Origin of the sequence: Desulfovibrio subterraneus (assembly GCF_013340285.1) — a bacterium.
Taxonomy (GTDB): Bacteria; Desulfobacterota; Desulfovibrionia; order Desulfovibrionales; family Desulfovibrionaceae; genus Halodesulfovibrio; species Halodesulfovibrio subterraneus.
Window position 1 is genome coordinate 115,178 of sequence record NZ_BLVO01000005.1, and the last position, 56,093, is coordinate 171,270.

Sequence of the window (56,093 nt, forward strand, 5' to 3'; positions counted from 1 at the left end):
CGGTGTTACAGGAGGGAATGCCCTGACTGTATGCGCCATGCTGATCCTGCGCATGGCGTTTTGTCGTGCTTCAGGCGGCTCAGGTGCTGGTGCTGAGACCGTTCAGGCCAGTTGTTTGTAAAACACGACGGTGGCGTGCAGGGAGCCGTCCGTACCGGCGGCGTAGTCCGGAATGACACCCACTCGGGTCCAGCCCAGATGTTGATATATGGCCTCTGCAGGACGGCCGAGATGCGTATCAAGCACCAGAAGAGTTTTGCCGCAGGCAAGGGCATGGTCTTCTACGGCCTGCATGAGGCGCGAGGCAATGCCTTTTCCGCGATAGTCTGTGTGGGTGATGAGTTTGCGCACTTCTGCCCTGTGCTGCCCGTTGGCCTTGGGCGATGGCGCAAGCTGCACGGAGCCGACGAGTACGCCGTCCATTTCTGCAATGAACAGGACAAGGCCGGATTCCATCTCCGCTTTCACCTGACGCCAGTATTCAAGGGCCGTTTCCTTTTGCAGGGGAGCAAAGAAGCCGACCGAGCCGCCTGCGTTGATGACGTCAATGAGCAGTTCTGCCAACCCGTCATACTGGGCGGCGGAAAGCGTGGTGGGAGTGGTGATGTTCACGGGAATACCTTGTCTGCGTGTATGAATGGTTCTGCACGGCTGCCGGAATGCGGCATTGTCGGCGCAGCGGTGGCTGCTACTCAAGCGGGTCGCGGTCGAACATGGGAGTCTGGAGCGCCTGCTTGCTCAGGAACGGGTTTTTCAGCGGAAGAACAATACGCTGTTTAAGCTGCAGTTCCTTGTACGGAGTTTTGCCCCGCTTTTTCCGGAAGAGCTTTTGCCAGGCACCCGTCTTTACGAGCTGGTTGTAGCCGGCTTCCAGCCGCTGCTTCAGCTGTGCATTGTTCCTGCTGACGAAAATGATCTCCCGTAACGGATAGACAAAAAGCAGACGTTTCTCAACGGTGATGTTGAGCTTTCTACCATTTTGTCCGTGCCGCTGCATGGCGGATGCAATTTGGTCTATGCCGCGCGGAAAGGCGCTGAACCGGCGGGTCACAAGTTGATCGTAAAGGGCGTCATCCAGAGAGTTCTTTGAAACAGCGATGCCGTTGAATTCCAGAATTTCCGTATCAGCCCAGTGTGTGCCGGTTCCCATGACAAGGCCGGATGCCTTCCAGTCCTCAAGCGAACGGATGTTGTCGAAAAGTGGCTGGTCGCCTTCCCTGATCAGGCAGACCCTGTGCCCCATATCCCGCCCACCCATGTAGATATAGACGGGCATCAGCCTCTGTTCTCGCTCCAGCGAGCAGGGCAGCCACAGCAGGTCCAGGCTTCTGTTGTGCTCCAGTTCGTAGACCGCGCGTCCCTGTTCCATGTCTGCGCTTCGCACAAGTTCATACGGGCCGTAGTCCTCCACCGTGGCATTGAGGAGGAGCTCCACCTTGTGTCTGTCCTCCCAGAGGTGTTCCCACAGCACGATGCGCTCCTTGCGGCTGTCCGCAGCATGTGCGGGGACTGCCACAAGGGGTATGAGAACCAGAAGGGAGGCCAGTATGTTGCGGAGATAATGCATAGTATTGGCGCCAGTATGTAGCTGTTTTCGTGAGTAATTGGTATTATATACTACACCGTTATCTGTGATTCAACGAAAAGGGACACCGTGCCGGTATCACACAGAAGCCCCCGGCGGACTATAGCGTCTGCCGGGGGCTTCTGTGCCTGATGATGCGTTGGCCTTATGCGCGAGCGATGTTAGCCCAGCGCCATATGAAGCAGGGGAAAGGGATTGCCCTGCCCGTCCATGGCGGAGCGGCCGGTTATCACAAAGCCCATATGTTTATAGAAGTCTGTCGCCTTGGGGTTCTGCTCGTTCACATCCACGGAGGTCACGCCCATTTTCTGTATTGCATGGCGGCACAGGGCTTTTCCTGCGCCCTTTCCGAAATGGTCGGGGTGGATAAAAAGCATCTCAAGGTTATTTTCCGCCACGCCGCAGAATCCCAGAATGGTGCCTTGTTCGTTCCGTGCGCATTGCAGGGTAACGGCATCGAAATACTGATCGAGGATGAGGGGGCGCAAAGATTCAATGTCCGCATTGTTCAGGAAATGATGGGTGGCCCGTACGGACGCTTCCCATATGGCGATCAATTCGGAATGGTCCTGCTTGGTTGCAGGGGTGATGATCATTGTGTGCTCCATTCTTGCGGCGTTGGGGCGGGGAGATGTGCCTGCACGCGGGGGGGGGGGGACGCGTCATGCGTGTCTCTGTGAAGAGGCAGCAGGATACTGTTGCGCCTGGGCTTATCCCAGATAGCTGATCTGCATCAGCATGGCGGCCTGCCCTTCTCCGATATTTCTGTATTCATGCGGATGGTTCGCGTGGAATTGCAGAAACTCATCCTCGCCGACCACAAAGCTCTTGCCCTGCACAGTCACCTGAACCGTGCCGCATTTTACGAAGATGTACTCGTGCACGTTTCCTTCATGCGGTTCACCATGAAAGGTGGTGTCGGCATCCATCTCCACATAGTAGGTTTCCATGGCCTGCTCAGGATTGAACGGAATGAGTGGATAGATGCGATAGGCCCCGTTTTCTCCCGTGAGGGGGGCGTCTTCCTTGTACGGCTTGACCCGTGCTTCCACAGGAGGATTCTTGAGAAGGGTGGAGAAGGAAACCCGCAGCCCGTTGGCAATCTTCCATATGGTCGCAATGGTGGGGCTGGATTTGCCGCTTTCTATCTGTCGCAGCATGCTTTTGCTTACCTTGGTGAGCTCAGCAAGCTGGTCAAGGCTGAGATTGCGCGCCTCACGGAGCGATTTCAGATTGGCGGATACGGTGCAAATTTCTTGTTTCATATAGCGCTCAAATTGACAATATAACAAACAGTGTGCAGTATGACGTTCAAACAGACGTTATTGTATTTTGTTTACGAAACTCTTTCAAGGAAAAACGTATGTCACTGCAATTGTTTCCTCTTTTTGTCTTCACGCAAGTTGCCTTCTTTACACCCGGACCGAACACCATCTCCTGTGCCTCCATGGGGATGGTGGTGGGGTATAGAAGGACTGTCCCCTATATGCTGGGTATAACGGCCGGTTTTTTTATCATCATGCTCTTTTGTGCGTTTCTTTCGCACGCGGTGCTGACGGCCATGCCGGATTTCGAACGGTACATCCGCTGGATCGGGGCTGTGTATATTCTCTGGCTCGCGGCTTCGGTGTTGAAAATGGATCTTGCCGGAAGCGGGACAAATTTCTCCCCGCTCTCCTTTACCAACGGAGTATTTCTGCAGCTGGCCAATCCCAAGGTGGCCGTGTGCGGTCTGGCAATCTATTCCACTTTTCTGGCGGCACTTGCCGATCAGGCAGGAGCGCTGGTTGTCTCTGCCGTGCTGTTCTCCCTCAATGCGTTTGTTGCCGCATCCACATGGGCCTTGTTCGGCACAGTCATACGGCGCACGCTCGAAAATGAGGAATATAGAAAAGTGGTAAACGTGGCACTGGCGTTGCTGCTGGTCTATTCGGCGGTATCACTTTCCGGGGTGCTGTCGTAGCGGCGGAAGTGTCAGCTATATGTGAGATTGAGCCGAGGGGCAGTGCAGCCTGAGAAATCTGGTGACAAAGGCCGTTCACACCAACGGTGCTCTTTGTCGGACGTCTCGTGTGCCGATATCGCCTGCGTCGGATAACAGGGGTTTCCCGTGCCTCCGTAACAAGTTGCGAAGATATGCTGAAAAGGAGAGGTGGTCAGACCTGCCCCGGAACAATCACGCTCATTTCCGACAAGACTTCCAGCACATTGGTGACAGGCAGCCCGACCACGTTGGACCACGAGCCGTCTATGCGCTCCACGAGGAACGAGCCGATGCCCTGAATGGCGTAGGCACCTGCCTTGTCGGTGGGTTCTCCGGTGCGGATGTAGGCAATGAGCGCTTCCAGCGGCGGCCGTATCATGGTTACGGCGGTGGAGACGGCAAAGCTGACCGAACGGCCGTCCGGCAGCACGATGCAGACGCCCGTAATGACCTCGTGTGTAGCGCCTGCCAGCCGAGAGAGCATGTCCAGCGCGTGGGTGTCATCCATAGGTTTGCCCATTATCTCGTTTCCCAGCACCACTATGGTATCTGCGCCCACGGTGCAGCAGCCCGGATTATCCATGGCCACAGGCATGGTCTTGGCGTGTGCCGCACGTCGTGCGTAGTCGGAAGGATCTTCGCCGGATTCCGGAGCCGGTTCCGCATCGGGGGCGGTGATGACGCGGAATGCAAGGCCAAGGTCGCTGAAGAAGTCCCGCCGTCTCGGTGAACCGGAAGCAAGAATAAGCGGAACAGTGGCTGTATAGACCGGGTGGCTCATGGGGATATCTGCTTTGTTTGTGGATGCATCTGTGTGTATAGCCGGCTGTCGGGCTGTTCCGGCCAATTGCCTTGATCGCGGTATCTGCGGAAAAAACGGGTGCGCAGCGGGGTGTGGCAGCGGAAGAAAGATCTATCCCGTGCCATTGCGACCCTGCTCACTCTGTTTGCCGGGGCAGTTCTTCATCTCGTATTTTCGGGTGCGAAGCAAGGTTTGCTGTCTCTGTGCAGCCGTGCGGGTGGCTGGCGGTATATCTTCATGCAAACCCTAAACTTTATGTATATCGGGCCGAAGAGATGGGTGAGGCTGGACGCAGTTCTCCCCTCAGAGAAAAAATGAAAAAAAGTTGCGTCCGGACCTAAAGTTCTCCTCTACGATTCCGATAAAGGATATGAGGGGAGAACGTTATGAGCGTAAAGTCGTTTTACATCCGAAACATGCTGCTCAAATACGATAAGCAGCTTGTTACCGCCCGCAGGCTGGCGCGCTATAATCAGGCGCTGCGTCTGTCGCGTGGAGAGGAGGAAGAGAGCCTTCCCCCGGATGTGAAACGAGGTATAATGGTGGAACGCATAGCCAGAGAGGTGATGGAAAGTCTTCTCCTCTCGGGCAGCGACAACCTGGTTGTACAGGAGATAAAGAAGCAGCTTGAAGAGGAAGTGGGCGAGACCCTGATCTTCAAGTACCCTCCGACCGAACTCGACCTTCAGGTTTTCCGGGAAACACCCCAGGGACCGGTGGAGGTATCGCCAGCCGAGAAAGCGGTCATTATGGAGAAGCTCTGGAACATCTCCTTGGACAAGGTGGACTCCACCATGTTATGACGGGCATGACGTCCCGGGGAGGAACGTATGGAAATCAAAAATTACCTCAAAGCGCTTGATCCTTATCAGGCCAAGCTCGACAAGGCAGAAAATGCCAAGGCCAAGGGCGGAAAGCGGGGCGCGGATAATGCGGCGCAGTCTTCCGGCGACCGGGTGAGCTTGTCCAATGAAGCCAAGCTGCGCACTGAAGCGTATACCACCGCGTTGAATACCCCTGACGTACGTCAGGAAAAGGTGAACTCCATAAAGGCCCGCGTTGATTCGGGTGACTATGTGGTGGATAGCCGAAGGGTAGCTGAAAAGCTGATCAACGAGGAAGTGGAACTTTTCCAGTAGAAAAGTCTTCCGAAGCATGCTTCGGAAGCTTTTCTGCGGCCGGTGACCGGCCAGACAAAGGTGGAGATATTTCTGGATGATGCAGGGTGTACCCTGCTTTTTTTGTGCCCTTTGCCCGCCATGCAGTCCGGCATGCAGCCTCCATGCAGCCCGCTGTGCATGCGGGGAGCTGAGAGAAGCTCTTCCACCTGACCGGTTGCTGCCCTGTACCGCTGGAGTGATGCCATGCAACGTCAACTGTCATGCAACGCTCGCAACCATACAACGTGCGTTACCTTGCAACGTCCATGAAAAAAGCCCTGCCGGATTCGACAGGGCTTATCTGCGTATAAGGGAAATTGCTATTCCTGCGGCATGTGCAGGTAAACCTGATTGGGGAATTTGCCGTCCACCTGCGGCACCTGCAGGCCGAGCTTGGCCTGATGGTTGATGAGAATGGGGCCGGTGAGGTTGAGCGCCGTTTTTTCCGGCTCTCCCTTGGGAATACTCACTGTGACCAGCACGGCCACCTGCCGGATGTTCTGCAGTCTCAGCAGCTTCTGTTCGGCCTCGCCCACGCGTATGGGGTAATCCTCGAGAAAACTGTAGGGATCTGCCACCAGCAATCCCAGCCGGGGGTCATCCATGCTCTGCAATACAAGAAAGGGAGATCCGTCCTTCAGTTGAAGAAGCGTGAACTCGTGCTTGTCCTCAAAGCCCATGATGCCCCGTGGAAAGTAAATAATCTTATCCAAGGAGACCACCTGTTTGCCGAGGCGTGTCTGAACTATTTTTTCGTTTTGCCGTGCCATAACTGGGTAGCTGCCAGAAGGTCCGCGTCACTCGTTTCGAGGGCCAGACGGTTTTGTTCCTTGACTCGGAGATAAACTTCTTCCCGGTACACGGTCATGTCGCCGGGCACTTCAAGACCAAGCTTGATCTGCTTGCCCTGCACGCTCAGCACCGTGATTTTTATGTTGTCGCCCAAGTGCAGGCTTTCGCCCGGGCGCCGGGTAAGAATGAGCATAGACGTTAAATGAAGTTTGAAAGGTTCATCTGCATGATCTGCGCGGAAGACTTGAGCACACTGTTGTATACAAGTTGTTGCTGCGCGAGCTTGGTCATCAGCTCTGCGACATCAATGTCCTCAATATTACTCATTCTTGCCTTTTCGTCCAGTTCAATGGTCGTAAGAACGTTACCGGCAACCTCAAGCCTGTTTTCACGGCCGCCGACTGACGCGGCCTGGGTCATGATATGCGAACTGGCCGTATCCAGATCTTTCAGCGCGCGCTGTATGCCGCTCTGGTTGTTGGACTCCATGTATCCGATGAGCCTGCCCACGGTTTCGAAAAGGTTCTTGCCGCTGCCGTCAAACGCGGGTGAGGCAGTGGTGTCGCCCGGACTTGTATAGACACCGCCGAAAACATCCTTGCCGATGCTGTTGACCGTAATGGTCTCGCGCTGGGCTATTTCGAACTTCACGTCGCCGCGGTGGGGTTTGACGATGAACTGCTGGTTCTGCGCACCGTTGAGACTTGCATTGCTGCCCGAAAGCACAAGGAAGCCGCCCGGAATGATCAGTGAGGCACTGTTCGATGTGGTGGTATCGGATGCGGTATTGCCCGTAACCCATGTGTTGCCGTTATCCAGACTGTACGAATACTCGATGGGCCCTGTCATGCTGGCATTGGAATTGTCTATGCGCACCGTGATGTCCTGCGAGAAGACACCCGTGGCAGATGCCGTGACGGGAGCCGAACCATAGTGCATGATGCTTGGCGGCAGGTCGTTGTCGTCCCCCTGATAGACGGCCGTGGGGCGGATGTAGAGCCACGTTCCGTTCATGCTGCCGTTGCTCAGGGTTTCGTGCACGTTGGTCGTATCCACGGCCTGCACGGCGGTTCCGTTCTGGAAGGTAACCTGCACGCCGTTTATACTCAGGCGGTTGTCGCCTGCGGGAATGGACCCGTTCTGCCATGTGCGCCCTGCATCAAGAGAATAGCGCAGCGGAACGGCACCGGCTCCGCCGATGGTCGCATTGCTGGTGAATTGCACGAGCATGGTCTTGGAAGCCGATCCGGTAATGGAGAAGCTGCCGTTGGAAAAGACCGTATCGTTGGACGTAAGATTCAGCCCCTGCACAAAGGCGGGCTCGTCGGTCTTGTGACCGGCAAAAATATGACGCCCCTCGTACTGGGTGTTGGCAAGGTTGATGAGCTGTTCGTACTGCTGGCGCAGTTCGAAGCTGATCTGCTCGCGGTTGTTGGCATCCAGCGTGCCGGTGGCTGCCTGTTCGGCAAGCCCCTTCATGCGGGTGAGGAGGGTGTTCACCTGCGTGAGGGTCTGGTCCGCAAGGTTGAGCCAGCTTTTTGCCGTATCAATATTCTTCTTGTACTGGCTGATGCCGGCGATGGAGTCGCGGTAGTTCATGACCCGCGCCGTGCCGATGGAGTCATCCGAAGGCTTGTTGATGCGCTTCTGGCTGGAGGCCTGGATGTTGGAATCCATGAGGTCGGCAAGCGACGTATTCATGTTGTTCACGAAGCTCGTGAACATGCTGCGTTGTGATACTCTGACTGCCATAACGCGTCCCCTTCCGCTCGCGGTGTTAGTTCTTCAGGCCGAGAACGGTCTGCATCATCTGATCGGCAGTGGTGATAAGCTTCGCCGCTGCCTTGTAGGAATGCTGGAATTTGATCAGATTGCTCATTTCTTCATCGAGGTTCACGCCCGCCACTTCGTTCTGGCGTTCGTTCAGGTCCTTGGCCAGGGTCTGGTTGAACATGGAGTTGAACTTGGCGTTTGCCGTGTCAGCACCCACAGTGCCCACCAGCGAGTTGTAATATTCCTGCAGCGTCTGGTTGGAGGAAGTTTCGAATGCGGTGTCGATGCGCACGTCCTTGTCCTTCAACTGCCCGATGGCAAGCGCTGTCTTGTTGTCACCGTCGTTGGCTTCTGCCCCGCCGTTCACGCTGCCTGCGTTGATGAGCGAGGAATTCTGCCGCACGTCGTCCCGTATGGCGAGGGTTGCGGCGGATTCACCCTTGAAGAAGGTGTTCAGTCCCAGTGCCGCGCTCAGGCCGGACGTATCCGTACCGAGCTGGAAGGCGTAGCCGCTCTTGGAATTGAGCACCAGCTTGTTGTCCTGAATGCTCGCCGTAAGATAGTTGCCCATGGAATTGTTGAAGGCATCGCGCACGTCTTCCAGCGAGTGGACATCGGGGTCGAAATTCTGAATGCCGGGCGTTGCCGGGTCAAAGTCCAGCGGACCGAACGAGGCGGAGGATGCCAGCTCTCCCGTGCTCGTGTCGTATGCATAGACGGTGACGTTGCCTTCTGCCAGCCGGTTGCCGTAATGCAGGCCGGAACTGGGAGAACTCAGCGGCTGGTCAGTCTTGTCCACGCTGTAGGTACCATACAGGTTGCTCAGCGGGTTTTCTCCGCCACCCTGACTGTGCAGGCGGTTCACTTCCCACGCGATGGATTCGCTTAAGGAATCGAGCCGTTCGCGGTAGCGGCCTATGTTGAAGTCGCGCAGGGCGAAATAGCCGGTGATGGACCCGCCGGTAAGACGCCGTGAGTTATCGGTGCCGTCAAGAAACGACTGCGGCGTGATGTTCAGGTCTTCCGTTGTGGGTGATATCCACTTCAGATGGTTCTTGGGAACCACGGTGAAGGTGTCACCCTTGGTCAGGTCCTGCGTACCTGCATTGAAATAGATGTCTATGCCCTGTACGTTCACCTTGTCGGATTCGGGGCGGGCGGCAAACAGTTTGTCGTTGCCGTTTTCATCCTTCATCCACGTGCGGCCGCCGTCGAGAGAGACACGGAACATGGCAGCGCCTGAACCGGCGTTGCTGGTTATGGTGCCGGACTGCATCACTTCCACGGTGTATTCGTATTCGTCCTGACCGTCGAAGCCGATGCTGCCGTCAAAAGAGGAAGCCGGATTCAGGGACTTGTAGCTTGCAGGGCCGGTGAAATCGATGGCAAACGCCTCGCCGCCGTCCACGAGCGTGTGGCCGGCCTTGGTGTTCACGGTAAAGTCGCCGCTGCCGTTGTCTATGACATCCACGTCCATCTTTTCAGCCAGTTCGCGCACCAGCTGGTTGCGCTGGTCGAGCAGAGTGTTGGCGTTGTTGGAACCCGGAATGTCGTGGATCTGAATTTCCTTGTTCAGATCGGCAATGCGGGTGATGAGGTCGTTAACGCTCGTCACTTCCTGCTTGATGAAGTCGTCCATCTGACTCTGCATGCTCTGCAGATTCTGGTCCGTGTCATGAAAGAGCATGAGCATGTTTTCGGTGTGGGCGAGCAGGGCTTCGCGCACGGCGTCATCGTCGGGGCGTTTCGCCAGTTCCTGCCAGTCCTTGAAGAACTGGTTCATCATGGCGTTCAGACCTTCGGAGTTGGCCTCGTTGAACAGGCTTTCCACGCTCTTCAGCACTTCCTGCTGGGTGTCCCAGCGCTTGTAAATGGCGTTGCGGTCGTTGAACTGTTCTTCCACGAACTTGTTGAAATAGCGATAAACTTCCGCCGCCTTGGCTCCGGTTCCAAGCTGGCCCGGACGGCTGTCTATGGATATGCCTTCCTCAAAACGCACGGCCTGACGCGAATAACCGGTGGTATTCACGTTGGCAATGTTGTTGCCTGTGACCTGAATGGCGCTCTGGGAGGCAAACAGCGCGCTGTTGCCTATGTTAAGCAGGGATGTAAGACCGCTCATGGAAGACCTCTCCTATAACCGGCCCTGAATAAGGGTGGCTTCGGGACGTGTCTGGGCGTACCGGCCTTTCTTGCCGTAGGTATTCTGATTCTTGGGCCTGATCTGCTCCTGAATGTAATCGAGGAGAGACTGGCTCTGGTCGTGCAGCGCGAGCGCAAGCTTGGCGTTCACGGAAGCCTGGCGGGCGCAACGCTGCTCAAGCGCATCAAGCTCTGCGAGCTGGGCGTTCAGTACGGCCTGCTGCTCTTCGGAGAGTATGGGCATTACTTCGCTCAGGCGTTTGCCGCCGAGCATCTTGCGCAGTTCAAGGCGTTCCACGGCAAGCTGACGCATGAGTTCATGAATGGCGAACTCCGTAGCGGTAATTTCCTGCGGCTTGTTGTTCCGCAGCTGGGCAAACTCTTCCTCGATCAACAGCTCGAGTACCTGCATTCCCTTAAACTGGCGGACAAGATTTCCGTGTGTATATTCGAACATGGGGTGCCTCCGTTAGCTGCGGCGTCCTACAGAAAGTCCCGCCAACAGGCGGTTTCTGACCTGCTCGGGGTTCCAAGCGAGCTCGCCCTGACGGATTTCGAAGTGCAGGTGCGGGCCCGTTGAGCGGCCTGTGCTTCCTACTTCTGCAATTTTCCTGCCGGAGCGGATTTCGTCACCCGCCTGCACGGTCAATTTGCTGGCATGGCCGTAATAGCTCTGCCAGCCGCCTTCATGCTGCAGCACCACGAGGTTGCCGTAGCCTTCATGTTCGCCTGCAAATACTACCTTGCCGTCCCATGCGGCGGCGATGGGATCACCCACGTCACCGGCGATATCCACGCCAGCATGCCATTCCCGACCGCCTGTGAAGGGGTCCTTGCGCCAGCCGAAGTCCGAGGTGATGCGGCCGGGCAGGGGCCAGTTGAGCATGCCCATGTCCGGATCACGGTTGATGGGGCCACCGACACCGGAGCTGGAACGCAGGCGTGTGGACACGGGCCGCGACAAGATTTCGGGACGTTCAAGACCGCCGCCGGAAGGCTTGTATGCCTGCTCCACCGTCTCTGCTTCCTTTGCGTCATTGACGATGGTCTTGGCGAGCCGTTCGACTCTGCTCATGGCCTCTCCGTCCTGCGCGGAAAACTGGGGTGGTACGGCACCACGTCTGCTGCGGAACTCGGGAGCGTTTTCATCTGAAACGGGCATGGTGTCTTCGCCCAGGTCACGGGAGCGGACTGCCGAAGCGTTCGCCGAAGTGTTCACTGAAACGTTTGCAGAAGTGTCCACGCCTGCTGCTGCGCCCTGCTGGTGCGCAGGGTGCTTCTGCTGTGCGCCGGGCTGCAGCGGTACGACAGGTTGCTGTGCCCCGTTCTGTTCAAGCGGGGTATACAGAGGGTCTTCGTCGTAAACGCTCTCCGCAGGCTTGTCCGCAGCCGGGGCAGGGCGATCTGCAGCGCGCAGGGGTTCAAGGGGCATGGGGGAGTTCACACGGCTGGGGGCCGTGGTTCTGCTCGCATCACCCAGCTTGTTCTGCAACTGTTCGTACAGCATGTCGGAAAGACCGATGCCGCCGGCCGCTGTGAGCTTCTTGGACAGTTCCTGATCGAACATGCCCTGCCAGAATTCCTCGTCCTTGCTGTGCAGGTAGCCTTCCTTCGGGACGTTGGCACGCATCTGCTGCCATATCTTCTGCACGAAAATGGCTTCAAACCCCTCAACGGCCTCACGCAGCTTCTTGTCCTTTGCATTAGGATCGGCAAGGCGCTGGCGCAGGGAGTCTATTTCCTGCTTGCGGCGGATCAGGTCCTGTCCGCTCATGCGTGCGTTGAGCACCTGTGTGTCGAGGGGGTTGCTCATGCTAGATCACCTCAAGCTCCGCATGCAGCGCACCGGCTGCCTTCAGGGCGCGGAGGATGGAGATAAGGTCGCGGGGGGTCGCGCCGATGGCATTAAGGCCGTCGGTCAGTTCCTGCAGGGTGGCACCTTCCACAAGGACAAGGCGCTTGTTTTCTTCACGCGCGGCGATGTCGGTCTGCGGGGTCACAACCGTCTGGCCGGGGCTGAAGGCGCCGGGCTGCGAAACCTGCGCGCTTTCCTGCACCACGATCTGCAGTGAGCCGTGGGCTATGGCTACGCGGGATATGCGTACATCGCGTCCCACAACCACGGTGCCGGTCTTTTCGTCGACCACTACCTTGGCCTTGTTGTCAGGCGTGATCTGGATATTTTCGATGCTCGCCATGAGCGGCACGAGGTTGCTCTGGTATTCCGGAGGAATGCGCAGGCGGATGGTGGAAATGTCGGATGCGCTGGCAAAGTCGCCGCCAATGGTTTCGTTCAGGCGTTCCACAACCTGCTGGGTGGTGGAGAAGTCCTGCGTGTTCATGTGCAGGGTAAGGGAGTCCTGATTGTTGAACTGGAAGGGAACACCGCGCTCAACCGTTGCACCGTTGGGGATGATGCCCACGGTGGTGATGTTCTTCTGGGCGGAAGCGGCAGCGCCGGATGCGGAAAAACCGCCGAGCGCGAGAGCCCCCTGCGCCAGCCCGTAGACCTTGCCGTCTATCCCCTTGAGGGGGGTGACGAGCAGCACGCCGCCGAGCAGGCTTGAGGCATCGCCGATGCTGGATACGGTTGCATCAAGCTGCGAGCCGGGCTGCGCGGAAACAGGCATCTTGGCGGTGACCATCACGGCGGCCACGTTCTTGGGCTTCAGGGCGGTGCGGTCAACACTCACCCCGAGCTTGTCGAGCATGTTGGCCATGGAATTGATGGTGAAGGTGGATGACTTGCCGTCGCCCGTACCGCTGAGACCGACCACGAGCCCGTATCCCACGAGCTGGTTGTCGCGTACGCCGCCGAAGGTGGCGATGTCCTTGATGCGCACTGCGTTGGCTGCAGGCGGAAAAACGAACGTCAGCACCAGGGCGACGGTCAGCGCCAGCAGGGGCAGGGCGGACAGCCACCATGCGGGGGTAAGGGGCAGAGTGCGGGTAATGGCTTTCATGTATATTGCTCCGTCAACACTAGAAGGGCCAGACGTTGTCCATGAGTCGGACGAACCAGCCGGGCTTCTGCTTGTCCGCCACGGCACCTTCGCCGTAGTAGGCGATGCGGGCATTGGCGAGCTGCGTGGATTTTACTGAGTTATCGGCTTCCACATCGGCGGTGCGCACAAGGCCGCTGATAACGATGTACTGGGTTTCTTCATTCACACGGGTTTCACGTGCGCCTTCCACTTCCAGCAGGCCGCCGGGCAGCACCTTGATGACGCGGCAGGCGATGGTGGACGTGAAGGTGTTTTCGCGCTTGGTTTCGCCCTTGCCGTCGAACGACGAGGTGGAAGAAGCCTTGACCATGGGAGTGGCGCCCACGGCGCCGGGAATAGTCACGGGACCCATGGTCATCTGCCCGGGGGTGCCGAAGAAGTTGCTCACGCCGAGATTGATGGCAGATTCCTTTTCGGTGGATGTCTCCGCCTTGTTCTTGGCAGTGGTGGTTTCCACGATGTTGACCAGCACGATATCGCCTACGCGGCGGGCGCGGTTGTCGGAAAACAGGTAGTTGGCTTCGGCATCGTCAAAAAGGGAGCCGGGATTCGCGGCTTTTTCCTCCGGCGTCATGGACACGGGTGCCGGCATGACGGGGGGAATGGGGGCCGGTTTTTCCTTGGCAGCCTGGCAGCCTGCAAGCTGGCTTGCCAGCATGGCAATAAGCAGAGCCCCCGCAAGGGTCTGCCGGGCCGATGTTCCGGCCGAAGCCAATATGCTGACGGTATTTGTGCGGTTGTTCATGGTCCACCTCGTGGGCCGGATTCCCCGGCGGAGCAGGCGTTTGGCGCTCTGCCCGTTATCTCTGGATGATCACCGTATTCGCATCGCGGACGGTGGCGTATACTTCTTTCTTGCTTTGCAAATTGCGGACCGGGATGAGGTCGCCCGGTTTGCCATCTGTCATGGCCTCAACGGGAACGCTCAGCCGCAGGGTCTTGCCCATGTAGATCAGCTCGACCCGGCTGCCCTTGAGCAGCATGGGGGTCATCTCCAGATCGCTCTGGTAGATGACCGAGCCCGTACCTATGGAACGCAGCATGCGCCATGGGCCGCCTTTGCCGTTCCATATGTCGCCGTTTACATATGCGAGATTCTTGCGGACAAAGGTGACGGATTCAGGCGTGATGTTGTCGAACCTGTTCAGGGGAATCGCGGCGCAGGGTACCGTGGCCCACTGGTCGAGCATGGCGCCGCCCGTGATACGGCGGACCAGATCGCCCGTGGCGGTGACTTCGCGCAGGCGTATGGTGAACTGGCCCGGCTCCATGGACGTTGGCGGTTCCATTTCCAGCCTGTTCATGCGGTCGCGCAGAAAGACGAACGCGGGCAGCTGAATGTCGCGCACGCTGGTTTCACCGCTTATGGTTGCCGTGTAGCGTGTCAATGAACTGACGACGAGGGTGTTCAGTTCATCCTGCCGGATGACCGAGCCGCCCTGCTGGATGGCGATGGAAGACGGGTAGACCGCAAGGTCTGCAGCCGCGCCGATGTACTTGGAAAGTTCCTTGCGCAGGCGGTGCCTGCTGATGGTCATGGGCTGCCCCGGCTTGGGAGGGGAGGACCACAGCTGCATCGCGGCCAGTTTATCCCAGTTGCGGGGAGATATTTTGCCGACAGGATCGGCAATTTCGCCCAGCTTCACGCGATCGCCCGCCACCACAGCGGCATCGCGGATGTGAATACGCCAGTCGGCATCCACCTGCGCGTGCACCGCGGTTGCGGCAAACGCCAGCACGACCGCCATGAGCGCGGTCAGTGCCGTAAGGTGTATGGTGTGCCCGAGTGTTCTCATCATGAATCCTTCTATTACCTGCTCAGGTCAGGGCTAGCCGCGCTTGAGCTGCACTGCCATCTGCAGCATGGAGTCAGATGTCTGAATGGCCTTGGAGTTCATTTCGTAGGCGCGTTGACCCACGATCATGTTGACCATTTCATCCACGATTTCCACGTTGGACATTTCAAGGAAGCCCTGGGAGATGGTGCCCACGTTATCAGTGCCGGGCACGCCTTCGGTTGCTGCACCGGAGGCCTCTGTGGGGGTATAGAGGTTGCGGCCGCGGGCATCGAGACCGGCATTGTTGACAAAGGTGTAGAGCGGGATGTTGGCAGAGGCCAGTTCAGCGCCGTTGCTGTCCAGCGCGGCAATGTAGCCGGTTTCGGAAACGGCGATGTTCTTGGTTTCCGCAGGCACGGTGAACTGGGGCTGCAGCACGTAGCCGTTGGCCGTTACAACGGTGCCGTCGGCGTTGAGCTTGAATGCGCCCGCGCGGGTGTACATGGACTCGCCGTTCACATCCACCTGAAAGAATCCTTCGCCTTCAATGGCAAGGTCGAGCGGGTTGCTGGTGTTCTGATAATCACCCTGCGAGAAGAACTTGTGCACGGTGGTGGGGCGCACACCCATACCCACCTGAATGCCGGTGGGAATGCGGTTGTTGTCGCCCGATACCGACCCTGCGATCTTCAGGGTCTGATACATCAGGTCTTCGAACTCGGCGCGGCTTTTCTTGAAGCCCACCGTGTTCACGTTGGCAAGGTTGTTCGATATGACATCGATATTCAGCTGTTGGGCGACCATGCCCGAGGCTGCTGTCCAGAGAGAGCGCATCATGACGGTATCCTCCTGCGGGCGTTATGCCCGTGCCTTGGAAACGCGCTGGATGGCTTCCTTGTCCAGCGAGTCGGTGCTTTGCATTACCTTGGTGTACGCCTCGAACTGGCGCTGAGCTTCAATCATGTTCACCATTTCCGTTACGACCTCCACGTTGGCGGCTTCAAGAAAGCCCTGTGCCACTGTGGTTCCCTGCGGAGGGAGTTCCGCAGGCTGCTGGCCGGGACGGGGCTGGAACAGGTTTCTTCCCCGTTTTTCGAGCACGTTGAGATCTTCGTAGGTGACGACCTGCAATTGGTCGATGAGCTCGTCGCCGTTGAAGATCTGCCCTGCCTCATTGATGGAAACTTTTGCGTTGGGCGGAATGGTGATCTGCCCGCCGTTGCCGAGCACGGGCCAGCCCTGCTCCGTTACAAGCAAACCGTCAGCAGTTTGACGGAAATGTCCGTTGCGGGTCACGTAGTCCCCGTCGGGTGTCTGTACTTTGAAGAACCCCTCCCCATGCAGGGCCACGTCCAGCGAGTCTCCGGTCATTTTCATGCTGCCCTGCGAGAAGTCCGTCTGAGAGACGGCAAGGCGGGGCTTGGCAATGTGGATAGGCTCCGGAAACAGCTTTTTTGACCGCACCGTTGCCACAGGCTCCATGATCTGGTCATGAGCGAACATGATGAAGGTGTCCTTGAAGGCGAGTTGGTCCTTCTTGTATCCAGTGGTGTTCACGTTGGCGAGATTATTGGTAATACTGTTGAGACGGTGCTCGTTTGTGAGCGCTCCGAACAGGGCGCTGTACATACTGTCTTGCATGGAAATCCTCCTTGCGGCGCAGGCCGCGTGCAAAAGGATTTGCAAAAAGAGGGCCAGTTTTCGACGTCTCCGGGCTCGGCTTCGGCACCCATCGTAAGGGTGGCAAGGGCCGTATGCCAGGTCAGCGGGTTGGACTTGCGTATGGGGGCAGGGGGGAGACCGGACGCGCGCGTCTAGCCAATCGGCGCGGGTTCTGGTATGCGCAAGCATCTTCAAGAGGCTATTCATGAATATCAATATACAGAATCTGACCAAGACCTATGGCGGGCATGACCTGTTCGCCAACTTTTCGCTCGAGATACAGTCCGGCGTGCGCCTTTGTGTGTGCGGACCCAACGGCTGCGGCAAATCCACCCTGATCAAGCTCATCGCGGGTGTTACCTCCTCCGACGGGGGCAAGGTATCCATGCCCAAGGAATGCCGTCTGGGCTACGTGGCGCAGGAAATGGATGAGAACCTGCTGGAAACGCCCCTGCTCACATGGGTGCTGGAAGTGCTGCCCGACTGGAACGATTTCTGGGCGAAGTGGGAAGTAGCCACCGAGGCGGGCGACGAAAGCGCCCTGAAGACGCTGGGGGCGCGGCAGGCGGAGCTGGAGCAGATTTACGGGCATAATCCGGAGCATCGCGCCAAGACGGTGCTTTCCGGCCTCGGGTTTGCCGAGCGCAAGTGGCATATGTCCATCGGGCAGCTTTCCGGCGGCTGGCGTGAACGCGCCAAGCTGGCCCGTGTGCTCACCGCGGGGGCCGATGTGCTGCTGCTGGACGAACCCACCAACCACCTTGATCTGGAAGCTGTGGAATGGCTTGAGAATTTTCTGCTGGAATACACGGGCGTGCTGGTTTTCGTGGCGCATGACCGTGTGTTCATGGACAAGATAGGCACACACGTGCTGTATCTCGGCGCTTCCAAGCCCATGTTCCGCAAAGGCAACTTTACGCAGTTCCTTGCCCTGCAGGATGAGATAGAAGCGCAGAAGGTGCGCGAGCAGCAGCGTCTGGCAGGCGAGATAGAGCGCAAGATGGACTTTGTGCGCCGCTTCAAGGCCAAGGCTTCCAAGGCGCGGCAGGCCGGTTCCAAGCAGAAGATGGCTGCCCGGCTGGAGAAGGAGCTTTCAAGCATTCAGGTGGAAGCCAAGCGCAGAACCCTTGCCTTCAAGTGGCCCGAGCCGGTGCAGGCGGACAAGACCGTGCTGAGTGTGGTGGGGCTGGACTACAGCTTTGACGACGGCACGCGACTGTGGCCGAACCTTGATTTTCAGCTGTATCGCGACATGCGTGTGGCGCTGGTCGGCCATAACGGCTGCGGCAAGTCCACGTTGCTCAAGCTCATTGCGGGCAGGCTGGAAAAGGACGGCGGCAACGTGGTCATGGGTTCCAAGGTTCGCATGGGGTATTACAGCCAGCATCAGCTGGACATTCTGAACGCCTCCGGCACGGCGCTTGGCGAAATCCGCCGCCTGTCTGACCCGCGTACCACAGAAGAAGAACTCATGTCCGTGCTGGGTCTGTTCATGCTCGGGCAGAGCTTTTTCGACCGGCAGGTGAGCACGCTTTCCGGTGGCGAAAAGAGCCGTCTGCTGCTGGCCACGCTGTTCCTTTCGCGCAGCAACTTTCTGGTGCTGGACGAACCCACCAACCATCTTGATCTTGAATCGCGCGAAGCGCTGGTGGAAGCGCTGGATGCCTTTGACGGCACCATCTTCATGGTGGCGCATGACCGCTATCTGCTTTCTTCCGTGGCTGATCAGGTATGGTCGCTGGATGAGAACGGGTTTACTGTCTACGAATCCGGCTTCGAGGAATACGACAAGGCGCGTCGTCAGCTTGCGTCCGAGGCTGCCGGCAAGGATGCGGATGCAGCGCGTGGCGGTGGTTTGAGCCGTGATGAGCAGAAGCGCATCAAACGCCAGCAGGCGGAGTTGCGTAATACCATTTATAAGGAACTCAAGCCCAAGCAGGAAGCCTTTGCCAAGCTGGAAAAGGAATTTGAAGCCTCGCTGGAAGAGCAGGGCGAAGTGGAAGCCATGCTTGCTGATCCTGCCGTGTATGCCGATTCCGGCAAGGCGTCTGATCTGCTCAAGCGGTTTCATGCGCTGCAGGCCAAGGGTGAAGAGCTTATGGAAAAGATGGGTGAGCTTGAGGTGGTCATCAATGAGTTGGAGGCTCGCAAGGCCGCGCTTGTGGATGATGTTATTTAGGGAAGGGGTGGGATGGAATTGCAAGGCTGGTTGGTTCTGTCTTGCATGAACATTCACCGACTGCATTACGTTCAGGCTTGGACTTCCTTTTGCTGCCTTCAGCAGGACCAGAAGGGGCCTCAGCCGGGGCTTGCAGCCCCTTAGCAAGGCCCCCTCTGGACTCCCCCTGCCTCGCCCCTGCTGTCCGTTGATCGGTGTTTCGTCCTGCCGTGGAAGCGAAGCGCTTCCAATCGGCACGAAGCGGTGGGCGTTTGGGGGTAAGCGGGCCCCTTGGTTTGGGGCTGGTGGTGCAATCAGTGGCAGATACTGCTTTTAGCGGGTGTAAGCTAGGTGAGTCGTGATTCATCCTGCGGGCCATTTGAATGTGTAGAGCATGCGGTGGCAAAGAGTCTGCGCCGATTGCATACAAGGTCCGGTGAAAATCCTGCCGAGAAAACCTTTCAAAAAACGAATTCGTCGTTATCTTTACCCGATACTAAAGTCATGAAGCATATCACTGTCGTCGCCGGCATTGTCTGGAACAAAGGGCGTTTTCTCGCCGCAAAACGGCCGGAAGGCAAACCGTTCGCAGGGTTCTGGGAATTTCCCGGCGGCAAGATAGAGCCGGGGGAATCTGCTGACCATGCGCTGGTGCGCGAATTTGCGGAGGAGATGAATATCATCCCCACTGCATGGGAATACTGGCGCGAAGTGCGCCATGAATACCCGGAACTGACCGTGACGCTGCACTTCTTCCATATCACGGACTACAGCGGCGACCTGCTTCCGCTGGAAGGCCACGAGATTGGCTGGTTCACCCATGCGCAGGCCATGTCCATGCCCTTTCTGGAAGCGGACATAGCCATTGTGGACGACCTGCAACACGTACAATACGCCGCACAGGCGCAGGAGGCATAATGAACGCCTTGTTTCTTATCGGGCTGGCGCTGCTGGCCGGAGCCACGCTCCCCACACAGGCAGGCATAAACGCACAGCTGCAACTGCACTGGGCAAAGCATCCCGCACTGGCTTCACTCGTTTCCTTTTCTGTCGGCACGGCGGCGCTCGTTGCCTACTGCGTTGCCGCCCGCGTTCCGTTTCCGTCCCTTGCGGGGTCTACCACCCAGTGGTGGCACTGGATAGGCGGGCTGCTCGGTGCCGTGTTCGTGACCGTGGTCACCTTTCTTGCTCCGCGTCTCGGCGCGGCAACCATGGTGGGGCTTGTCATTGCAGGGCAGATGATCGCCTCGGTGAGCCTCGACCATTTTGGCTTGCTGGGCTATGCGGAGCGCCCGCTTTCCATGATGCGGTTTGTAGGGGTGGCCTTGCTTGTGTGCGGGGTGGTTCTCATCCGCCGTTTCTGATGTCCATGTATGTGCGGCGATGGAAAAAACAGGCATTTCCAGTGCTGCGGGGGTATCATTGACATTGTCTTTGCCGTCGCTATGGCCTATGCTGTACGATGCTGTCGCGCATGGATCTCCCTTCGGAGAGGCCCGCATAATACCGTCAGTGCCAAGGAGAATGTATGGGGACGTTTGAATGGACGCCGGAAATGAGCGTGGGCGTGAAGGAAATCGACGAGCAGCATGCGGAACTGACCGGGATCATCAATTCCCTGTACTACGCGTATATGGACGGCAAGGACCACGAGATTCTGGCCGACCTCATCAACAAGGTGAACGACTACGCCCAGAAGCACTTTGCCACCGAACGCAGGTACATGGCTCCGTATGTTGATGATATGCCCAATTATGATGAGCACATGCAGCAGCATAGAGAATTTTTTACCACCGGTGTGAACTTTCTGCTGGAGTATCTGGATAAGGGTACCGGCATCACTCCGGAGTTGCTTGATTACCTGACGGATTGGTGGTTCAGGCACATCAATGGTACGGACAAGATCATGGGCGCCCTGCTCAAGTCAAAGGGCGTGGTTTAGTCCGGCACGAATTTCAGGTTTGTCCGTTTGGCGGCGGACAGGCCGGTGAGCCGCAAGGTGGCCCTGCGGCGTGTTTTCGACGTTGGCCGGAGTTGGCGGACTCTGGCAGCGAAAAGGCAAGGGATGCGGGAATGTCCGACATTCCGAGGTTAGTGATTTGAGTGCGATCAAGGAGATATGATCCAATGAGCAAAGAAAAGTTGGTCGTGGCCGTTGTCGGCGCGACAGGTGCCGTGGGCCGTGAAATGCTGAAGACGCTTGAGCAGCGCGCGTTTCCTGCTCACAAGGTTATTGCCCTTGCCTCTGCCCGTTCTGCGGGTACCCGGGTTCCCTTCAACGGTACCGAACTGACCGTGCAGGAACTCACTGAAGAATCCTTTGAAGGCGTTGATATCGCCATCTTTTCCGCCGGTGGTTCCACCTCTGAAAAATTTGCGCCCTTTGCCGCCAAGGCCGGTTGCGTGGTTGTGGACAACTCCAGCGCATGGCGCATGGACAAGCGTTGCCCGCTGGTCGTGCCTGAAGTGAACCCGCAGGATCTGGAGTGGCACAACGGTATCATTGCCAACCCCAACTGTTCCACCATCCAGATGGTTGTGGCGCTCAAGCCCCTGCACGATGCCGCAAAGATCAAGCGCGTTGTGGTCTCCACCTATCAGGCGGTTTCCGGCACCGGCCAGAAGGCCATTGACGAGCTGGAAAGCCAGGTTCGTCAGCTGTTCAACATGCAGCAGCCCGAACCCAAGGTGTATCCCTATCAGATCGCGTTCAACGCGCTGCCGCACATCGATGTCTTCCTTGATAACGACTACACCAAGGAAGAAATGAAGATGGTTCACGAAACCGTGAAGATCATGGGCGACGAGAGCATCAAGGTTACTGCCACTGCAGTGCGCATTCCCGTGTTCTACGGTCACAGCGAATCCGTGAACATTGAAACGGAAAAGAAGCTCACTCCCGCGCAGGCTCGCGCCATCCTGACGCAGGCGCCCGGCATTACCGTGCTGGATAACCCCAAGGAAAAGATCTACCCCATGGCCATTGAAGCCACGGGTGAAGATGCCACTTTCGTGGGCCGTATCCGCGAAGACGAAACCATTGAAAACGGCCTGAACATGTGGGTAGTTGCCGACAACATCCGCAAGGGTGCCGCACTGAACGCCGTGCAGATCGCTGAAATGCTCATCGAGCGCGACCTGCTGGGCGTGAAGGACACCACCGTTTTCCAGTAAGCATGTAACAACAGGAAGCACCGTGATACCTGTTTGTGAAACCGAAGAATATATGCAGAAGCTCCTGTCCGCCCGCCGCGCGGGCGAACAGGGGGTTCTTGCCTTTTATGAGCACCGCATAGGCTGCATATGCAGGAACCCGCGCCTGATGGTGCTGCCCATGGATGACCACCTTGCCCATCGCGGCGACGGCATCTTTGAAAGCATCAAGTGGGAAGGCGGCCGCATCTACCAGCTCGACGCGCATGTCGAGCGTATGAAGCGCTCTGCCAAGGGACTGTATCTGGCTCCGCCCTGCACATGGGAACGGCTGCGCGAAATTGCCATTGAAGTGGCACGCGCTGCTGAAACGGAAGACGGCATGCTGCGTATCCTTGTGGGGCGCGGTCCGGGCGGTTTCGGCATTGATCCTGCCGAGTGCCCCGTCTCCAGCCTGTATGTGGTGGCGTATCGCTTCAAGCCGCTGCCCGCCGCGTTTTACGAAACCGGAGTTACGGCGTTCCGCTCCTCCATTCCGGCCAAGCCGGGCTATATGGCGAGAATGAAGAACGCCAACTATATCCCCAACGTGCTCATGCGGCGCGAGGCGACGGAACGCGGTTTGAACGTGCCTTTGAGTTTTGACGACAATGATTTCCTTGCCGAAGGTGCCACCGAGAACGTGGCGCTGGTTGATCAGGACGGAACGCTGGTCATTCCCGAATTCACCAACGCGCTGACGGGTACCACCATCATGCGTGCGGTGGATCTGGTGAAGGACGAGATGCCCGTTGTGTTCAAGCGTGTGCGTGAAGACGATCTGTACCGCGCCCGCGAGGTCATGATAATGGGTACCACGGGCGACTGCGTGAGCATTGTCCGCTTCGAGGGCCAGCCCATCCATGATGTGCGTCCGGGACCGGTGGCAAAGCGGATTCGGGCGCTGCTGCGCGAGGATATTGTGGCAAGCGGTGTCCCTGTTTCTCAGGATTGATGCGACAGGATTTATGCTGCCAGCTGCTGACAGTCTATGTTGGCAGTATCGATTCCGGCAGAATTGACTCCGGCCGCTGCGGCACCGCGCCGCAGGCCGATACATGATGAATATGGTCCGGCACCGGTAATCCCGGTGCCGTATCTACCTTTAGGAACACAGAGTTCTGATGCACATATTGTTGCTTGATCTCGGCAGGGAGATGCGCGGCGGCCAGTGGCAGGTATATTACCTTGCCCGTGCGCTGGGTGCTGCCGAAGGCTTTGAGCCCATAATTGCCGCACCTGCGCAGGCTCCGTTGCTCAAACATGCTGCGGAGCTTGAAGGCGTGCGCGTGCTGCCCCTCTCCGGCGGCAGGGAGTGGGACCCGCGCAACCTGCATGCCATCCGCAAGCTGGTGCACAGGGAAGGCGTTCGCATTCTGCATTCCCACTGTGCCAAGAGTGCAGCCCTTGCCGCCATGTGCAAGAAGCTGTGGGGCGACAAGGTGGTAGTTGTGCATTCGCGCCGCGTCTCCTATCCGCTCAAGACCGGCTGGCGCGGCAGCAAGTATCTGCGGGCAGAGGCCGTTGTGGGGGTGAGTCAGGAAATTTCCAACGTTCTCGTCGCCTCGGGCATGCCAGCGGTCAAGGTGCATACCATCCACTCCGGCATCGACTGCGCCCGCTATACCCGCAAGCGCAACCGTGGCGACGGCCGCATGGTCATAGGCATGGTGGGGGCGTTTACCGGGCAGAAGGGACATGAAGTGCTTATACGCGCCATGGCCGAGCTGCAGAACATGGACGGCCTGCCGCCATGGGAAGTCCGCCTGATAGGGGCGGGCGAGCTGTTCAATACCGTTGCGGTTCTGGCTGGTCAGCTGGGAGTGGATTCCCGTCTTGCCATGCTGGGCTGGCAGGACAGCCGTGAATTTCTGCCGGATTTCGACATTCTCGCTGTTCCTTCGGTGGACGGGGAGGGTTCTTCCGGCACCATCAAGGAAGGCTGGTGTACCGGCCTGCCCGTGATTACCTCGGACCTGCCCTCGAATCTTGAGCTGGTTCAGGACGGCGTGAACGGACTTGTGTTCCCCAACCGTGACCACGAAGCGCTGGCCCGTTGCCTGCACAGGGTGATGACGGGCAGGGCGCTTGCACAAACGCTGGTGGACGCCGGTCACGGCTCTGCGACTGAATTTTCGGATACGCGCATGGCGCAGGCATATATGGCCCTGTACGGCACGCTCTAACGGAGCAATGTTTGCAACGTGCCGGACGGTACGCAATTTCAGGCCGGTACCGTATGGTATCGGCCTTTTTCAGACCGGCTGTTGTGCCGGTTACAGGAGAGCGACATGGAAGTAACCGTACTGCTGGTTGATGCCTTTACCGAAACCGTGGGCAAGGGCAACCGCGCAGGGGTGGTGCTGGAAGCGGAAAAACTGGATGCCGCGCAGATGCAGGCCATTGCCGCCCATGTGGGGGCTTCCGAAACAGCGTTTCTGTTGCCGCCGCCTGCTGCGGATACTGTGCAGGGGGGCGTTCCCTTTGATTTTGGCGGCATGTTCATGCCGGATGCCGCTGACATGCTCGTGCGCTTTTTTACTCCGACCATGGAAGTGCCTGTGTGCGGACACGCCACCATTGCCACGCATTTTGCCCTTGCCGGAGAAAAGGGCATACGCGAGGCGAATCATGCCATGGAAACAGGAGCAGGGCGTATGCCTGTTCTGATAGGTACCGACGAGCTCGGCAACCCTGAAGTGACCATGACACTGGGCGAGCCACAGCTCGGCAGAGAGCTGGATGCCGTGGATAAGGCAGCCATAGCCGCAGCGCTGGGCATTCCGGTGGGCATGATTAGGTCCGACCTGCCCACCCAGTATGTTTCCACCGGTTCGCAGGCGATCATCATGCCGCTCAGGGATGCTGAAGCGCTGCATGGTATGCGGCCTGATTTTGCCGCTCTGGGGGCATTGGCACCGCGTCTCGGCTGCGCCATGCTCTATGTCTTTGCGGAGGCTGGCGATGATGTTCCCTACCGCATAGACGGCCGCATGTTCTGCCCGGCAGAAGGCATTGATGAAGATCCTGTTACCGGCACGGCCAACGGTCCTGCCGGTGTCTATCTGGCTGCGCACGGCATGCTGCCCGATGAGGACACGGTAACGTTCACCGCACGGCAGGGCTATGCCATGGGCAAGGAAGGCTTTGTGGAGGTCACGGTGTACCGCTTCAGCGGTTCCGTGGTGGCTGTGCAGATTGCGGGCAAGGCTGTGCGGGCAGGAAAACTGCGTCTGCGGGTGAGTCCGGAAGGGACGATAACTCCGCTTCCCTAGTCCGGTTCCCCGTACACCGGACAGGCTGCGGGGGATGTGAATTACGGTTGTTGCAGGGTGATGGCGCTGGCGAGAGCGTTGTCACCCTTTCTGTTTTCCAGATGCAGGGTAATGTGCCTAAGCTGCGAAACTGCCGGATGCATTGCGCCCGTAATGCCGGTCATGTCAGTCATGTCGGTTGTGCTGGTCGTGCCGGTTCTGCCGGGGCTGTCCGTAGTATCAGGCCTGCTAGCCCTGAGCGTCCTGCTTGTTCCGGTTGCCCCCGCAGTGTGGACGGCAGGTGGTTTCTGCTTGTGTCCCGCCTTGTGGTGCATGTGCTCATCAGGTTGTGCACCGAGGCCTATGCCGGAAAGCATTTCAGGATGAGGGCCGATTGCAGCCCTGATGTGATTGGTGGCGTCCAGTGCTCCGGCAAGGGCATCCACAAAGCCCTTGTCGAAAGAGAGAATGTGTACCCGTTCGGGAAAGCGCATTCTGCCGAGCGACTGGGCCAGCAGCAGGGCATCCCGCTGTGTCCGCCGCAGGATGATGAAGGGAACGTGCGCGCCTACCTTTTGTGCCACCCTGTCAATCTTGCGCACCGCTATGTTGCCGCAGTCTATCCACAGGCGCAGCCTGCCTTCGGCATCCAGCGACACGAGGTCCGGCTTGTAGTGCCAGCCTATGCCTTCTTCAATGCGCGGTTCATATTCCATGAACAGCAGATACCCGAGCACCTTCAGTGCAATGTGCCACGTCACTTCGCCGGGGGCTGCGCGGAGTACCAGTTTTGTGCGCATTTCTAATGCGTCCGGTGCATCAGGAGCAAGCAGTTTGCGGGTGATGTTCAGGGTGTATTTCATATGTTCTCGGTGGCAATATCCGGTAAAGGCTCCCTATCTGTTCTCTTGATCGGAGAAATATGTCTGCGTTCATGGCTTGCAGGCGGCAAAAGGATATCCCTTTCGGGTATCACCGCGTCGGGCCGGTTGCAAGGTCGGGCAGGCGGGGTGTATGGTGCGCCGGTCGCAGCATGCGCGGGGCCGCTGGCTTTCCCGTGCGGGTGCCGGTTGTATCCGGCAGGCATCTGCCAGGTCTTATGCAGGTGTCATGGTGGTGTCATCTGGCCGTATCTGGTCTGTACAAGCCATACATACATCCGGCAGACCCTTCCGTCTTGCATGCGCGACGTGGCGCGGCATCATTCATCGTGTTCATTCCGCTTATGCAGGAGAGTTCCATGTCCTCAGCATCCGTTACGCCTCCGGCTGTCCGCAAGATAAGCCGACGGGTTCAGAATATTCGCATTTCCGCCACCAAGCTCATGCCCATGCTGGCCGCCAAGGTGGGCGGCTGTGTATCTCTTGGGCAGGGGGTTCCCTCCTTTGCCACGCCCCCGCATATTGCGGAGGCAGTGTGCCGCGCTTTGCGCGAAGAACCCTCCGTGGGCAAGTATTCGCTGCAGCCGGGCATGCCCGCCCTGCGCGAGGCCATTGCCGAAGGGCTGGCGCGCGACAAGGGGTTTCATGTGGACCCCGATACGGAAATCGGCGTGACTGTGGGAGCCATGGAGGCTCTGCTCATGGCGATTTTGACCATCGTTGACCGCGGGGAAGAGGTGATTATTCCTTCGCCGGGGTACGCATCCCACGCGGAACAGGTGCTCATGGCGGAAGGGCGCCCCGTGTATGTGCCGCTGCGCCCCGCAGACTGGGGGCTGGATGTGGACGCCATCCGCGCTGCCGTGACCGACCGCACCCGCGCCGTTATTCTGTGCAACCCCGGCAACCCCACCGGCACGGTGTATGATGAAGCCGATGTGCGTGCACTGTGCGCACTGGCGCTGGAGCGTGACTTCGTCATCATCTCCGACGAAACGTACGATTTCATGGTGTTCGGCGCTGACGGCGAACCGGCTCCCATGCCCTTCAGCCCTGCCAGCCTGCCGGAGATGCGTGACCATGTCATCTGCATCAATTCCTTTTCCAAGAAGTATGCCCTGACCGGCTGGCGCGTGGGCTATGTTGCGGCGGACAAGGGCTGGATGGCCGAACTGCTCAAGGTGCACGATGCCGCAGCCATATGCGCCCCCACCGTTTCGCAGCATGCGGCTCTGGCAGCCCTGCGCGGACCGCAGGATTGCGTGGCTGAAATGCAGCGTTCGCTGGAGGCACGGCGTGCACTTACCTGCAAGGCGCTTGATGCCATGAGCGGGCATTTTTCGTATGTCGCACCGCGCGGCGCGTTTTACGTGATGGCCAAGTATCTGTTCACAGGCGCACCTTCTCCGGACGTTGCACGGCGGATTCTTGAAGAAGCCAGAGTCATCACCATCCCCGGTGGTTCTTTCGGGCCGGAAGGCGAAGGGCATCTGCGCCTGTCATTCGGCGGCGATGAAGCAGAGCTTGCCGAGTGCTTCAAGCGTCTTGAAGCATGGGCAAAGGACGCCCGCTAGTGGCACGGAAGAAGATTGTTGAGAAAGGCGGGAACGGCGCGCAGGTTCCGGCAGAATGGCTTGCGGCTGTTCCCGCATTTCGGCAGGGGGAGCACCTGCCCGTGCTCAAGGCGGTTGCCGCGCGGCGCAGCAAGGGGGCGGTCTATCCGCCAGAAGAGCTGGTGTTCAACGCGCTGCACCTTGCAGCGCCCGAGGCAGTGCGTGTGGTGATTGTGGGGCAGGACCCCTACCATGGCCCCGGTCAGGCGCACGGGCTTTCGTTCTCTGTGCCGGAAGAGGCCATTGCTGCTGGGGCCAAGTTCCCCCCGTCTCTGCGCAATATATTCAAGGAGATAGAGGCGGAATATCCGGATAAAGCCGTTGCCTGTCAGTCACCGGATTTGACCCGCTGGGCGCGGCAGGGGGTTCTGCTGCTGAACTCCACGCTCACCGTGGATGCGGGCAAGGCCGGTTCCCATGCCGCTCTCGGTTGGGGCGCAATTACAGACGGTATCATCGCCACGGTCAGTTCGCTGTGCGCCCCCACGGTCTTCATGCTCTGGGGCAGCCACGCCCAGCAGAAAGCCGCGCTGGTTAATTCCGCGCGGCATCTGGTTCTGGAATCTGCCCATCCCTCTCCGCTTTCCGCCTATCGCGGTTTCTTCGGCTGCGGTCATTTCAAACAGGCAAACGACTGGCTTGCTGCACAGGGCAGGGGGGCGGTAGACTGGTAACTTCTTGCCCTGCCGCCCTTATGCGCGCAGCAGAGGACAGTATACCTGTTCATAGGCCATGCTTGCTGAAACATAGAGGAGCATGGCGGCCATTATTCTGTTGCTTATCTGCATGAACGCGGCGTTTTCGATATTTCTTCCCATTCTTTTTCCCAGCCACGCATAGGTGACCGGTGCTCCGAATGCCAGAAAGGAGAGCACGCAGGAAAGCAGCAGAATGCCCGCTCCCGTTACCTGTGCTGCCGGAAACTGGATGGTTGCGATGGGAAGCGTGGCAATGAAGGCTTTGGGATTCAGGAGCTGCATGCACAGCCCGTCGCGAAAACCGAGGGTGAGGGCGCTCTTGTCTTCGCTCTCTCCCAGTTGCGGGCGGACGGCCCATACCTTCCATGCAAGATGGGCGATATACAGGCAACCCGCAAGACTGATGAAGGGCAGGATACGCGGTCCTATTATCATCTGACCGGTGTAGCCCAGCAGCAGAAAGAGGATGAGCATGGCAATACCCACTCCGGCGCAAAAGCGCAGAAAAGGCCTGAACGTGCCCTGTAATCCCTGTGAAAAGGCAAGAATATTGACCGGCCCCGGAGTGTACATGACACCGAGGGCATAGGCGAAGATGTGCAGCATGTGCCCCTTCCTTATGAATTGAGAATGCTCGTCTGATACTGGCGCGGCGTGATGCCGTGGCTTTTCTTGAAGTAGCGAATGAAGTGGCTCAGGTCGAAAAAGCCGCTGGCATAGGTGGCGTCAAGCAGGGACGATCCGCTGTTCAGCTGCGCAATGGCCCGCTGAATGCGGCAGTTGATGAGATACTGGTGCGGGGTGATGCTGTAGAGCTTCTTGAACTGGCGTATGAAGTGGAACTTGGAAAGCTGCGCAATGGCGCACACTTCATCCAGCTGCAGCTGCTCATGGGCGTGTTCATACATGAACTCGCGGGCAAGCAGCACATTTCTGTGCGCAGGTGTCAGCCTGTTGTCGGTGCGGTTATCACCGTACTGACGGATATTCTCGGCAAGCAGATACAGTGAGCTGTTCAGGGCGATGTCGTCGTATTCCTTGCGGGAAAGCTGCTCGTGCACGTGCAGTATGAGCTGCCGCAGGGCAGGTGACTCCACCACGTTGGCATTGGCGCGGAACTGCATGCCGTTCCGCATGCCCATGGCTGTGAAGATGTTCCCCAGCCACGACATGTTCACGTAGAGCATGACATAGCGAAGGGCGTCATCCCCTCCCGAATGACCGTCGTGAATTTCTTCCGGGCTGAACAACATGATCTGGCCGGGAGTGCTTCTCTGCATGCTGCTCACGCAGGTGAATTCCTGCACGCCCTGCAGCGTAACCCCGATGGCAAATTCCTCATGCGCATGACGTCCGTATTCAAACTCTGTCATCTGCGCCTGCAACGAGACAAGCCCCTTGTGCCGGGGCGAAGCTGCGTAGGTGAAATGATCGGTTTGCGTCATGGGTGAACCTCCTGCCACGTTCTTTAGCAGGCCGGGGCCTGGGAGAATTGGATGAAATTGCTGCTCTGCAGACAAGGTAGGCAGGGCCAGGCAGGGGCAGGCAGGGTCAGGCAGGTTATGTCCGGCGCTGTTTACGCGTTGTTATTCCCCGATGAACTTTGCCCACAGCTTGCGCTGTCTCGGGCCGTCAAATTCGCAGAAATAGATGACCTGCCACGTGCCGAGCATGACTTCGCCGTTTTCCACAATCATCATTTGCGCGGGGCCGAAGAGCGAGGTCTTGATGTGGGCGTCGCTGTTGCCTTCCGCATGGCGGTAATCCCCGCGCAGAGGAACCAGTTTGGCCATGTTCACAGCGATGTCGCGTTTGACATCGGGGTCTGCCCCTTCGTTGATGGTTGCTATTGAATACCCATCAGTGTTCAGCTATACCACACCGAAGAGGGAATCCGAAGATGATCAAGAACAACAAGGCATACAGCTACCTGCGCTTCTCAACTCCTGACCAGATCAAGGGCGACAGCTTCAGACGACAATCCGAGATGAGCCGCCGCTACGCGGATGAGCACGGATTGGATCTGGATGAGGCGCTCTCATTCCATGACCTTGGTGTCTCCGCTTTCCGTGGCGACAACGCGCAGGCTGGTGCTCTTGGTGCCTTTCTCGAAGCCGTAGACCGTGGAATCGTTAAGCCAGGATCAACCCTTCTGGTCGAGAGCCTGGATCGCCTTTCTCGGCAGTCTCCCTATCTGGCATTCCGCCAACTGGATAGCATCTTACGCTGTGGAGTGCGCGTAGTCACGCTCCAAGATGGCAAGGTGTACGATGCCGAGAAGGGCGAACTGGGGTTCACCGATCTCATGATGTCGCTTCTGGTCATGCAGCGAGCACACGAGGAGTCGTTGACCAAGTCGAAGCGCGGAGCAGAGGCGTGGAAGGCAAAGCGCGATAAGGCGGCAGAAGGGATGCGGAAGCTGACTGCTCTTTGTCCAGGGTGGCTCACGCTGGATAAGGAGGGGCAGAGGTTTGTGGTGGATGAGGACAAGGCGGCTGTTGTGCGCCGGATGTTCGAGATGTCCATGGACGGCCTGGGAGATCGCACTATCGCCAGGACGTTGAACGAAGAGGGTGTTCCCTCCTTCGGTAAGTCGTCAGGCTGGCGCTACGACTACGTCAGGCGGATACTGGAGAACGAGGCCGTCATTGGCGTGTACCAGCCGCATGTACGCAAGCGCGTTGACGGGAAAGAGGTACGGGTGCCTGTTGGCGATCCCATCCAGGATTACTTTCCTGCGATCGTCTCCCAGGAGGTGTTCCTGAAAGCAAAGCGGAGAAGGGTGTCCAGAGCGCTGCCGAGAGGGCGTGCTGCCGAGAAGTTTTCCAACCTGTTCACGGGACTGGCCTACTGTGGAGACTGCGGCTCACCGCTCCACTTCGAGAACAAAGGCAGACCTCCGAAAGGGTACACGTACCTGGTGTGCTCCAAGGCGCGAATGCACATCGGGTGTCATCGTCATACGTGGCGATATCCTGAAGCGCAGACGCACATCCTGATGAACTTCACCGAACTGGACTTCAGGACAATGTTCCCCAACCTTTACCAGCAGTCGCAAGCTGCGGCGAACGAGGTCGAAGGCCAGATACTGATCAAGGAAGAGGAGCTTGCAAAGCTTGAGCAAGGGCTTGAGAAGCTGGCAGACCTCCTCCTTGAGCGAGGCAGTAGCCCGACCTTGATTGGGCGACTGGACACGATGGAACAGCAGAAGGCAGCGCTACAAGAAGAGCTTGATGATCTGCGGGGCAAGCTGGACCGTGAGCTGGACAGGCAGACGGCTGTGCAAACCGGCCATGATGAAATTGGCGAGGCGCTTACAAAGTACATTGCCATCGAGCGAAAGGGGGATCCTGAGGCGATCCTTTCTGCCAGACGACGGTTGCATCAGCTCCTCAAGCGTGTGGTAGACAAGATCACGTTCACCCCATCAACGGGTGAAGACGGTCTGCATGGTATCATAGAGATCAGTTTCCAGGGCGTGGCGGAGTATACGCGGCGTATCAAGGTTGCGAAGGGACAGCAGGATTCACAGGGTTACAAGGTCGTGCAGGGGCAGGAGCAGCATGCCGTTACCGTCCTTGAAGCTACGTGGCCTCCTGTGAGTCGTATCGAATCCACCTCCTTCATCGTAGACCAGATTCGGCGGGATCTGATGCGGCAAACTCCGAAGCAGGACAAGTAAGGTTGAGCTGTTTTGGCGGAAAAATCTGAGCGGGTATTCGGTATGACCGTATTCGAACTTTCCCCCCATGGGGTGTCCTTGGCTGTCGCTGCCGTGATGATGTGAAGGTCACGGAAAGGCGATTGACACGTCGATGCGAATCGTACAAAACGGGCTAACCAGCGTTACGCCATTTTGTACTAAGGAGCCACGCATGAAGATCGTCGCCTACCATCGAGTATCAACAGCACGCCAGGGTAAGAGCGGCCTTGGGTTGGAAGCGCAGGAACGCTCGATCCAGGAGTATGCCCGTACCAAGGATGCCATTCTGGTTGGTGCATTCACCGAAGTTGAGAGCGGGAAGCACAACGACCGGCCAGAGCTGGGCAAGGCGTTGCACCTGGCCAAGGTCACAGGCGCTACGCTGGTGATCGCCAAGCTGGATCGTCTTTCCCGCAATGCCGCGTTCCTTCTCACACTGCGGGACAGCGGTGTCCGGTTCGTTGCGGCGGATATGCCGGAAGCGAACGATCTCACTGTGGGCGTGATGGCGCTTGTAGCTCAGCAGGAGCGGGAGGCCATTTCACGACGAACGCGGGAGGCACTGGCTGCGGCCAAGGCAAGAGGGCGGAAGCTGGGCAACCCCAATGGTGCAGCAGCATTGCAGAGAGCCGACAAGGGCAATGCGGCCAGCATCCAGGCCATACAGTCCGCTGCGGATCGGCATGCGCTGGATCTCGCGCCGGTAATCGAATCAATACGGGCTGAGGGGATCACATCCTTCGGTAGCATGGCAGAGCAGCTCAATCAGCGTGGTATGCTTACTCCACGTGGTGGTAGCTGGCACAAGTCCTCAGTACGCAACCTGCTACAGAGGCTTGATAGGCTTGCAGATAGCGTGGATCGGATGTAAGCCTCATCATTCAGGAACACACTCACAACATCAAGGAAATTAGCTCCATGGTTAACGGAGACATTACCAATAGGCTCTGGGCTGCAGCAGACCAGCTTTGGGCCAACACCGGCCTTCGGCCTTCCCAGTTTTCGGTTCCGGTTCTCGGCCTCATCTTCCTGCGATACGCGGAGAAGAAGTTCGCCCTCGCAGAGGAAAAGCTCGGTCCCGTGGGATCAGGCACCCGCCGCAAGGTCAGCAAAGCCGACTACATGGCGGAAGGCGTCATCTTCCTGCGTCCTGAAGCGCGTTTCTCCTACCTTCAGCGCCTGCCGGAAGGACAGGATCTGGGCAAATCCATCAATGAGGCCATGAAAGCCATTGAGGATGAGAACGCAGACCTCAGTGGTGTGCTGCCTCATTCCTACACCCAGATCGAGAATGCGGTCCTCGTGGAGCTGCTGCGCCTTCTGGCTCCTGTTGACCTTACGGGTGACGCATTCGGGAAGGTCTACGAGTACTTCCTGGGTGAGTTCGCCCGTATGGAAGGACAGAAGGGCGGTGTGTTCTACACGCCGGAATCCATCGTTAAGCTCATCGTCGAAGTGATCCAGCCGTATCATGGCCGCATCCTCGATCCTGCGTGTGGATCCGGTGGCATGTTCGTGCATTCTGCGAACTTCGTGGAGCGTCACCACAAAAAGGCTTCCAGCGAGATCAGCGTCTTTGGTGTGGAGAAGGACCAGACCACCGTCAACCTGAACAAGATGAACCTGGCTGTCCACGGTTTGACCGGTGATGTTCGCGTTGCCAACACCTACTACGACAGGCCGAGAGACCTGTTCCCCGAAGTGGCTGCGGCTGGAGGCTTCGACTTTGTCATGGCCAACCCGCCCTTCAACGTATCCGGTGTGGACAAGGAACGGCTGGAGAAGGACGAGCGATTCTGCTTCGGCCTGCCCAAGACGGATAACGCCAACTACCTCTGGATCCAGCAGTTCTATTCCGCGCTCAATGCCACAGGTCGTGCCGGTTTCGTCATGGCCAACTCGGCAGGCGATGCGCGGAGTAGTGAGCAGGCCATCAGGCAGAAGCTCATCGAGAGCGGTGCCGTAGATGTAATCGTCTCCATTGGCTCCAACTTCTTCTACACCGTAACCTTGCCCTGTACTCTCTGGTTCTTTGACAAGGCCAAGGCCAATACGGAGCGGCGGGACAAGGTGCTCTTCGTTGATGCGCGGCATATCTTCCGGCAGATCGACAGGGCGCACCGTGACTTCCTGCCAGAGCAGATCGAGTTCCTCGCCAACATCGTACGCCTGTATCGTGGAGAAGCGCCTGAACTGGCAAGCGGGAGTGCTGCGCTGCTGGCTGAGAAAGGGCTGGCTGATGGGTATGTTGACGTGCTTGGTCTGTGCAAGGTTGCAGACATGGCCGCCATTGAAGCCCAAGGTTGGAGTCTGAATCCAGGTCGGTATGTCGGTGCTGCGGAAAGGGAAGAAGATGATGCGGACTTTGCTGAACGGCTTGAAGAACTGAATGAAGAGCTTGTGGTTCTGAACGCAGAGGCGCAGGAGTTGGAGAGTGCGATCTTAAGCAATGTGGCCCTGATGCTTGAGAGGACTGCATAATGGCTCAGGCGAAGCACACAGATTGGCCAGAGGTGGCGTTGCAGGATGTCTGTGACAAGCTCACAGTTGGTCATGTGGGGTCTATGGCGAACGAGTATGTGGAAAAAGGGATACCTTTTCTTCGTTCACAAAACGTCATGCCATTTTCAGTGTCACTCTCTGATGTGAAATTCATCTCACCAGAGTTCCATAGCAAGCTGAAAAAGTCGGAACTGAGGCCTGGTGATGTCGTCGTGGTCAGGACTGGTTACCCTGGCACAGCTGCTGTGGTTCCACCTCATCTTCCAGTCTCAAACTGTGCAGATCTCGTAATCATCCGGCCATCGAATAGGTTGGATCCATACTTTCTTTCAGCGATCTTCAACTCCACTTGGGGGAAGGGCGTTGTGGCAGGGAACCTTGTCGGAGTTGCTCAACAGCACTTCAACGTTGGCGCTGCAAAGAGTATGAGGATCGCGCTTCCTCCCCTCTCAACCCAACGCCGCATCGCGTCCATCCTTTCCGCCTACGATGATCTCATCGAGAACAACACGCGGCGGATCGAGATCCTAGAGGAGATGGCTCGGAGGATATACGAGGAGTGGTTCGTCAACTTCCGTTTCCCTGGACATGAGGATGCGAAGTTCGTTGAGACGGAGCAGGGGCGGATTCCTGAAGGGTGGAAGCGAGGGAAGCTTGAGGATGTCGTTGTTCTTCAGCGTGGATTCGATTTGCCAAAGAAGCTTCGACAGGATGGTGAGTTTTTGGTCGTTTCGGCAACGGGAGCGAGTGGTACTCATATCGAGTGCAAAGTTAAGGCTCCAGGCGTTGTTACGGGACGCTCTGGCTCGCTAGGAACCGTTTCTTACATTACACAAGACTACTGGCCATTAAACACAACATTGTGGGGAAAGGCGTACCCCCTAGGCTCTGTAGCACTGGCATTTTTCGTGCTCAATTCCATTGACCTCAAGGGATTCAACTCGGGGGCAGCCGTTCCGACCTTGAATCGTAATGACATACATGGCCTTCCAATGCCAATTCCTCCAAGCGGGTTGGTTGAGCAGTTTGATGAGTACGCTACACAGCTATTCAAGCTCAGGCAGAATTTGATCAATAAGAACGGCAACCTCCGTGTACAACGTGATCTCCTGCTCCCCAAACTCGTTTCAGGACAGATTGACGTATCAGACGCTGAGAACATGCTGGAAGACGTGGCCTAACGAACCTGTACAACTCCGAATGCAAGGCGGTCATTGAATGAGCCATACCACCTCCCCGAAGAGCTACACAGAGGATACGCTGGTAGAGAAGCCTGCCATTGCCCTGTTCACAGAGCTGGGATGGGAGGAGGTGAACCTGTATGACGAGTGGGCAGGTGGCAGCTCCTGCGAAGGGAGAGCGAACAACCACGAGGCCATTCTGGTACCTCGCCTTCGTGCTGCGCTTGCCAGCCTGAATCCCGCTTTGCCCGAAGATGCCCTGGAACAGGTCATAGCGGAGTTGACCCGTGACCGCTCCAAGATGGTGCCGGTGAACGCCAACCAGGAGTTTCACCGTCTGCTCCGCGATGGGGTGAAGGTAACGGTTCGTGATCAGCACGGGGCTGTGAGCACGGAGACGGCTCGGATCATTGACTGGAGGACACCGGAGAACAACAGCTTCCTGCTGGCTTCCCAGCTCTGGCTGCATGGCGATGTGTACCTTCGCCGTACGGATCTGGTCGCCTTCGTCAACGGTATTCCCCTTGTCCTGCTGGAACTCAAGGCTCCGCAGCGGCCCTGCAAGGATGCGTACGACGAGAACATCCGGGACTACAGGGCAACGCTGCCGCAGCTCTTCGTTCCCAACGCCTTTGTGGTAGCGTCAAACGGCTCGCAAACCTTGATGGGTAGCACCTTTGCAGACTGGGAGTTCTTCTTCGAGTGGAAGCGCATCAATGATGAGGGAGAGAAGGGCGTTGTGTCGCTGGAAACCCTCATCCGTGGCACCTGCGCCAAGGATCGCCTGCTGGACATCGTGGAGAACTTCATTGTCTACGAGGAGGCCAAGGGCGGCCTGATCAAGAAGGTGGCGAAGAACCATCAGTACCTCGGAGTCAACAGAGCCATTGCCGAAGTGCTGCGGGTGAAGGATCGCCGTGCGGGTGAGGCTGGCCGTCTTGGTGTGTTCTGGCATACTCAGGGCAGCGGCAAGTCGCTTTCCATGGTCTTCTTCAGCCAGAAGATTCTGCGTACCATTCCAGGCAACTGGACGTTCCTGATCGTAACCGACCGCAAGGAACTGGACGAGCAGATCTACAAGACCTTTGCGGCCACAGGGGCGGTGACGGAGGCGGAGGCGCATGCCACCAACAGTGACCATCTTAAGCTCCTGCTCAGGGAGGACCACCGCTACGTCTTCACGCTGATCCAGAAGTTTGGCACCCGAAACGGTGAGGTCTATCCTGAACTGTCTGCACGGCAGGACATCATCATCATTACCGATGAAGCGCACCGCACCCAGTATGATACCCTTGCCCTCAACATGCGGAGCGCGTTGCCCAACGCCGCCTTCCTCGGTTTCACCGGTACACCGCTGATGGCTGGTGAAGAGCGGACCAAGGAAGTGTTCGGCGGGTACATCTCCATCTACAACTTCGCCCAGTCCATCCAGGATGGGGCAACCGTACCGCTGTACTACGAGAACCGCATTCCCGAACTACAGCTCACCAACGACAATCTGGACGACGATCTGGCGAAGCTCCTGGAAGATGCGGAGCTGGATGAAGCCCAGGAGCGGAAGGTAGAGAGGGAGTTCGCACGGGAATACCATCTCATCACCCGTGACGACCGGCTGGAGGCCATAGCCGAGGATCTGGTCAAGCACTTCACCAGTCGCGGATATCGCGGCAAGGGTATGATGATCTGCATCGACAAGGCCACCGCTGTGCGGATGTACGACAAGGTCACCGCACACTGGCAGGCGCACCTGAAAGCCTTGAAAGCGGCATTACCGTCCGTTTCGGATAGCGAGCGCGAGGGGCTGGAAGCCAAGATCCAGGATATGGAAACCACCGACATGGCGGTCGTGGTCTCCCAGAGCCAGAACGAGGAGGCCGATCTGAAGGCCAAGGGGCTGGACATCCGGCCTCATCGCAAGCGGCTGATTCGGGAAGACATGGAAGAGAAGTTCAAGGATCCCTCGGATCCGCTGCGTCTGGTCTTCGTATGCGCCATGTGGATTACGGGGTTCGATGTACCCTCATGTTCCACCATCTACCTCGACAAGCCCATGCGTAACCACACCCTGATGCAGACCATTGCCCGTGCCAACCGGCGTTACCCCGGCAAGCAGGCGGGGCTGATCGTGGACTATGTCGGGGTGTTCCGTAGTCTTCAGAAGGCACTGGCTATCTACGGTGGTGCTACAGGTACGGAGGGTGGAGAGTCGCCCATCCAGAGCAAGGCCGAGCTGGTGGAGTACCTTAAGCACCTTATTGCCGAGGCCACAGCCTTCTGCACTGGGCAGGGGGTTGATACCGAGAAGATCAAGGCGGCAGAGGGCTTCCCCAAGATCGGTCTGATGGATGAAGCCATTGAGGCGATCCTCGAAACGGATGAGACCAGGAAGAAGTTCATGGGGCTGGCTGGTGCCATAGCCCGTGTCTACCGTGCCATCCTGCCGGATCCTGTGGCGGCGGAACTCTCAGCCGATGTTGTCCTCTTCTCCGTGCTGGCGCAGAAGATCAGGGCGCTGGTGGATCCGCCGGATATCTCCCACATCATGAGCCAGGTGGAGGATCTTCTGGATCGCTCTGTGGCTCCTATGGCCTACGTGCTGCCCACTGATCCGACCAAGCCGCTGATGGATCTGAGCAAGATCGACTTTGAGAAGCTGAAGGAGCAGTTCAACCTGGGCAAGAAGCGCACGGAGGCTGAGCGGCTCAGAGCACTGCTGAACCGGAAGCTCCAGGAGATGGTTGCCCAGAACCATACCCGTAAGGATTTTCTTGAACGCTTCCTGGAACTGATCAGCGCCTACAACGCGGGAAGCCGGAATATTGAGGAGTTCTTCAACGCGCTCCTCACCCTTGCCCAGAACCTGACCGAGGAAGAACAGCGAGCCATGCGCGAGGGGCTGACCGAGGAGGAGCTGGCACTCTTCGACATCCTCACCAAGCCTGTACCGGTCCTCTCGGAGAAGGAGAAGGAGAAGGTAAAGGCGACCTGCAAGGACTTGCTGGCGACTCTGAAGCGGGAGAAGTTGGTTCTGGACTGGCGCTACAAGCCTCAGGCGCAGGGGAATGTCCGCCTTACCATCGAGCGCATGCTTGACGAAGGACTGCCTGAAGCCTACGACGAGGCCACGTACACGGAGAAGTGCGCTGCCGCATACCTGCACGTGTACGACTGCTACTACGGAGAAGGACGAAGCCTGTACTCCTCCGCCCAATAACAACCTACGTACACCTCTGCCTCTGCTGGCTTCTCTGCGTTCGTCCGGTTACGGATGCGGGGTGGCTATGTTGTGGTTTGCAGAGCCAGGATGTCATACCGCGCTATGCACGTTGAACTACCAGAAGAAGACACCGACCTCACCCCAGACCGCCCATTCAATCCGTGGCGTGTTCCTGCATCTCCAGCGGTGGAGCAGCTCATTCAGGATGTTCTCAACCAGGTTCGGAACTACGAGACGCTCTACCAGCTTCGTAAGCGGAAAAGGAAGCAGGCCGACCAAGTAACCTTCGAGAAGGCTGTTTCCGCCGTGGTATGCGATCTCATCCATCAGCACCTGAATCAGCCAGAGGGGCGGGTGTTCATCACCCGATCCCATACGCGCCTGGGAACGCGAAGCCGCTACCGGCCAGCAATCTACAGCAAGGCGCTGCCTGCCATACTGGATGTCCTTGCTTCACCGGAGCTTTGCTTCGTTGAGCAGAGCCTTGGATATGAGGGCTTCTTTGGTCCTTCACAGCAGACGACTCTCCGTGCCGGTAAGCGGCTGATCTCCCGCATTGAATCGGCGGCCATTGGCCTGGACGCCATCGGTCTGTCGGAGGAGCAGGAGACCATATGCCTGCGTGATACCCGCGACAGCCTGTGGGATGAGGGGGCGATGCTGGAGTATGAGGATACGCCAGTCACCAGCGGCTACAGAGACCAGATGCGGACTATCAACCGTTGGCTCCGTCAGGCGGATTTGGACTTCGATGACCTGTATGCCGGGGAAGGCAAGGTTGTGGATGTTTCCAACCGCATGCTCCGCCGCATATTCACCCAGGGCAGCTTTGGGTCTGGCGGTCGTCTCTTCGGCGGATTCTGGCAGATGCTGAGCAGGGAAGAGCGCAGACAGGGCTTGCACATCAACGGCGAGCAGGCTGTTGAGCTGGACTATGGGCAAGCGACACCACGCATTGCCTATGGGTTGCTTGAGACCGTTCTGCCGATGGAAGACGCCTACTCCATACCTGGCTTCGAGTCTCACAGGGCAGGGATGAAGAAGGTGCTGAACGCGATGCTGTTCGCAGACAAGCCGCTTACCAGAATGCCCAAGGGCGTGAGGAAGGAGTTCAGCGCACAGCACAGCATCAGCGAGGTGGTCTCTGCCATTGAGGCAGCGCATGCTGGTCTGAAGGAGCTGTTCTACACCGGCATAGGCCACAAGCTCCAGTTCATGGAAAGCCAGATCATGGTGGACGTGCTGGTCAGGCTCATGTCAGAGGGCGTGGTAGCGCTTCCCATCCATGATGCCATCCTTGTTCCTGAGAGCAGTAAGGAGCTAGGGTTGCGGGTGATGGACACAGTATTCCAGGACCATACTGGCATAGTATCTCAGATCTCAGTGAAGGAGTAAGGTGAAGGAGGACCATGAACCAGGATCATACTCTCTACCCTTATCTCCCCTTCTCCATATGTGGGACTCATAACGTATGACGAGCAAGAGCAAAGACCACAGCAGACGTGATGACGTGGGCGATCGTGCTGCACGGCCAAACCACATGCATGGATACTGCCGTGTCATCGGGTGCAAGCATCCCGCACGGGCAGGAACGGATGATGGCCTTGATGAACGGTACTGCCGTTCGCATGCGGAACATTACCAGCGCCATGGTAGCCCGACAAAGGCTTCGTATACCGCCAAGGAGCTGAACCCATACCGTCAGGCCGCGTTAAGCTGGATCCTGGAGAATGAGGACAAGCACTGGGTGCAGGATGCGATACGGCGTGTTTCCTCCCTCTACAGCAAGGCGGGCAGACACGAGGAAGCATTCAGGCTGCGGGGGCTACCGCCCAAGGAACGAGCCAGAATCGCCATTGCTCGGCTGAGAAAGCACGGAGTGGATCCTCGGATAGTGCTGGCTGCGTGTGTGGCCGTGGAGATGATCCTTCGGGACGATCCCCAGTCTGACACGAGATCCGAGTTCAGGGATGTGCAGGTGGCCAAGGTCGTTCATCGTATGGCGTCAGGTACACACAAACGATGGGAAAGGGAGCTGCCAGCCGCTGATCCGTGGAGTCGCCCCAAGATCCACGTCCAGGAGCTTCACGCTTTTCCCCGTAGTCGAGGGCGGGTGCTGAGGCACATCGGTGCTTCTGCCATGTCCACGGCTGAGTTGTTGATCGAGCATCACCTGGATGAGATCCATGCCTACAAGCAGCTCAGGGATGAGCAGGGGCGCTTTGACGATCGTCCCTACCCGAAGGGCTGGAGAGCGCGGCCACGGTCAACAGAGGGCTACTAAGGCTGCTATGAGGGGATGTGCTTCACCCAGACGGTTCTGCTTCTCGGTCCATCAAACTCACAGAAGTACACCTTCTGCCAGGTGCCGAGCTGCAAGTCGCCCTGTTCGACGATGAGGAGTTGGTCACACCCGAACATGCTGGACTTGATGTGTGCGTCTGAGTTGCCTTCTGCGTGATGGTAATCGCCACGCAGTGGGACCAGCTTACGCATGTTGACCACGATGTCCCGCACTACGTCTGGATCCGCTCCTTCATTGACTGTGATTGCACCGGTAGTGTGGGGGCAGTAGACGAGCAGCAGACCATCAGTCCAGTCCTGCTCTCGAATGAGCTTGCGAACGGCACCGGTGATATCCAGCATTTCCTCACGGCTTGATGTTTGAACTTTCAGCTTTTCCATGTCATTCTCCGTGTGGGTATCAGTATGCACCGTTCTTGATGGTGACGGCCCCCGTGGTGTGCGGGCAGTAGAGCAGGAGCATGCCGTCCTGCCAGCCCTGCGCATTGACGAGGTTCTGCACCTCGCGGGTTATGTCGATGAGCTGTTCGCGTTCCGAGGTTCGTATGGAAAGGGTATGCATGGTGTGTTCCTGCTTCCTGCTTTTCTGGCCATTCCAGTTTGGTCAGTCTGGTCTGGCGGCCCGTAAGGTCTGGCAGACCGCATCGGCGTGATTCGCGCTGCCTCGTCCCTGAAGATTGTGAAGATGCGTGAAGAGCTTGAGGGCGCGGGAGTGCCGCATCGCCTTTCTCAAGTATGTCTTCTTTGCATGGGCCGCGCAACCGCTTGTTCAGATCGGATTTTTCTCCTACAACCAAGGTTGCATCGGGCCGGAATTGCGGCATTATCCGCCATCCCTGCACACTGTCACGTATTCTGTCCGCCGCAAGGCGCGATCTGCCTTTCATCTGCATAGCCAAGGAGCTTTCATGCCTGTTGTTCTGGGCACTGCCGGACATATCGACCACGGAAAGACAACCCTCGTGAAGGCACTGACGGGCATAGATTGCGACCGTCTGGAAGAGGAGAAGAAGCGCGGCATTACCATTGAGCTGGGCTTTGCCTTCTTCGGTTTGCCGGACGGAACCCGCATGGGCATAGTGGACGTGCCCGGACATGAGCGCTTTGTGAAGAACATGGTTGCCGGGGCCTCGGGTATTGATTTTGTCATGCTGGTCATTGCCGCGGATGAAGGGGTGATGCCCCAGACCCGCGAGCATCTGGAAATATGTTCGCTGCTCGGCATTGAAACCGGTTTTGTGGCCCTGACCAAAACCGACATGGTGGATGAGGAATGGCTCGCTCTTGTTCAGGAAGATGTGGCGAATTTTCTGCAGGGTTCCTTTCTTGAGGGTGCCCCCATCTTCCCTGTGTCTTCGCACACAGGCGCGGGGCTGGACGAGGTTCGGCAGTACATCGTCCGCATGGAAAAGGAACTGGCACCCCGTCGGCGTTCCGACCTTTTCCGCCTGCCGGTGGACCGCGTGTTCACCATGAAGGGCCACGGCACGGTCGTTACCGGCACCATGATTTCCGGTTCCGTGGCCATCGGCACGGATGTGCAGCTGTACCCGCACGACACGCTGACCAAGGTGCGCGGACTGCAGAGCCATGGCGGCACCGTGGAAGTTGCCCCCGCGGGCAGGCGCACGGCCATAAACCTGCACGGCCTCGAGGTTGCCGACATCGAACGTGGCGATGTGGTTGCGCTGCCGGGATCGCTGTTCCCCTCCCAGACGTGGCATGTGGAGCTGCGTTGCCTTTCCTCCGCTCCCACACCGCTGAAGAACCGCACGGAAGTGCATGTTCACCACGGCTCTCGTGAAACCCTGGCGCGTCTCTATTTCCCAGACAGGGACAAACTTATGCCCGGTGAAACGGCTCTGTGCGAAATGCGCTTTACCGATCCCATGGTCGGTGTGTTCGGCGACCGTTGCGTCATCCGTTCCTTCTCTCCCCTGCGCACGGTGGCGGGCGGCAAGCTGCTGCATCCGCATGCGCAGCCGCTGCGCAAGAAACATCCGCGCTATGCACAGATGCTTGAAGCCCTGCAGAGCCTGAGCAAGGCCGAACCGGATGACCGCATCCGCCTGCATGTAAGCATGGCGGGAGAAACCGGCGTGAGTTTCCGTGAACTGTGCATTCTGACGGATATCGAATCAAAGGCTCTGGAAAAGGGACTGAACCTGCTGGGCGGCAAGCAGGAGCTTGCATGCTTTGACAAGGAAGAACGCAGTTACGTTTCTGGCGGCATTCTGGAAGAGCTGGGCACGACGGCACTGGACTTTGTGGCAGACTATCACCGCAAGGAGCCGCTCAAGCCGGGGATGCCCCGCGGCATGCTGACCTCAGGCTGGGGACGCAAGCTTGCGCCCAAGCTGGTACACTTTGTTGTGGAGCGGCTCATAAAGCAGGGCAAGCTGGCAGTGGAAGGCGACGTGATGCGTATTGCCGGTCACAAGGTTTCCCTTGCGGCGGATCAGGAAGGGCTGCGCGCAAAACTGCTGGAAGCGCATGCCGCTGGCGGCATTACCCCGCCCAACCTGAAGGATGTGCTTGAGCCCCTGAACGTGGACGTGAAAGAGGCCGGTTCGGTGCTGCGGCTCATGGAGGGCTCAGGCGAGCTGGTCAAGGTGAAGGACGGCATGTACTTCCATGGTCCCGCCATGGAAAAGCTGGTGGGCATGGTGCGCGAATATTTTGCGACTCACGATGACCTTGGGCCCAATGAATTCCGCGATCTGACAGGCCTGTCCCGCAAGTACCTCATCCCGCTTCTGGAATATTTCGACAAGGCACGCATTACGCTGCGCGTGGGTGACAAGCGCAAGCTGCGCGGGGCCTGATAAGGACGCTCGTTGACTGATCGCAGCCCGAGATCAGTATCATATCGTGGCGATAGCAGCTCATGCGCACGCTGACGGCTGCATAACGCTGCCAACATAATGCCATATCAATGAAAAAGCCGCCTGTTGGCGGCTTTTTCATGTGCAGTATCAAGGGGCGTTCTGCAGAGCGCGCTTCCTAGAAGAGGAAGGCACGCAGCATGTGCAGCAGGCCGGTTCCGGAGGTCTGCGGTGCAGGCTGTTCCGTTTGTTCTCCGGCGGGCAGCGGAAGTGTACTGGCTATTTCTTCACGGAATTTCGCGAAGGCTTCTTCCAACTTCTGCTGCTGTCTTTCCCTCTTGCGGGCTGCTTTTTCCTGCTGGCGAGACAGCTTTTCCATTTGCTTCAAATGGTGCTGCACCAGATGGTCAACTGAGTACATGGCTCTCTCCGACGTGGCTTTCTGGCTGTGCCAGGATTTATCCCCCCACGCTAGAGCCTTGGGGAACAGTTCCCGAAACTGTCCGTCAAGGTGGAGGTACCTTATGCGCCAATCACTGCACACTGTCAATACGGGGCGGGAGTGCCGAAGGCGGGCCAAGGCGCATGGTCAGTAGCTTTTCGGAGCAAATGGCAGAAACCTGTAGGGCAAAAAAAACGGGCGCCGGAGCGCCCGTTTGAATGGCATTTCAGAGAAGCTTAGCGACGGCCGCCGCGGTCACCGCCGCGTCCGCCACGATCGCCACCACGATCACCGCTGCGACCGCCACGGTCGCCGCTACGGCCTCCACGGTCACCGCGATCGCCGCGGTCACCACGGGGAGCACCGCCGCGGGGGCGTGCAGTGTCTTCGGGGTTCCAGGGGGTACCCTGAGCTTCCAGCAGAACAGCCTTGCGGCTTGCGCGGATGCGTCCGTCGTTGATTTCGATGACCTTGACCTTCATGTCTTCGCCAAGGGCGCAGATGTCTTCGGTCTTTTCAACGCGGGCGATATCCAGCTGGGAAATGTGCACAAGGGCTTCCAGGTTGGGCAGGATTTCGACGATGGCGCCGATTTCGAGCATCTTCTTTACCTTGCCCATGTAGTCCTTGCCCACTTCGGCGCGCTGGTCGTAGTACTGGACCATTTCGCGGGCCTGTTCCAGCGCTTCAAGGGTGGGGGCGAAGATGGTGACCTTGCCGCTGTCCTCGATATCGATGGAAGCGCCGGTGGCGCTGGTGATGGCCTTGATGTTCTTGCCGCCGGGGCCGATGATCACGCGGATGACTTCGGGATTCACTTCCAGAACGTCAATCTGCGGTGCGTAATCGGACAGCTTGGGACGGGAAGCGGGCAGTACCTTGGCCATTTCTTCCAGAATGTGCAGGCGGGCAACGCGGGCCTGTTCAAGGGCGCGGGCCATGACATCGGAAGGAATGCCGGAGATCTTGATGTCCATCTGAACGGCGGTAACGCCTTCTGCGGTACCGGCGATCTTGAAGTCCATGTCGCCGAGGGCGTCTTCATCACCAAGAATGTCGGTCAGCACGAGGTAGTCGTCGCCTTCCTTGATAAGACCCATGGCGATACCGGCAACCGGTGCGGAGATCGGCACGCCTGCGTCCATGAGGGACAGGCAGCCGCCGCATACTGCAGCCATGGAGGAGGAACCGTTGGATTCCATGGTTTCCGACACAACACGCAGGGTGAAGGGGAAATCGTTGCTGGAAGGAGTAACGGGGCGCAGAGCCTTTTCTGCCAGTGCGCCATGGCCGATTTCGCGGCGGGAAACGCGCACGGGCTTGACTTCGCCCACGCAGTAGGGAGCAAAGTTGTAGTGCAGCATGAAGCGCTTGGTCATATCGCCGGTCAGCGAATCCATGCGCTGTTCGTCAGTCGAGCTGCCGAGGGTTGCCACAACCATGGACTTGGTTTCGCCGCGTGCGAACAGGGCGGAACCGTGGGTACGGGGCAGCAGGCCGGCTTCGATCTTGATGGGACGCACGGTGGTTACGTCGCGGCCGTCGATGCGCAGGCCTTCCTTGTGGATGCGTGCACGGACGATCTTCTTTTCCAGAGCGGAAAGCATATCAGAAACTTCGGCGAGGGGAGTGGGATCTTCCACGTACTGGGGATCTTCCGCCAGCGTAGCCAGAACCTTTTCCTTGATTGCCTTGCGTGCATCCTTGCGGGCCATCTTTTCAGGAATCTGCAGGGCGACTTCAAGTTCGGCCTTGGAAAGTGCGGTTACCTTTTCGAGCAGTTCGGTGTTAGGCACCGGAACTTCAAAGGACTGCTTTTCCTTGCCGAGCATGGCGCGCAGTTCTTCCTGTGCGTCCAGCAGGGGGGTGATTTCCTTGTGAGCCCATTCCAGAGCCTCGGCAACCACTGCGTCGGGCACGAACTTGGCTTCGCCTTCCACCATAACCACGGCGTCGCGCGAAGCGGCGAACACGAGGTTCAGGTCGGCTTCAGCCATTTCGGGGATGGTGGGGTTCAGCACGAATGCGCCGTTGATGCGGCACACGCGGGCACCGGCAACGGGACCGTTAAAGGGAATGGAGGACATGGTGAGAGCGGCGGATGCGCCGGTCAGGGCCAGAACGTCGGATTCTTCCTTCTGGTCGGAAGAAATGACGTTGGCAAGCACCTGTACTTCATCACGGTAGCCCTTGGGGAACATGGGACGGATGGGACGGTCGATAACGCGTGCGCACAGGGTTTCGCGTTCGCTGGGACGACCGATTTCACGGCGGAAGAAGGAACCGGGGATGCGGCCTGCGGCGTACATCTTCTCGGTGTATTCCACGGTGAGGGGGAAGAAGCCCATATCGCGTACGAGAGGCTGGGAGCAGGCGGTTACGAGCACTACGGTGCCGCCGCACTGAATCCAGATGGAGCCGTCAGCCTGATTTGCAAGGCGACCGGTCTCGAAGGTGATTTCTTTTCCGCCGACGGTCTTTACGATGCGTTTGGCGTCGAAAATGTTTTCCATAACTGTGAATCCTTTCTTCTTTTGCGCAAAGGGGATTCCGGGGAGAAAACCTTTCCATGGACTCTGCCATGGACAAGGGCAAGGTACTCTTCCCGGACCCCCCTTTCACGCGACTGCGTATGTACGGCCGCTATGGCCGTGTGAAGTTAAACGGGGAACCCCGTACGGGGTTCCCCGCAGAAAGCCTACTTCCGGAGGCCGAGCTTTTTGATCAGTTCGCGGTAGCGCTGAACGTCCTTGCTTGCAAGGTACTTCAGCAGCTTGCGGCGCTGGCCGACCAGCTTCAGCAAGCCGGTACGGGAGTGGAAGTCTTTCTTGTGATCCTTGAAGTGATCAGTAAGGTACAGGATGCGTGCGGTCAGCAGCGCGATCTGTACTTCAGGGGAACCGGTATCGCCTTCGTGCTGGGCGTGTTCCTCAATAATGGCCTTCTTCTGTTCAGGCGTCATTACCACAGCAATATCCTCCGAATGTTAGGATTGTTACTGCCACAATCCGCGAACGATGGTCCAGGCGGGCTGCCGTTGCACTATCTGCGTCTCGGCAAGCGCCAGAGGAGTGTGGTCCGGTCCGAGAAGCATTGCGGAAATCCCTACGGCAAAGGGCATATTGGCAATGGTTTCCGGATTGTAGGGAACCGACATCCCGTTTCGCACATTCTTTGCCATTTCTTCGTCAAGGACGATCTTGGGCCATTCCGGCAGGGCTTTTTCCAGCGGGATGACCTTTTCGGGCAGGGTGTGCGGCGCTTCGAGTATCGCGTCTAGCGTGTGTGCCTCGTCCATCGAGAACGGGTGGCTATATTCCCGGATGAGCTCTGTAAGCACCGCCCCGCACCGCAATCGCAACCCCAGGCTGTGGGCCAGGGATCGAATGTAGGTACCGGAGGTGCAACGCACCCGGAATCGCACATACGGCAGTTCAAACGACAGAACTTCCGCATGCGAAATATTGATGGTCTTTGTCTTGACCGGAGTCTCCTTCCCCTGTCGCGCCAGCTTGTAGAGCGCCTGCCCGTTGTGCTTGGCAGCAGAGTAGGAGGGAACTTCCTGTTCGCTTTCGCCGAGCCAGTTGCCCACTTCAGTGAGCACGTCTGCTTCGGTGATATGGTCCCACGGGGCGGTGGCAACTATTTCGCCTTCCGCATCCCAGGTATCAGTGGTCTCGCCCAGTTTGATGGTGCCGGAGTAAACCTTGGCGCCACCGGACATCAGATGGCCGGACAGTTTGGTGCCCTGTCCCAGCAATACGATAAGCACACCCTGAGCCATGGGGTCCAGGGTGCCGGCGTGACCTATTTTCTTTTGTCCCAGTCGTTTAATCTTGCCTATGCAGGTACCCGAAGAGGGCCCCTTGGGCTTGTAAACGACCAGCACACCATCCTGCTGTGCTGGATATTGCTCTGACATATACTTAAGCCTGTTTTCCGTCCAGTGCCAACTTCTCGGCAAGGATGGCGATAACTGCTTCCACGGCTTTCGGCATGGGCATGTTCAATGTTGCTCCGGCGGCGTTTCTGTGTCCGCCTCCGCCGAATATGGCTGCCACTTCCTGCACGTTCAACACGCCGTGTGTGCGAAGGCTTATCTTGCATTTGTCGGGTCCGAGATCACGCAGGGTCATGGCGACCTTGACGCCGTAAATGCGGCGCAGGAAATTCACGATTCCTTCGGAATCTTCCATGGTGGTTCCGGTCTCTGTAAAGAGGGAATCCGGCAATGTCATGTATGCCACTTGATCGTCAAGGGCGAGGTGAACATTATCAAAGAGCCTGCCCCACAGGTGGATGCGGTTAAGCGACCATGTCGCCTCGGAGCGCGCGGTAAAGGATTCGAGGTCGAGTCCCCTGCGCAGCACCTCAGCTGCAATTTCAAGGGTGCGGGGCGTGGTGTTGCCGTAGGTGAAATTTCCGGTATCCGAGCCGATGGCAAGATAGATGGCTTCGCCGAGCGGGCCGGTGAGCATGATGGCAAGCCGGTCAGCAAGTATGGCGAGCATTTCGCCAACGGCTGCGAACTCGGGATCAATCCAGTTCACATCGGCAAATTCGGGAGTGCGCAGATGATGGTCCATGCAGATGCTGGGTACGCCCTGCATGAAACGCTGCATGGCTTCTCCGGCGCGCTCTGCCGAACCGGAATCAAGCACGATGATACGGCGGGGGGCAAAGGGCAGGTCGCCAAGATCGGTATAAACCTCGCAGGGAAATTCGAGCCAGTTCAGATAGCGGGGTACGCCGGATTCATTGTAGGCGGCCACTCTTTTCCCCATGCGGGAAAGCAGCCACGAGAGCGCGCTCATGGAGCCGATGGCGTCGCCGTCGGGATTCACATGGGCTGTGACGAGAAAGTCGTCTTCTTCCTTGAGTATCTGGGCAATATTGGCAATAACTTCCTGCATATACCTGCACCTGCGGCTATTCTACACCGAAAAATTCCATGTCGCTGTAAACCATTTCCTCGGAACAGGCAGCTTCCATCATGCTCAGGCATTTGGTGAGCCTGCTCTGAAGATGCCGCTCGCTGTTGCTGACTGAAACAATCTTCAACTTCAGACGGCTCAGGGAGTCCTCGGAACCCACTTCGGCAATGGAAACATTGAACTGGTTGCGCACTTTCTGCTTCAGGCTGTTGGCTATGCGTCTCTTTCCCTTGAGGGAATCATTGCCGTGCAGCCAATATTCCACGGAAAGAACGCCTATTACCATTATAGAGCCTGCTCTGGTATGTGCGGTTGTGTTCCGGCGGATAACGTCGGGAAAATCCGGAGCCGGACACAGGGTCCGGCTCCGGTTGATGTGCTTTAGAGAGTGGCGGCTTCTTCGACAGTGTCGAAGGCTTCGATGGCGTCGCCAGTCTTGATGTCATTGAAGTTCTCAAGACCGATACCGCATTCGTAGCCCTTGGCCACTTCCTTCATGTCGTCCTTGAACCGTCGCAGGGACGAGATCTTGCCGGTGTAGATAACCACACCGTTGCGCAGCAGGCGTACGCCGGCGTTGCGCAGGATCTTGCCGTCTTCCACGATACAGCCGGCGATGATGCCGACCTTGGGAACGCTGAAGGTTTCGCGCACTTCGGCCTGACCGAGGTACACTTCCTTGACCACCGGGGCGAGCATGCCCGCCATGGCGGCTTTGATCTCTTCAACGAGCTTGTAGATAATGTCGTAGAAGCGGATGTCCACACCTTCACGGTCTGCAACTTCCTTCACCTTGACGGTGGGGCGGACGTTGAAGCCGATGATGACGGCGTCGGACGCGGATGCCAGCAGGATGTCGGATTCCGTGATGGAACCGGCGCCGCTGTGGATGACATCCACCTTGACCTTCTCGGTTGCCTGCTTGCGCAGTGCCTCGATGATGGCTTCCACGGAACCCTGCACGTCGGCCTTGAGGATGACATTGAGGGTCTGAGCTTCCTGCGCGTCGGGACGACGGGACAGGAAGGTTTCCAGCGTTACCTTGGATTCGCGGGCAAGGGTGCGCTCGCGAGTCTTTACGGCGCGCTGTTCCGCAATGCGGCGTGCGACCTTTTCATCTTCCAGAGCCACGAACTCTTCACCGGCTTCCGGCACACCGTCAAAGCCCTGCACTTCCACAGGAGTGGAAGGACCGGCAGAGGTGACCTTCTTGCCCTGATCGTCGAACATGGCGCGTACACGGCCGGAGAAGGAACCGCAGACGAACACGTCGCCCTGCTTGAGGGTACCTTCCTGCACGAGTACGGTAGCCACGGCGCCGCGACCCTTGTCGAGCTTGGCTTCCACGATGTGGCCGCGTGCAAGCTTGTCGGGGTTGGCGCGCAGTTCGAGAATTTCGGACTGCAGTGCCAGCAGTTCGAGCAGATCGTCGAGGCCTTCGCGAGTCTTCGCGGAAACCTTGGCGAAAATGGTATCGCCGCCCCAATCTTCAGCCACGAGGCCCTGTTCGGAGAGCTCGCGCATAACGCGTTCGGGGTTGGCGCTTTCCTTGTCGATCTTGTTCACGGCAACCACGATCGGCACTTCAGCTGCCTTGGCGTGGCTGATAGCTTCACGGGTCTGCTCCATCACGCCGTCGTCGGCTGCAACCACGAGAATGACGATGTCCGTCACCTTGGCACCGCGGGCACGCATGGCGGTAAACGCTTCGTGGCCGGGGGTGTCGAGGAAGCACAGTTCGCCGCGCTTGGTGGTCACATGGTATGCACCGATGTGCTGCGTGATGCCGCCTGCTTCACCGGAAGTGATGGTGGACTTGCGGATGGCGTCGAGCAGCGAGGTTTTACCATGGTCAACGTGACCCATGATGGTAACAACGGGCGGACGGGGGCGCAGGTTCTCTTCGGTATCAGCGTCCTGTGCACGGGGCAGCAGGAGTTCCTGTTCGGAGAAGCCCACCTTTTCCACTTCGTAGTCGAATTCGGCGCATACGAGGGTTGCGGTTTCAATATCAAGGGACTGGTTGATGGTGGCGAAAACGCCGAGCTGCATCAGAACCTTGATGACCTCGGAACCCTTCACGCCCATCTGGTGGGCCATGTCGGATACGCGAATGGCTTCATCAACCTTGATCTTGCGCTTTGCAGCCTTCAGGGGCTGGGTGGAACCGGACATATCCTTGCGCTTGCCGCGCTTGGGCTTGCGACCGCGTACCCACTCATCGGACCCGCCCATGGCCTGATCCTTGATGCCCTTCTTGGCGCCGCGGGTACCCTTCTTGCCGAAGTCTTCGCCGCCATCGGTGCGCGTGCCGAAATCGACAGTGCGCTTCGCCTTGGCGTGACGCTTGCGGGATTCGTCCGTACCGGGAGTAGGAATGTCGGTTGCGGGGCGCTGGAATCCGCCGCCGGGACGGGGAGCACCACCACCAGCAGGCCGCTGACCTGCGGGACGCTGAGGACCGCGGGCGTCCTTGTCGTCACGGTTGTCGGGACGCGGAGCACCGCCGGGACGGGGAGCGCCACCGGGACGGAACTGGCCGTCAGGACGGGGAGCGCCGCCGGGGCGGAACTGGCCGTCACGCGGTCCACGATACCCACCACGATCTCCACCGCGATTGTCGCCGCCACGGTTGTCGCCGCCGGGGCGGTTGCCGGGACGGTTGTCGAACGTACGTTCAACACGTTCCGTGCGTTCTGCCGGGGGCTGCGGTTTTGCCGCTTCGGGATCGGGCAGGGAGATGATGCGTACCTGAGGCGCTGTAAATTCTTCACGCTTCTTCGGCTTCTTCTTTTTCTTTCTGCGCGCAGCTTCGTCGTCACCGTCTGCATCGTCTGCACCTGCGGGGCGCACTTCAGCATCGGGCTTGACCTGAGCGGGTGCGGCGGGACGTGCAGCCGGAGCGGATGCGGCCTTTTCAGGCTGCGCCTGCTCGGCGGCTTTGGTCTCCACGGGCTCTGCAGCTGCGGAACGCTCGGCGGGAGCGGTTGCCGCCCGTGCCGGTGCGGACTGCTGGGGGGCTTCAGCGGTCCCATCGCTTGCGGGCTTGATAATGCGGACCGAAGGCGTTTCAGGAGCCTTGGGTGCTGCCGCGTCCGCAGGTTTGATGATGCGTGCCTTGGGTGCATCCGCCATGGGGGCGGAGGCAGCTTCGGGACGCACTATGCGGGCCGGAGTGTCAGCAGGCTTTGGGGTGCGCGCGGGTCTGGAGCCACCCTGTTCGGTGCTCTGACGACGACGCACGATAACGCCGGAAGCGGTTTCCTTACGCAGCACTTCACGCTGCGAAGGTCCGTTCTTGGCGCGGTCCTTGATGCGCGGAATGTCTTCCGTGTTCAGTGCGCTCATGGCACTCTTGGCAGGAATGCCGAGTTCCCTGAGCATAGTCATGAGATCCTTGACGGATACGCCAAGATCAGCGGATAAATCTTTTACTTTAGTCTTTTCGTCACTCATACTTTCTAACCCCCTTTACTTCCGCCGAACCTTGAATCGCGCCAGTCTTTGTGCGCACTCAGGATTGCTGCAGATGTAATAACCCCGGCCCGGGAGCACCTGCTTCTCATCGAAGACAAGTGCTGTATCATTATTCCCCGCCGAGGGGCAGACGTATCGCAGAAGCTCGCCCTTGGCGTGTTTGCTTCTGCATATTACGCACATGCGCGTAGGCGCATGTGCTTTCCGGATAGTATCAGCCATCCGGTCTTATTCCGTTTCCTCTCCGTCCACGTTACCTTCCGGCGCAACCTCTTCTTCCTCGGCATGAGCAGGGTGCTCATCGCTCGTGTCTCCGACGGCGGAAGACAGGAAGTTGATCGCGGTCCGCAGGTCCGAGATCTTGGAGGCGGTAAGGCCCGGCACGCTTTCCAATTCTTCATCGGTAGCGTTGCGCAGGCTTTCAATGGTCTGGAAGCCGGCTTCAACAAACACTTCCAGCGGCACTTCAGCCACGCTGGCAAGCTGTTCAAGACCCTTGCCGATGGCATTGGCCTCATTATAGCGGCTTTCAGTAAAGATATCTATTTTCCAGCCCAGAAGCTTGGAAGCAAGCTTCACGTTCTGGCCCTTGCGGCCGATCGCGTTGGTGAGCTGATCGTCCGGCACCACCACTTCCAGCATGTTCTCATCCTCATCAACGATGATGCGGCTGATGGTTGCCGGAGACAGGGCGTTGCGGGCGTACGTTGCCACGTCAGCGCTCCACACGACGATGTCGATGCGTTCGCCGCGCAGTTCCTGAACGATGTTCTGGATGCGCGAACCGCGGATACCGACACATGCGCCCACCGGATCTACATCACGGTCACGGGACATGACAGCGGCCTTGGCGCGGCTGCCGGGATCGCGGGCAACGTTCATGATGACCACAGTGTTGTCGTCCACTTCAGGCACTTCGCGCTTGAACAGGGCAGACATGTAGTCGGGGTGCGAGCGGGAGACGATGACCTGCGGGCCCCGTCCTTCCTTGCGCACTTCGATAATCAGGGCCTGAACGCGGTCGCCGCGCTTGTAGTGTTCGCGGGGGATCTGCTCGTCCTTGGGAAGCAGGGCTTCCGTGCGGCCGAGGTTGATGATCCAACCGGACTTGTCGCGACGCTGCACAATGCCGCTGATGATATCGCCGAGGCGATCTTTGAATTCGTCATAGATGATTTCCTGCTCAGCATCACGCATGCGCTGGATAATCACCTGCTTGGCGGACTGGGCAGCGATGCGGCCCAGGTCTTCCACTTTGAGGCGGAAGCCCATTTCGTCGTCAAGCTGTACGGAGGGGTCGTGCTCCCGGGCTTCTTCGAGAGAAATCTGGGTTACCTCGTTCTCGACTTCCTTGGTCACGATCTTGAACTGGAAAACCTCGATCTCGCCGGTTTCCTCGTTGAAGCTCACTTCCACGTCCAGATCATCGCCAAACTTGCGTACCACAGAGGTGCGTACCGCTTCTTCCAGCGTATCGATCAGCATTTCACGATCAAGACCTCTGTCTTTGCTGATCTGGTCAATGGCTTTTTTGAGTTCCATGCTCATATGTTCTGTCCTCCGACTCGCTCCTGAGCACCGTCAGGCTGCGTGCTAGCGCTTCTTCTTGCCATTGCTCGTGTCCGGGAACACGTGGACCAGGTGCGCTTTCTTGATATCGTTCCAGTGTACGGTGAGTACACCCTCTTCTTCGGGGAGTGAGAGCGTAACGTCTTCGCCGTTTACGCCCTGCAGGGTGCCCGGGAATTTGCGCCGACCGGAAAATTCGCCGTGCGGTTCACGCAGCACGACAACCACGGGGCTGCCGACATAGGCGGCCATCTGCGCAGCTGAGAAGAAGGGGCGCTCAAGGCCGGGAGAAGAGACTTCCAATATATATGCACCGGAAATTATATCCTCTACCTCAAGAGCCAGACCGGTGTGACGGGAAATATCCGCACACTGGTCTATGTTCACGCCTTCGGGGCCTTCCACGTAGATGCGCACCACGAGTCTGGGGCCTGCTCCGAGTTCGAGCCCCCACAGGGTGAGGTTCATGGATTCCACAATCGGTTCAACGATTGCGAGGATTCGTGAATGCCTAGTGCTGCCACTCATGCTGCGATGTCCTTATACCTTGTTCGGCCAGGGGCCGCATGCCGTTGTCCGCGCATGCCGGTCCCTTGTGAATCTTAAAAAAAAATTGTGCTTCCCGAAGCTGGGGCAATAAAAAAAGGGGGCCCACACGGCCACCCCGGTCATTGCCGCCATGCGGCTACAGGATGTCTCGGCATAACTCGCTGAAAACGCGGACGTTTGTCAGAAAGTTGTCGGGGATGAATACACCACCCAACGCTGCCGAATCGATTTTTAATAACCTCTTCAGGTGGCTCTGTCAAGCGGTGCGGCTCTGCGTGAGCCTTCTGTTGCAATACTTTCAGGATGTTTCAGGAACCGTTATGCGCGGGGCGGAACGGAGTCGGGCTGGTTTTTCGGACAAAGGGATGTGTCGCGGATGAGATCTGCAAGTGTAAAGGTGTTCAGCTTGTTGTACATGGCCTTTGCACCTTCTTCCCATATGGTACGGGTAAGACACACGTGCATGCGCGGACAGCAGTTCTGTCGTTCGTCGCAGTCGTAGCAGGGGGCGGTTTTCTCAAGCGAGTGAGCCACATCGCCTATGGGAATGTCCTTGGGATCTTTGGCCAGCACGTAGCCCCCGTGCGCACCCAGACGGCTCTTGATGTAGCCGTCCTTTTTGAGGACGCGCATGAGTTTTTCCAGATACTTCAGGGAAATTTCCTGCCGCAAGGCAATATCCTTGATGGAAACCGGGCCATCTTCCTGATTCATTGCTATGTCGAGCAGCATTCTGGTGCCGTAGCGGCTTCTTGTGGTCAACTTCATGCTAAGTCGGTTTTTGCTATCCTGTAGAAGTCCGGCAGGGCCGAAGCCCTGCCGGTGTGGTTATCCGGGAAAAGTATCGCGAATTATCCCGATGAGCTTCTCGGGGTCGAACGGCTTGTTCACGGTTGCAACCGCGTTGGGAA

General features: G+C 58.1%; 54 protein-coding genes and 1 pseudogene (1 of these 55 cut by a window edge). 21 read left to right on the top strand and 34 right to left on the bottom strand.

Features of this window, described 5'->3' with window-relative positions; genetic code table 11:
- Window positions 1-102 precede the first annotated feature (102 nt).
- The 4 genes from HUV30_RS03480 to HUV30_RS03495 all read right to left on the bottom strand — a co-directional run bounded on the left by HUV30_RS03480 (window position 103) and on the right by HUV30_RS03495 (window position 2,850).
- Window positions 103-612 carry a GNAT family N-acetyltransferase gene (locus HUV30_RS03480; RefSeq protein ID WP_174404048.1) on the bottom strand — a complete coding sequence of 170 codons (510 nt, stop codon included), beginning with the start codon at window positions 610-612 and terminating at the stop codon, window positions 103-105.
- Between the two features lie 76 nt (window positions 613-688).
- Window positions 689-1,567: a PDZ domain-containing protein gene (locus tag HUV30_RS03485; protein WP_174404049.1), complete on the bottom strand. Its 879-nt coding sequence runs from the start codon at window positions 1,565-1,567 to the stop codon at window positions 689-691.
- Between the two features lie 179 nt (window positions 1,568-1,746).
- Complete coding sequence (locus HUV30_RS03490; RefSeq protein ID WP_174404050.1) at window positions 1,747-2,181, bottom strand: GNAT family N-acetyltransferase; 435 nt, start codon at window positions 2,179-2,181, stop codon at window positions 1,747-1,749.
- Window positions 2,182-2,295: 114 nt separating this feature from the next.
- A complete protein-coding gene (locus HUV30_RS03495; protein ID WP_174404051.1) occupies window positions 2,296-2,850 on the bottom strand; it encodes a helix-turn-helix domain-containing protein in 555 nt (184 codons plus the stop codon).
- Window positions 2,851-2,948: 98 nt separating this feature from the next.
- Here HUV30_RS03495 and HUV30_RS03500 point away from each other — a divergent pair, with 98 nt between their 5' ends.
- Window positions 2,949-3,548: a LysE family translocator gene (locus HUV30_RS03500; protein WP_174404052.1), complete on the top strand. Its 600-nt coding sequence runs from the start codon at window positions 2,949-2,951 to the stop codon at window positions 3,546-3,548.
- Between the two features lie 193 nt (window positions 3,549-3,741).
- Here the strand turns inward: HUV30_RS03500 and HUV30_RS03505 are convergent, their stop codons facing one another.
- Entirely contained in the window at window positions 3,742-4,350 is a 609-nt protein-coding gene (locus tag HUV30_RS03505) for a Maf family nucleotide pyrophosphatase (RefSeq protein WP_174404053.1), read from the bottom strand.
- Between the two features lie 407 nt (window positions 4,351-4,757).
- Between HUV30_RS03505 and HUV30_RS03510 the strand changes: the two genes are divergently transcribed.
- Both HUV30_RS03510 and flgM read left to right on the top strand, forming a co-directional pair.
- Window positions 4,758-5,174, top strand: a complete 417-nt coding sequence (locus HUV30_RS03510) for a DVU0524 family FlgM-associated protein (protein ID WP_174404054.1) — start codon at window positions 4,758-4,760, stop codon at window positions 5,172-5,174.
- 27 nt (window positions 5,175-5,201) lie between these two features.
- Window positions 5,202-5,510 carry a flagellar biosynthesis anti-sigma factor FlgM gene (gene flgM / locus HUV30_RS03515; protein WP_174404055.1) on the top strand — a complete coding sequence of 103 codons (309 nt, stop codon included), beginning with the start codon at window positions 5,202-5,204 and terminating at the stop codon, window positions 5,508-5,510.
- A 341-nt stretch (window positions 5,511-5,851) separates the two neighbouring features.
- Here the strand turns inward: flgM and fliW are convergent, their stop codons facing one another.
- The 11 genes from fliW to flgF form a co-directional block, all read right to left on the bottom strand.
- Entirely contained in the window at window positions 5,852-6,301 is a 450-nt protein-coding gene (gene fliW / locus HUV30_RS03520; RefSeq protein ID WP_174404056.1) for a flagellar assembly protein FliW, read from the bottom strand.
- Entirely contained in the window at window positions 6,277-6,516 is a 240-nt protein-coding gene (gene csrA / locus HUV30_RS03525) for a carbon storage regulator CsrA (protein ID WP_174404057.1), read from the bottom strand. The genes fliW and csrA overlap by 25 nt, the downstream gene beginning before the upstream one ends.
- A 5-nt stretch (window positions 6,517-6,521) precedes the next feature.
- Complete coding sequence (gene flgL / locus HUV30_RS03530) at window positions 6,522-8,075, bottom strand: flagellar hook-associated protein FlgL (RefSeq protein ID WP_174404058.1); 1,554 nt, start codon at window positions 8,073-8,075, stop codon at window positions 6,522-6,524.
- Window positions 8,076-8,100: 25 nt separating this feature from the next.
- On the bottom strand, window positions 8,101-10,218 hold the full coding sequence (gene flgK, locus HUV30_RS03535; RefSeq protein WP_174404059.1) for a flagellar hook-associated protein FlgK: 2,118 nt from the start codon (window positions 10,216-10,218) through the stop codon (window positions 8,101-8,103).
- 12 nt (window positions 10,219-10,230) lie between these two features.
- On the bottom strand, window positions 10,231-10,695 hold the full coding sequence (locus HUV30_RS03540; RefSeq protein ID WP_174404060.1) for a flagellar protein FlgN: 465 nt from the start codon (window positions 10,693-10,695) through the stop codon (window positions 10,231-10,233).
- Window positions 10,696-10,707: 12 nt separating this feature from the next.
- A complete protein-coding gene (locus tag HUV30_RS03545) occupies window positions 10,708-12,051 on the bottom strand; it encodes a peptidoglycan DD-metalloendopeptidase family protein (protein ID WP_243452057.1) in 1,344 nt (447 codons plus the stop codon).
- Window position 12,052: 1 nt separating this feature from the next.
- Complete coding sequence (locus HUV30_RS03555) at window positions 12,053-13,201, bottom strand: flagellar basal body P-ring protein FlgI (protein ID WP_174404061.1); 1,149 nt, start codon at window positions 13,199-13,201, stop codon at window positions 12,053-12,055.
- 19 nt (window positions 13,202-13,220) lie between these two features.
- Window positions 13,221-13,901, bottom strand: coding sequence for a flagellar basal body L-ring protein FlgH (locus HUV30_RS03560; protein ID WP_243452064.1), 681 nt, complete (start codon window positions 13,899-13,901; stop codon window positions 13,221-13,223).
- A gap of 142 nt (window positions 13,902-14,043) precedes the next feature.
- Window positions 14,044-15,042 (bottom strand): flagellar basal body P-ring formation chaperone FlgA, encoded by a 999-nt coding sequence (flgA, locus tag HUV30_RS03565; protein ID WP_174404063.1) that lies wholly within the window; start codon window positions 15,040-15,042, stop codon window positions 14,044-14,046.
- Between the two features lie 30 nt (window positions 15,043-15,072).
- Window positions 15,073-15,858, bottom strand: coding sequence for a flagellar basal-body rod protein FlgG (gene flgG / locus HUV30_RS03570; RefSeq protein WP_174404064.1), 786 nt, complete (start codon window positions 15,856-15,858; stop codon window positions 15,073-15,075).
- A gap of 21 nt (window positions 15,859-15,879) precedes the next feature.
- Entirely contained in the window at window positions 15,880-16,662 is a 783-nt protein-coding gene (gene flgF, locus HUV30_RS03575; protein WP_174404065.1) for a flagellar basal-body rod protein FlgF, read from the bottom strand.
- A 226-nt stretch (window positions 16,663-16,888) separates the two neighbouring features.
- Between flgF and HUV30_RS03580 the strand changes: the two genes are divergently transcribed.
- From HUV30_RS03580 to HUV30_RS03615, 8 genes are all read left to right on the top strand, one after another.
- Window positions 16,889-18,862, top strand: coding sequence for an ABC-F family ATP-binding cassette domain-containing protein (locus HUV30_RS03580; protein ID WP_174404066.1), 1,974 nt, complete (start codon window positions 16,889-16,891; stop codon window positions 18,860-18,862).
- Window positions 18,863-19,345: 483 nt separating this feature from the next.
- A complete protein-coding gene (locus HUV30_RS03585; protein ID WP_174404067.1) occupies window positions 19,346-19,759 on the top strand; it encodes a (deoxy)nucleoside triphosphate pyrophosphohydrolase in 414 nt (137 codons plus the stop codon).
- Window positions 19,759-20,205 (top strand): DMT family transporter, encoded by a 447-nt coding sequence (locus HUV30_RS03590; RefSeq protein WP_174404068.1) that lies wholly within the window; start codon window positions 19,759-19,761, stop codon window positions 20,203-20,205. The genes HUV30_RS03585 and HUV30_RS03590 overlap by 1 nt, the downstream gene beginning before the upstream one ends.
- 164 nt (window positions 20,206-20,369) lie before the next feature.
- Entirely contained in the window at window positions 20,370-20,783 is a 414-nt protein-coding gene (locus tag HUV30_RS03595; RefSeq protein ID WP_174404069.1) for a bacteriohemerythrin, read from the top strand.
- Between the two features lie 185 nt (window positions 20,784-20,968).
- On the top strand, window positions 20,969-22,015 hold the full coding sequence (locus tag HUV30_RS03600; protein ID WP_174404070.1) for an aspartate-semialdehyde dehydrogenase: 1,047 nt from the start codon (window positions 20,969-20,971) through the stop codon (window positions 22,013-22,015).
- Window positions 22,016-22,067: 52 nt separating this feature from the next.
- A complete protein-coding gene (locus HUV30_RS03605) occupies window positions 22,068-22,988 on the top strand; it encodes an aminotransferase class IV (RefSeq protein ID WP_373869321.1) in 921 nt (306 codons plus the stop codon).
- Window positions 22,989-23,157: 169 nt separating this feature from the next.
- Complete coding sequence (locus HUV30_RS03610; RefSeq protein ID WP_174404072.1) at window positions 23,158-24,219, top strand: glycosyltransferase family 4 protein; 1,062 nt, start codon at window positions 23,158-23,160, stop codon at window positions 24,217-24,219.
- A 105-nt stretch (window positions 24,220-24,324) separates the two neighbouring features.
- Complete coding sequence (locus tag HUV30_RS03615) at window positions 24,325-25,308, top strand: PhzF family phenazine biosynthesis isomerase (protein WP_174404073.1); 984 nt, start codon at window positions 24,325-24,327, stop codon at window positions 25,306-25,308.
- A gap of 41 nt (window positions 25,309-25,349) precedes the next feature.
- Here the strand turns inward: HUV30_RS03615 and HUV30_RS03620 are convergent, their stop codons facing one another.
- Entirely contained in the window at window positions 25,350-26,150 is an 801-nt protein-coding gene (locus tag HUV30_RS03620) for a YaeQ family protein (protein WP_174404074.1), read from the bottom strand.
- Window positions 26,151-26,527: 377 nt separating this feature from the next.
- Between HUV30_RS03620 and HUV30_RS03625 the strand changes: the two genes are divergently transcribed.
- Complete coding sequence (locus HUV30_RS03625) at window positions 26,528-27,742, top strand: pyridoxal phosphate-dependent aminotransferase (RefSeq protein ID WP_174404075.1); 1,215 nt, start codon at window positions 26,528-26,530, stop codon at window positions 27,740-27,742.
- Window positions 27,742-28,455 (top strand): uracil-DNA glycosylase, encoded by a 714-nt coding sequence (locus HUV30_RS03630; RefSeq protein WP_243452058.1) that lies wholly within the window; start codon window positions 27,742-27,744, stop codon window positions 28,453-28,455. Before HUV30_RS03625 ends, HUV30_RS03630 begins: the two co-directional genes overlap by 1 nt.
- A gap of 18 nt (window positions 28,456-28,473) precedes the next feature.
- Here HUV30_RS03630 and HUV30_RS03635 read toward each other — a convergent pair whose 3' ends face one another.
- The 3 genes and pseudogenes from HUV30_RS03635 to HUV30_RS03645 all read right to left on the bottom strand — a co-directional run.
- On the bottom strand, window positions 28,474-29,085 hold the full coding sequence (locus HUV30_RS03635) for a LysE family translocator (RefSeq protein WP_174404077.1): 612 nt from the start codon (window positions 29,083-29,085) through the stop codon (window positions 28,474-28,476).
- A gap of 11 nt (window positions 29,086-29,096) precedes the next feature.
- Window positions 29,097-29,924, bottom strand: coding sequence for an AraC family transcriptional regulator (locus tag HUV30_RS03640; RefSeq protein WP_174404078.1), 828 nt, complete (start codon window positions 29,922-29,924; stop codon window positions 29,097-29,099).
- Window positions 29,925-30,065: 141 nt separating this feature from the next.
- A pseudogene (locus tag HUV30_RS03645) lies at window positions 30,066-30,323 on the bottom strand (secondary thiamine-phosphate synthase enzyme YjbQ); the annotation flags it as partial.
- A gap of 56 nt (window positions 30,324-30,379) precedes the next feature.
- Here HUV30_RS03645 and HUV30_RS03650 point away from each other — a divergent pair.
- The 7 genes from HUV30_RS03650 to HUV30_RS03680 all read left to right on the top strand — a co-directional run bounded on the left by HUV30_RS03650 (window position 30,380) and on the right by HUV30_RS03680 (window position 41,366).
- Window positions 30,380-32,161, top strand: coding sequence for a recombinase family protein (locus HUV30_RS03650; protein ID WP_174404079.1), 1,782 nt, complete (start codon window positions 30,380-30,382; stop codon window positions 32,159-32,161).
- A 193-nt stretch (window positions 32,162-32,354) separates the two neighbouring features.
- Window positions 32,355-33,053 carry a recombinase family protein gene (locus tag HUV30_RS03655; protein ID WP_174404080.1) on the top strand — a complete coding sequence of 233 codons (699 nt, stop codon included), beginning with the start codon at window positions 32,355-32,357 and terminating at the stop codon, window positions 33,051-33,053.
- A gap of 47 nt (window positions 33,054-33,100) precedes the next feature.
- Window positions 33,101-34,663 carry a type I restriction-modification system subunit M gene (locus tag HUV30_RS03660; protein ID WP_174404081.1) on the top strand — a complete coding sequence of 521 codons (1,563 nt, stop codon included), beginning with the start codon at window positions 33,101-33,103 and terminating at the stop codon, window positions 34,661-34,663.
- The gene (locus tag HUV30_RS03665; RefSeq protein WP_174404082.1) at window positions 34,663-35,865 is read left to right on the top strand and encodes a restriction endonuclease subunit S; all 1,203 of its coding nucleotides are present in this window, start codon (window positions 34,663-34,665) and stop codon (window positions 35,863-35,865) included. The genes HUV30_RS03660 and HUV30_RS03665 overlap by 1 nt, the downstream gene beginning before the upstream one ends.
- Before the next feature lie 37 nt (window positions 35,866-35,902).
- Window positions 35,903-39,079 (top strand): type I restriction endonuclease subunit R, encoded by a 3,177-nt coding sequence (locus HUV30_RS03670; protein WP_174404083.1) that lies wholly within the window; start codon window positions 35,903-35,905, stop codon window positions 39,077-39,079.
- 105 nt (window positions 39,080-39,184) lie between these two features.
- A complete protein-coding gene (locus HUV30_RS03675; RefSeq protein ID WP_174404084.1) occupies window positions 39,185-40,477 on the top strand; it encodes a hypothetical protein in 1,293 nt (430 codons plus the stop codon).
- Between the two features lie 76 nt (window positions 40,478-40,553).
- Window positions 40,554-41,366, top strand: a complete 813-nt coding sequence (locus HUV30_RS03680) for a hypothetical protein (RefSeq protein WP_174404085.1) — start codon at window positions 40,554-40,556, stop codon at window positions 41,364-41,366.
- Between the two features lie 5 nt (window positions 41,367-41,371).
- Here the strand turns inward: HUV30_RS03680 and HUV30_RS03685 are convergent, their stop codons facing one another.
- Together HUV30_RS03685 and HUV30_RS03690 are read right to left on the bottom strand one after the other, a co-directional pair.
- Window positions 41,372-41,767 carry a secondary thiamine-phosphate synthase enzyme YjbQ gene (locus HUV30_RS03685; RefSeq protein ID WP_174404086.1) on the bottom strand — a complete coding sequence of 132 codons (396 nt, stop codon included), beginning with the start codon at window positions 41,765-41,767 and terminating at the stop codon, window positions 41,372-41,374.
- A 19-nt stretch (window positions 41,768-41,786) separates the two neighbouring features.
- Window positions 41,787-41,948, bottom strand: a complete 162-nt coding sequence (locus HUV30_RS03690) for a YjbQ family protein (RefSeq protein ID WP_174404087.1) — start codon at window positions 41,946-41,948, stop codon at window positions 41,787-41,789.
- Window positions 41,949-42,294: 346 nt separating this feature from the next.
- Here HUV30_RS03690 and selB point away from each other — a divergent pair, with 346 nt between their 5' ends.
- Window positions 42,295-44,211 (top strand): selenocysteine-specific translation elongation factor, encoded by a 1,917-nt coding sequence (selB, locus tag HUV30_RS03695; RefSeq protein WP_174404088.1) that lies wholly within the window; start codon window positions 42,295-42,297, stop codon window positions 44,209-44,211.
- Window positions 44,212-44,389: 178 nt separating this feature from the next.
- Here selB and HUV30_RS03700 read toward each other — a convergent pair whose 3' ends face one another.
- The 12 genes from HUV30_RS03700 to HUV30_RS03755 all read right to left on the bottom strand — a co-directional run.
- Entirely contained in the window at window positions 44,390-44,632 is a 243-nt protein-coding gene (locus tag HUV30_RS03700; RefSeq protein ID WP_174404089.1) for a hypothetical protein, read from the bottom strand.
- Between the two features lie 257 nt (window positions 44,633-44,889).
- Entirely contained in the window at window positions 44,890-47,166 is a 2,277-nt protein-coding gene (pnp, locus tag HUV30_RS03705) for a polyribonucleotide nucleotidyltransferase (protein WP_174404090.1), read from the bottom strand.
- Between the two features lie 185 nt (window positions 47,167-47,351).
- Entirely contained in the window at window positions 47,352-47,621 is a 270-nt protein-coding gene (gene rpsO, locus HUV30_RS03710; RefSeq protein ID WP_174404091.1) for a 30S ribosomal protein S15, read from the bottom strand.
- A gap of 27 nt (window positions 47,622-47,648) precedes the next feature.
- Entirely contained in the window at window positions 47,649-48,575 is a 927-nt protein-coding gene (gene truB / locus HUV30_RS03715; protein ID WP_174404092.1) for a tRNA pseudouridine(55) synthase TruB, read from the bottom strand.
- Window positions 48,576-48,579: 4 nt separating this feature from the next.
- The gene (locus tag HUV30_RS03720) at window positions 48,580-49,566 is read right to left on the bottom strand and encodes a DHH family phosphoesterase (protein ID WP_174404093.1); all 987 of its coding nucleotides are present in this window, start codon (window positions 49,564-49,566) and stop codon (window positions 48,580-48,582) included.
- Window positions 49,567-49,582: 16 nt separating this feature from the next.
- Entirely contained in the window at window positions 49,583-49,873 is a 291-nt protein-coding gene (locus HUV30_RS03725) for a DUF503 domain-containing protein (protein WP_174404094.1), read from the bottom strand.
- Between the two features lie 95 nt (window positions 49,874-49,968).
- Complete coding sequence (gene infB / locus HUV30_RS03730) at window positions 49,969-53,043, bottom strand: translation initiation factor IF-2 (RefSeq protein WP_174404095.1); 3,075 nt, start codon at window positions 53,041-53,043, stop codon at window positions 49,969-49,971.
- A 15-nt stretch (window positions 53,044-53,058) separates the two neighbouring features.
- Window positions 53,059-53,286 (bottom strand): YlxR family protein, encoded by a 228-nt coding sequence (locus tag HUV30_RS03735; protein ID WP_174404096.1) that lies wholly within the window; start codon window positions 53,284-53,286, stop codon window positions 53,059-53,061.
- Between the two features lie 6 nt (window positions 53,287-53,292).
- Window positions 53,293-54,612: a transcription termination factor NusA gene (nusA, locus tag HUV30_RS03740; RefSeq protein ID WP_174404097.1), complete on the bottom strand. Its 1,320-nt coding sequence runs from the start codon at window positions 54,610-54,612 to the stop codon at window positions 53,293-53,295.
- 45 nt (window positions 54,613-54,657) lie between these two features.
- Entirely contained in the window at window positions 54,658-55,161 is a 504-nt protein-coding gene (locus HUV30_RS03745) for an LSm family protein (protein ID WP_174404098.1), read from the bottom strand.
- 339 nt (window positions 55,162-55,500) lie between these two features.
- Window positions 55,501-55,950, bottom strand: a complete 450-nt coding sequence (locus HUV30_RS03750) for an Rrf2 family transcriptional regulator (RefSeq protein ID WP_174404099.1) — start codon at window positions 55,948-55,950, stop codon at window positions 55,501-55,503.
- Between the two features lie 60 nt (window positions 55,951-56,010).
- Window positions 56,011-56,093, bottom strand: partial view of a response regulator gene (locus HUV30_RS03755; RefSeq protein ID WP_174404100.1) — the 3' portion only. The gene runs 274 nt beyond the window's last position; the window shows 83 of its 357 coding nt (coding positions 275-357); its start codon lies beyond the right edge, outside the window — the gene reads right to left on this strand; the stop codon is at window positions 56,011-56,013.

What these genes read in the sequence shown, in the direction of transcription:
- HUV30_RS03615 (WP_174404073.1), top strand. Translation starts at nt 24,325, where the DNA reads ATGGAAGTAACCGTACTGCTGGTTGATGCCTTTACCGAAACCGTGGGC.
- HUV30_RS03590 (WP_174404068.1), top strand. Translation starts at nt 19,759, where the DNA reads ATGAACGCCTTGTTTCTTATCGGGCTGGCGCTGCTGGCCGGAGCCACG.
- HUV30_RS03620 (WP_174404074.1), bottom strand. Translation starts at nt 26,150, where the DNA reads ATGAAATACACCCTGAACATCACCCGCAAACTGCTTGCTCCTGATGCA.
- flgF (WP_174404065.1), bottom strand. Translation starts at nt 16,662, where the DNA reads ATGCAAGACAGTATGTACAGCGCCCTGTTCGGAGCGCTCACAAACGAG.
- HUV30_RS03665 (WP_174404082.1), top strand. Translation starts at nt 34,663, where the DNA reads ATGGCTCAGGCGAAGCACACAGATTGGCCAGAGGTGGCGTTGCAGGAT.
- flgK (WP_174404059.1), bottom strand. Translation starts at nt 10,218, where the DNA reads ATGAGCGGTCTTACATCCCTGCTTAACATAGGCAACAGCGCGCTGTTT.
- truB (WP_174404092.1), bottom strand. Translation starts at nt 48,575, where the DNA reads ATGTCAGAGCAATATCCAGCACAGCAGGATGGTGTGCTGGTCGTTTAC.
- HUV30_RS03745 (WP_174404098.1), bottom strand. Translation starts at nt 55,161, where the DNA reads ATGAGTGGCAGCACTAGGCATTCACGAATCCTCGCAATCGTTGAACCG.
- HUV30_RS03625 (WP_174404075.1), top strand. Translation starts at nt 26,528, where the DNA reads ATGTCCTCAGCATCCGTTACGCCTCCGGCTGTCCGCAAGATAAGCCGA.
- nusA (WP_174404097.1), bottom strand. Translation starts at nt 54,612, where the DNA reads ATGAGCATGGAACTCAAAAAAGCCATTGACCAGATCAGCAAAGACAGA.
- flgA (WP_174404063.1), bottom strand. Translation starts at nt 15,042, where the DNA reads ATGATGAGAACACTCGGGCACACCATACACCTTACGGCACTGACCGCG.
- selB (WP_174404088.1), top strand. Translation starts at nt 42,295, where the DNA reads ATGCCTGTTGTTCTGGGCACTGCCGGACATATCGACCACGGAAAGACA.
- HUV30_RS03660 (WP_174404081.1), top strand. Translation starts at nt 33,101, where the DNA reads ATGGTTAACGGAGACATTACCAATAGGCTCTGGGCTGCAGCAGACCAG.
- HUV30_RS03635 (WP_174404077.1), bottom strand. Translation starts at nt 29,085, where the DNA reads ATGCTGCACATCTTCGCCTATGCCCTCGGTGTCATGTACACTCCGGGG.
- HUV30_RS03700 (WP_174404089.1), bottom strand. Translation starts at nt 44,632, where the DNA reads ATGTACTCAGTTGACCATCTGGTGCAGCACCATTTGAAGCAAATGGAA.
- HUV30_RS03485 (WP_174404049.1), bottom strand. Translation starts at nt 1,567, where the DNA reads ATGCATTATCTCCGCAACATACTGGCCTCCCTTCTGGTTCTCATACCC.
- HUV30_RS03585 (WP_174404067.1), top strand. Translation starts at nt 19,346, where the DNA reads ATGAAGCATATCACTGTCGTCGCCGGCATTGTCTGGAACAAAGGGCGT.
- flgG (WP_174404064.1), bottom strand. Translation starts at nt 15,858, where the DNA reads ATGATGCGCTCTCTCTGGACAGCAGCCTCGGGCATGGTCGCCCAACAG.
- pnp (WP_174404090.1), bottom strand. Translation starts at nt 47,166, where the DNA reads ATGGAAAACATTTTCGACGCCAAACGCATCGTAAAGACCGTCGGCGGA.
- HUV30_RS03490 (WP_174404050.1), bottom strand. Translation starts at nt 2,181, where the DNA reads ATGATCATCACCCCTGCAACCAAGCAGGACCATTCCGAATTGATCGCC.
- HUV30_RS03610 (WP_174404072.1), top strand. Translation starts at nt 23,158, where the DNA reads ATGCACATATTGTTGCTTGATCTCGGCAGGGAGATGCGCGGCGGCCAG.
- HUV30_RS03670 (WP_174404083.1), top strand. Translation starts at nt 35,903, where the DNA reads ATGAGCCATACCACCTCCCCGAAGAGCTACACAGAGGATACGCTGGTA.
- HUV30_RS03650 (WP_174404079.1), top strand. Translation starts at nt 30,380, where the DNA reads ATGATCAAGAACAACAAGGCATACAGCTACCTGCGCTTCTCAACTCCT.
- HUV30_RS03600 (WP_174404070.1), top strand. Translation starts at nt 20,969, where the DNA reads ATGAGCAAAGAAAAGTTGGTCGTGGCCGTTGTCGGCGCGACAGGTGCC.
- fliW (WP_174404056.1), bottom strand. Translation starts at nt 6,301, where the DNA reads ATGGCACGGCAAAACGAAAAAATAGTTCAGACACGCCTCGGCAAACAG.
- HUV30_RS03685 (WP_174404086.1), bottom strand. Translation starts at nt 41,767, where the DNA reads ATGGAAAAGCTGAAAGTTCAAACATCAAGCCGTGAGGAAATGCTGGAT.
- HUV30_RS03750 (WP_174404099.1), bottom strand. Translation starts at nt 55,950, where the DNA reads ATGAAGTTGACCACAAGAAGCCGCTACGGCACCAGAATGCTGCTCGAC.
- HUV30_RS03595 (WP_174404069.1), top strand. Translation starts at nt 20,370, where the DNA reads ATGGGGACGTTTGAATGGACGCCGGAAATGAGCGTGGGCGTGAAGGAA.
- HUV30_RS03545 (WP_243452057.1), bottom strand. Translation starts at nt 12,051, where the DNA reads ATGAGCAACCCCCTCGACACACAGGTGCTCAACGCACGCATGAGCGGA.
- HUV30_RS03720 (WP_174404093.1), bottom strand. Translation starts at nt 49,566, where the DNA reads ATGCAGGAAGTTATTGCCAATATTGCCCAGATACTCAAGGAAGAAGAC.
- HUV30_RS03540 (WP_174404060.1), bottom strand. Translation starts at nt 10,695, where the DNA reads ATGTTCGAATATACACACGGAAATCTTGTCCGCCAGTTTAAGGGAATG.
- HUV30_RS03735 (WP_174404096.1), bottom strand. Translation starts at nt 53,286, where the DNA reads ATGGCTGATACTATCCGGAAAGCACATGCGCCTACGCGCATGTGCGTA.
- HUV30_RS03495 (WP_174404051.1), bottom strand. Translation starts at nt 2,850, where the DNA reads ATGAAACAAGAAATTTGCACCGTATCCGCCAATCTGAAATCGCTCCGT.
- HUV30_RS03555 (WP_174404061.1), bottom strand. Translation starts at nt 13,201, where the DNA reads ATGAAAGCCATTACCCGCACTCTGCCCCTTACCCCCGCATGGTGGCTG.
- infB (WP_174404095.1), bottom strand. Translation starts at nt 53,043, where the DNA reads ATGAGTGACGAAAAGACTAAAGTAAAAGATTTATCCGCTGATCTTGGC.
- HUV30_RS03725 (WP_174404094.1), bottom strand. Translation starts at nt 49,873, where the DNA reads ATGGTAATAGGCGTTCTTTCCGTGGAATATTGGCTGCACGGCAATGAT.
- HUV30_RS03560 (WP_243452064.1), bottom strand. Translation starts at nt 13,901, where the DNA reads ATGCTGGCAAGCCAGCTTGCAGGCTGCCAGGCTGCCAAGGAAAAACCG.
- HUV30_RS03655 (WP_174404080.1), top strand. Translation starts at nt 32,355, where the DNA reads ATGAAGATCGTCGCCTACCATCGAGTATCAACAGCACGCCAGGGTAAG.
- flgL (WP_174404058.1), bottom strand. Translation starts at nt 8,075, where the DNA reads ATGGCAGTCAGAGTATCACAACGCAGCATGTTCACGAGCTTCGTGAAC.
- HUV30_RS03505 (WP_174404053.1), bottom strand. Translation starts at nt 4,350, where the DNA reads ATGAGCCACCCGGTCTATACAGCCACTGTTCCGCTTATTCTTGCTTCC.
- HUV30_RS03640 (WP_174404078.1), bottom strand. Translation starts at nt 29,924, where the DNA reads ATGACGCAAACCGATCATTTCACCTACGCAGCTTCGCCCCGGCACAAG.
- HUV30_RS03605 (WP_373869321.1), top strand. Translation starts at nt 22,068, where the DNA reads ATGCAGAAGCTCCTGTCCGCCCGCCGCGCGGGCGAACAGGGGGTTCTT.
- HUV30_RS03580 (WP_174404066.1), top strand. Translation starts at nt 16,889, where the DNA reads ATGAATATCAATATACAGAATCTGACCAAGACCTATGGCGGGCATGAC.
- HUV30_RS03510 (WP_174404054.1), top strand. Translation starts at nt 4,758, where the DNA reads ATGAGCGTAAAGTCGTTTTACATCCGAAACATGCTGCTCAAATACGAT.
- HUV30_RS03690 (WP_174404087.1), bottom strand. Translation starts at nt 41,948, where the DNA reads ATGCATACCCTTTCCATACGAACCTCGGAACGCGAACAGCTCATCGAC.
- HUV30_RS03500 (WP_174404052.1), top strand. Translation starts at nt 2,949, where the DNA reads ATGTCACTGCAATTGTTTCCTCTTTTTGTCTTCACGCAAGTTGCCTTC.
- HUV30_RS03675 (WP_174404084.1), top strand. Translation starts at nt 39,185, where the DNA reads ATGCACGTTGAACTACCAGAAGAAGACACCGACCTCACCCCAGACCGC.
- csrA (WP_174404057.1), bottom strand. Translation starts at nt 6,516, where the DNA reads ATGCTCATTCTTACCCGGCGCCCGGGCGAAAGCCTGCACTTGGGCGAC.
- flgM (WP_174404055.1), top strand. Translation starts at nt 5,202, where the DNA reads ATGGAAATCAAAAATTACCTCAAAGCGCTTGATCCTTATCAGGCCAAG.
- HUV30_RS03680 (WP_174404085.1), top strand. Translation starts at nt 40,554, where the DNA reads ATGACGAGCAAGAGCAAAGACCACAGCAGACGTGATGACGTGGGCGAT.